The sequence below is a fragment of the bacterium genome (assembly GCA_028820935.1).
Classification (GTDB): domain Bacteria; phylum Actinomycetota; class Acidimicrobiia; order Spongiisociales; family Spongiisociaceae; genus Spongiisocius.
The window spans coordinates 1-42,822 of the sequence record JAPPHZ010000001.1 but is presented as its reverse complement, the minus strand read 5'-3'; the positions used below and the strand labels follow the sequence as shown (position 1 = coordinate 42,822).

Here is a 42,822-nt window from a genome sequence, read left to right as displayed (position 1 = left end):
GAGGAACACCGCTGCCTCGCCATACCACACCGCCATTACACAGACAGACCACTAGTCCACTCCGGCGGCGAAGACTCGAACCGAACCCGCCGGATGTCGCCGCCGTCAGCGAAGGTCCCCTCCCGCGAACCAGCGTTCGAAGGCGGCCCGCGCCGCCGCATCCACCAGTTCGACCCTCAGCCCTTGTGCCGAACGGTGGTAGGTGAATCCGGAGGGTTGCTTGCCTGATCTGCTGAGGCCCGCCGCCTCGAGAGCCATCCCTCGATGCTCCAGCCGCGCGGCGTCGATATCGAGCTGGTGGCTCCACAGTCCGATGTGATGGAGGCCGCTCACCGGCGCCCAGATCGTGTCGGCGGCGCCCTCGATGAGCTCGAGGTGGGGAGGACCTTGCCGGGAGTACGTGAACCGGATCTCCGTCGTCAGGTCACCGTCCGCGACCCGGATGCTGATCGCTCGTTGCTGGGGGCGTGCCCATGTCAGGCCGAGTGCGCTCCCGTACACGCTCATCGCCGTGTCGAGGTCGGCGACCGCGAGCGCGGTATGGCTGATACCCGCGATGTCGATCGACATGATCGGCCTCCTCGTGCAAGTAGATCGTACAGATGGTCGCCGCCGCGCAGTTGCCGTATCCGGTCTAACGCGGCCCGCCAGCGAGCCAGTCATCGAACGACTGCCGGCGAGAGTCATCGAGGATCTCGACCCGGAAGCCGTTCGCGTCGGTGAAGTATGCAAAGCCGAGCAACCCGCCATCCTCGGCGTCATAGGTGGCTTCGAGCGTCATCCCTGCCCGGGCCAGTTCGAGGCCGGTGCCGCGCAGGTCCTGAACCCAGAACCCGGCGTGGTGTATACCTCCTCCGGTCGGTTCCCACGGCGTGCCCCGGGCCTCTCCGATCAACTCCAGATGGGGAGGCCCTTCAATCGAGTAGGTGAGTCGGAGGTCGGTCGTCACCAGCCGGCCGAGGTGGCGCACGGTGCGTTCGCCGTGCCGGATCGGCGCCCACGTGAGAGCCAGCTGGCTGGTGAGTTCGTTCATCGCACCATCGAGATCAGGTACGACGATCCCGAAGTGGTGCATCTGCGAGAACTCGATGCTCAATGCGCGCCCTTCTCGACGAGATCCTTGAGGGCGGCGATGCCGAGGACCATCTCGTCCCAGGCTCTTGCGCCGCGAACCACCGGTGTGACAAGGACATGGTCGAGCCCGGCTTCCGCGTAGTCGGCCAGAAGTTCTGCGACATCCTCCGGACGCCCGGTCACCGGTCGCCGATCACCGTAGCCGTCGCCGACGGACGACCAACCCGAGTAGTCGAGACCGTCACCGATGGTGACCTCCATGTGGATCGACACGGTGACCTCCTCACGATCGCGCTCGATCCTCTCCATCTCGGCGAGGAGCATCACGACCCTTCGCTTAAACTCGTCGAGCGGCGCCCAGGTGCCGTGCCAGCCGTCACACCAAGCAGCTCGACGCAACGCACCCGCTGATGAACCACCTATCCAGACGGGGATCGCCTCGGACGGCCGTGGATTCACTCTGACTGCCTCGAACGAGAAGTATCTGCTCTCGAATTCCGTGGCTCCCGCCCAGAGGGCCCTCCACCCACGGATGTAATCGTCGAGTCGCGCGCCGCGGCCCTGCATCGGAACACCGACGGCGGCAAACTCCTCGGTCAGCCATCCGGCTCCGACCCCCAGAATCGTGCGTCCGGGCGCCAGCCAATCCAACGTCGCCCACTGCTTGGCGAAGTGCATCGGGTTCCGGTAGGCGGGGACGATGACGCTGGTTCCAAGGCCGACCCGCCGCGTGTGAGCCGCGGCGAGCGCCAACAGCGGGATCGGCTCCGGAAAGAACGAGGGCATGCCCTCGATCGATGTCGGGACCGCTACGTGATCCGACGCCCACACGTCAGCAAAGCCGAGGTCCTCGGCGACAACGGCTGCGGCCCCCACCCTCTCGGGCGAAGCCGCTCTGCCGAGCTGGGGGAGGTGCAGTCCGAACCTCAAGGCGCTACCACGATCCGCAGAGCCCCCGTCGACTTGTCCGCTGCCGCGGCGAACGCGTCAGCCGTCTCCTCGAGAGGAAATCGGTGTGACACGAGACCGCCGAAAGCAGCCGGATCCGACTCGAGGAACTCGAGGGCGACCTCGAAGTCGTGGCGGCCGTCGATGACCCCGTAGGTCATCGAGAAGAGCAGGCGCAGTTCGCGAAACAAGGCCCGGCGCGTGTCAAGGTATGTCGGATCGTCGAACAGTCCCAGCACCAGCACCTCACCGCCCGGATTCACAGTTCGAACCGCGAGATCAAAGGTCTCCGGCCCGCCCCCGACTGCCTCGACCACGACATCGGGCGCGAACTTGCGTATTCGGGAGGCCACATCGTCGACAACGGGATCCAACACCTCGATCGCCCCGAGGGTCTCGGCCGCCGCAGCCTGCCGGGGGTAACGGGCCACACAGAGCAGGGCGTCGGCGCCGAGGCGAGTAGCAGCGGCGATCGCCAGCAGTCCGATCGCGCCCCCTCCGATCACCGCGATCCTGCGACCGGCCAGTGTCCCGTCCTGTGCGGCGAATGTATGGCTTGCCCGGTAGGCGTGAACTGCGCACGCAAGCGGCTCCGTGAGGCTCGCCAGATCGTCGGCCATGCCGTCCGGAACGTCGAACAAGCTCGAGGCGTTGACTGCCATCCGCTCTGAGAACCCCCATGACCGGAGAGCCGTGCGGTTGGTGCAGAACACCGCCTTGCCTTCCAGACACGCCCCACACTTCCCGCAATTCCCAGCGAGGTTCGGCTCGACGACGACTCGCCGGCCGCGCCCGCCATCGGTTCGCGGCACCCGGGCGACGACTTCGTGTCCCGCCATGCCGGGGATCGATGGTTCGATCTGCCCGGCCATCAAGTCCGGACGGCGCCATCGGTGAAGGTCAGAACCGCAGATCCCGCAAGCGATCACGTCGATCTCGACGAGGTGGCCTTCGGCTGGGATGGGCGGTACCTCGCGAACTGCGATGTCCTCCGCTCCGTCGAGGAAGGCGGCGCGCATTAGCCCCAATCCTTCATGCGCGCGGTTTGTCAGGATGGATTGAGTCGGAGAAGGGCGACCTGAACACGAATGATGGTCTCCGACGGTCCCATCCCTGACAGGTGGTGCTTGGCACCCACCGGGTGAAGGACGGCGAAGCCGCAAATACGCCGTTGACGTGGCTGGATGCGGCCGGTGTGTCGGGAAACACGAAGGATCAGGCCTAGTAGCGGAATCGGGGCGTGGGCGGGTTGATGGAGTACTCGACGACGCCGTAGCCGCGCTCTCCGGTTTCGAGGACCTCGAAGTCGAAGAAGGGCTCGTAACAGTCCAGGCGCGCCTCTGCGTCGTTCTCATCGCGCATCAGACCGTTGCGGGTCTGGGCGTGCTTTCGGCCCGTCACAACGGTGAGTTGCTCGTCGCCGAGATCGAACCGGATGTCGAACGACATAGCCGTGCGGCGATCGTCTTCGAGACGCGGCACGCATGAGGCGCCGACGATCGGTCGAGACCCGTCGGCGTCGCCTATCCATCCTCCCACCGGGTTGGCGCCCTCGGGCAGCTGCCGGTCCGGATTCATCCAGCCGAACGCATTGAGGTGACGGTTCTCGAGCTGGATCGACGGCCAGAAGTGACCGAGAGATCGTTGTAGCGTTCGATGCTTGCGCGGCTCCCAGGAGCTGGAGCGCACGAATCGATGGGTCCAGGAGTGATCGCGGTGGGCCCACGAATCGATGGCCCGTCGTTCGCCCTTGCGGGGACCACCGAAGGCTTCGAAGGAGCCCTGGCAGGAGAGCGCCTGCTCGTAGTGGCCTCCGTAGTCCTCGTAGGCGGCCAGCGGATTGCCGCCCAGACAGTCGTCGTAGTCGAAGACCGCGAAACGGCTGCGATAGGTGAGATCGAATCCGAACTTTGGGCCGTCGAAAACCCAGCGGTACTGCTCGAAAGGCTTGTCGACTCGAAACGTAAGCCGCTGATCGCCGATCGTCTCGAACACCGGATCGACCCCGAGCGGTTGACGTGAGGCCCATTGCTGGTGGACGCCGTCGATGACGTAGAAGGCGCTCGCTCGCAAGTAGCCGTGACTCAGCGAGGCATGGATGTGGTTGATGCCGAAGACGTCTGCCTCGCGATCGACGACAGAAAACCAGAAGTTGTCGCTCCAGAGGTGCGTGTCCGGGGCGTCGGCAGGAGGGGCGTGGAGGTATTCATCTCGTTCCTTCAGCGCCATGCCATCTCCTGGAGAAAGGTCGGGCGCCCCGTGAAACGGTGCCCCAGCGCTTGCAATGCTGCCTGTAGGTTACGCCCGCCGTCAGCAGCCGCCGCGGTAAGAACCTCGAACGCCGCCTCCCATGCCTCCTCCACGTCTGACACGTCGAGCGCTTTCGCCAGAGCCGGCATACCGCCGATAGCTCGCAATCGATCCACCGACCGGCGCAGCGCGCGGCTTTCCTCCCCGTCGTCGAGCAAGTGCGAGCGCAGCGGTCCGCCGGTACCGGGGTGGCGGGCAATCTCGACACGTCTGGCAGTGCTCAGCATCGGCGCGTAGTGGCTCCGCCGCTTCGCGAGCGCGGGGGGAAGGGGCACCAGACCGTCCTCGAGCCAGCTCGCCAGATCCCACATGCCCGAGTTTCCGGCCTCTCCGATAGCCGCCAGCGCGGGGCGATCAGACTTCCCGGAAGCCAGGGCTGAGATCCCCCGCATCGAGGCCGTGTAGGACCTCCAGCGCTCGAGCCTGAGGTAGAAGGCCATCCGGGACTCGTCGACCTTTCGCCCCGATGCCCGCTCGTAGAGAGCGACCGCCTCCCCATCGATTCCTCCCCAGGCGGAGAATTGGCGCGTGAATGCGATGTCGCACATCGGGTCGCCCGCCCAGGCTCGCTCCCAGTCGAGCACTCCGCTGATCTCTCCGCCGTCATCCCACAGGATGTTGCCGATGCGGTAGTCACCGTGGCAGACAACAGGTTCGTCGCTGCCTCCCGGGAGGTTGCTCAGAAGCCACCGAAGGCCGATCTCGAACCCCGGGTGTCGCGCGGCCGCGGCCCGGCGGTAATGCTCCACCTCTACGTTGATGATCGATCGAATCGCTTCTCCCGTCGTCTTGACCGCGGAGAGCCGGGAGGGATCACCCAAACGATGGAGATCCCCGAGCGCGACAGCCATCGCTGCTCGATAGCGCTTTCTTTCATGGTGTGGGAACTCCTGCGAGCTGCGCAGTCTCTCCCCGGGGGCAACGGTCTGGACCTGCAGCGGCGCCCCGAACCGGGACGGATGAGCGGCGACGAGCAGCACGTCCGGAGCAGGCACCGCCCCACGGGCAGCCCGGAGCGCTCGCCGTTCCACCTCGACGTCGTAGGGAGCGAGCGTTCCGCCTCGCGGAGCAACTCTCACCACTGCCTCGGGACCTGAGGCGGTCGACACGAGATAGGTATCCCATGAGTGTCCGCCCGCCATCGGCTCGACGCGGGCCGCTCGGAGCGAACGCCCGAGTGCCCTTTCGGCAGCTCGCACGATCCAGACCTCGACGGCCATGGCTAGCAGGGTACTGAAACACGTCCGGTTGGCCCGGTAGCCGGAATCGAACCCCCAGGTAGAAGCGTCGCGGCCAACCAGTAGAGGTCCATCCGCGTCCTTTGGGCACCTCTTGGACCGTACCTCCCGCCTTCCAGCCCTGGTCCGTACACTCGCGCCGGTGAAGGCAGCTCGGAACTCGTATCCAACCCTCTTCTCGTCCTGGCGCCTCGGACCGCTCGAGCTCTCGAACCGGATATTGCTGTCGCCGATGACGACCGGATTCGGGTTCCGGGCCGGGCTTCCCACCGAGCACCTGATCGAGTATTTCGCAGCTCGCACCCACGATGTGGGGATGGCGGTGGTGGCCTTCGGGGCGGTTGCGCCGGAGGGTCGGGTCGAGCAACAGATTCCGTGGATGTGGCTCGACGGCGCGGCTCGAGCTCTGGCCCCGCTGGCCGATGCCATAGCGGCCAACGGCGCTGCGCCCTGCCTCCAGCTCGGCCATGGCGGCCGTCAGGTGAGCCCGAAGGTGATAGGCGGCGACCCCGTGGCCCCGTCCGCCATAGCGCCGCTCGTCCACGTCAGCCGGCAACCGCGGTCCTTGGAGATCAGCGAGGTCGAGGACCTGGTCACCGCGTTCGCCACCGCGGCCCGGAAGGCGTGGACTGCCGGGTTTGTGGCCGTCGAGGTGCACGCCGCGCACGGTTACCTCATCCATCAGTTCATGTCCGCCGGATCGAACCACCGCAGCGACGTGTACGGCGGTGAAACCGTCGCCGCGAGAACTCGCTTCGGCGTCGACATCGTCCGTGCGATCAAGGAAGCCGTGCCCGAACTCGCCGTGATGGTTCGCCTCAACGGGGCCGACTTCGTGCCCGGCGGTCTCGAGATCGCCGACGCCGTCGTGGCGGCCAGGTCCTTTGCGGCCGCCGGAGCCGACGGGTTGGTCGTGTCCGCGGGCGTCTACGGTTCCGTTCCCTACACCATTCCGTTGCTCGACGATCCCGAGGGCACGTTCGTAGACCTCGCGTCGCAGGTGCGCGCCGGCGTGAGCATTCCCGTCGTGGCCGTCGGGCGCATCACCGATCCCTCAACCGCCGAGATGGCGCTGGCCTCGGGCCGTTGTGATGCGGTCGCCGTCGGCCGGGCGCTTCTGGCCGATCCCGCCTGGGCGACCAAGGCGAGAAGTGGGGAGCCTGCCCGGATCAGGCCCTGTATCGGAACGGTGGAGGGATGTGCCGGAATGCTCCAGCACGGTGACCCCATCTCGTGCTCGGTGAACCCCGATGCCGGGAGAGAGCTCCGGCCGACCCTCCTGCCTGCCCGCGCCGCGCCACGCCGACTCGTGGTGATCGGCGCCGGCCCGGCCGGCCTCGAAGCGGCTCGGAAGGGCGCCTTCGAGGGCCATGAAGTCGTCATCGTCGACCGGGCCGATACGATCGGGGGCAGCCTCAGGTTGGCCGCCCGGACGCCGCCACTGCGCCATGTGCAGCGTCTTGCGGATTGGTTCTTCCTCGAGATGGAGCACCTCGATGTCGATGTGAGACTCCAATTCGAGGCCACGGCGGCTTCGGTGGGTGATCTCGACCCGGACTTCGTGGTCGCCGCCACGGGAAGTGTCACCGAGGTGCCGGTACTCGACGGATACGACCGCATGCCCGTCTGGTCCGCCGAGGGCTTGCTGGCTGCCGGGGAGTCGACTCTGGGAACGCCGGAACCCTTAGGAGAGGTCGTGGTCCTCGGTGGGGGTCGCCGAGCTCTGGCAACATCGTTGTGGCTGATCCACAAGGGAAATCCTGTCGTCGTCGTAACCGGTACGCGTGCCGGCAACGACACCAGCGGGTTGGCCAGGCGGGCGTATCTCAGCCGCATCGAATCGGCCGGCGGATCGGTCGTTCTGGCGATCCCACGGCGCCTTGACGAGTCCGGATTGGTGGCTTCGGCCGAGGACGGCGAGATCTTCATTCCCTGCGGCGGGGTTGTGATCGCCGATCCGGCGCGCTCAGTCCGGCCGAGCTGGCTCGATCAGCTAGAGGTGCCCTTCGTCGTCATCGGCGACGCTCGGGCTCCGAGAGGGATCGGGCCGGCGATCGCCGAGGGAAACGACTCCCTCAGAGCCTTGACCTGAGAGCGAGAACGCGGTCGCTGCGGCTCGGCAGGGCGCCCTCGCGGCCACCGTTTCAACTACGATCCCGCGCGCTAGATTCGTTGAGGGGCTCTCCCGAGAAGGCCGTGGACGTTCCAACTTCACCGCAAACCATCGTCCAGCAGTACTTCGCGTCGATCAACTCTCGAGATTGGCCGGCGCTCCGAGAGATCCTCCATCCACATCTATCGCTGCAGGTCGTCGGCAGGGGACGCCTCGAGGGCGTGGATGCCGCGGTGGACTACTTCGAGACCCTGCTGGCCGGTTTTGTCGAAGGAACCGACCGACCCACTCGGTTCCTGGCATCGGGGAGCAGCGTGGTGGTTGAGATCGACTTTGACGGCCGGACGGTGGGCGGACGCCCCGTGGCCTTCTCCGCGGTGGACGTGTTCGACATCTCCGACGGAAAGATCAAGTCGTTGAGCGTCTGGTACGACTCGCTGGACGTAGCCCGTCAGGTCAAGGGCCGACCGGAGCGCACCGGACCGTAGCCCGGGTCGCCACGGCGGCGCGTTGTAGGCTCAGCCATCCGGGCCGTAGCCGATGCCGGAAGTGAAGACAATCGATGGATCAGAAAGCGACGGCGAGCGCCTTCATCGTCGATGCGCAGGTCTCGCTGGGCCGGTGGCGTAGCAGGACTGGCCGGGGGACGGTCTCCCGGGCCGCACACGACGAGGACGCCGTCACGATGGCTGCCAGGTGCGGCCTGGCGATGCTGGACAGGAACCCGGACGTCACTCCGAACGGTTTGCTGGCAGCAACCGTGTCGGCCCCGCTCCCGGAGCCCGGTATCGCCCCCTTTCTTGCCGAGGTGCTGGACATCCGGTCCGCTGCGGATCGTCCCGGGCCCGACGTGTTGGAGCTGACCGGGTCGGTCTCTGCCGGTGTCGCCGCGATCGCCGAAGCGGCGCGGCGCGTAGCCGACGGCCGCGGGCCGGTGCTCGTCGTGGTCTCCGACGACCGCCGGGATACCAGAGGCAGGCCTCTAGGGGCGGCAGCAGTCGCCCTTTTGATCGACTCGGTCGGAGATGTGGGCGGTGTCACCCCGGCAGAGAGCGGTGCCGAGTTGTTCCTGGATCGCTGGCAGCGTCGCGACACACCGGGAGTTCAGGCCGGTGACAGGTCTCTCGATCGTTATTCACCCGCCAAGGGCTTCGCCGACCGGCTCGACGCCGACCGCGTCCTTCTCTCGACCGCCTCCGGTCCGCAGATCGAAGGCGCAGGATTTCCGGGATGCGCCGCACCGTTGATCGGCCTCTTCACGAGTGACGCCACCGAGGGCCGGGATCTGGTGGTCGCCTCGTCGTCCGGAGGTATCAGACACGCCGTCCGGATAACGGTCGGATCCCGGTTCTCCGGCATCAGAGAGCAGGCTGCCGATGAGATCGCGGGCGGGCTGCGCGGAGAGCGTCCGGCCGATCCCGACGAGTCCACGTTCACCCCGTACTCATCCCAGGCGATGGCCTACCGGGAGCGAAGCCAGACGTTTCGCCTGCTCGCAGCGAGGAACACCGAGACCGGGGAGGTCGTCTACCCACCGCCGCCCGCTGCGTCGAGCGCCGGGTTCGAGCCGTACCACCTTGCCCGCACCGGCACCGTGGTGACCTTCGCTCGGGACCACGTGTTCCCGTTCGGCGGCCCGCTCTCCATGGCGGTCGTCGACCTCGACGGCGGCGGCCGCTTCTACGGCCAGGTTGCCGACCGGCTCGAAGTCGAGATCGGAGACCGGGTGGAACTGGTTCTGCGCAGGCTGCACGGCGGGGGGAATGTGCCCAACTACTTCTGGAAGATCCAGGCTGCACCGGCAGGGGCGGCCTGATGGGCATCGCCGGAGAGGTGGCCATTGTCGGCACGGCCATGACGAGATTCGGTGTCCTTCACGACATGGGTTACCTCGACCTCGTGGCTGAATCCGCCCATGGCGCCGTCACCGACGCAGGCCTCACCATGGACGCCATCGACGCCGCCTGGTTGGCGACGGCCGAGCCTCAGACTTCGGGGCTCATCGGCGACTCCGGGGCTGCGGTGGCCGAGGCCCTGCGATTCTCTCCCCGCCCCGTGACACGGGTCTCGAACTTCTGCACGAGTGGGATGGAGGCCGTGCGCGGCGCAGCCCTCGCCGTCGCCGCCGGGGAGCACGACATCGTTCTGGCGATCGGAGCGGAGAAGATGCGCGACGTCACTCCGAAGGGGTCTCTCGTCGCCAAGACCGCCGAGGGCAGCCACCCGACACTGGCCAAGGGCAGGACCGCGCCCGGTCAGTTCGCATTGCTCGCCAACCGCTACCTCGACACCTACGGATATACGAGAGACGACCTCGCCCGGGTGGCGATGAAGAATCACCGCAACGCGATGTCAAACCCGAGCGCACAGTTCGGCTCGGAGCTCACGATGGAACAGGTACTCGAAGCGCCCGTCGTCGCCGAACCCCTCGGCCTCTACGACTGCACCCCGACGACCGACGGCGGGGCTGCGGTCGTCCTGGCGTCGCGTGAATGGGCGGACGCGAACGCATCGGACTATGCGTTGATCGACGGGGTCGGCCTATCCGTGACCGGTGGCTACGTGTCGAGCTTCTTCGAGGAGTCGGGCGACTACCTCGGCTTCGCATCGACCCGCGAAGCGGCCGCGCGGGCGTACCGTCAGGCAGGCATCATCGATCCGAGGTCCGAGCTCGACCTGGTCGAGTGCCACGACTGCTTCACGATCACCGAGATCGTCAACACCGAAGACCTCGGGCTGGCCGAGCGAGGCAAGGGGGTCGAGCTGCTCCGGTCGGGAGCGACGGCCCATGACGGCGAGATCCCCGTCAACGTGTCCGGAGGCCTCCAGGCGTGCGGCCACCCGGTCGGCGCGACCGGTGTGCGCATGGTTGTCGAGATCGCCGACCAGGTGACCGGTCGAGCCGGAGCTCGCCAGGTCGACGGCGCCACGAAGGGACTGGCGCACACCCTCGGCGGTCCGGGCGTCATCGCCTGCGTGATGGTGATCGGGGCACCCTGATCGGTAGCCCGGCTACTCGGGCCTCAGCCTCGCTGCTTGAACCTGCGGCCGAGATACTGTGACACGATGCGTATCCGCTGGATCGTCGGCGTGCCGCCTCCCAGCGCCCACCCGTGCGCATCACGGTGATAGCGCTCCAGGCCGTACTCCACCGAGTAGCCGTACCCACCGTGGAGCTGGATGGCTAGATCCGAGACCTCCTTGGCCATCTCGTTGGAGTAGCACTTCGCGATCGAAGCATCCAGCGGATCGGGCGCTCCGGTCCCCGCGCCGGCAGCCGCGGTCCATATGAGACGCCGTGCCGCCTGGGTCTTCAGGACCATGTCCGCCAGAGCCAGCTGAACCGCCTGGAACTCGACGATGTCCTTCCCGAACTGTTGACGCTCCTCCACATACTTGGCCGTGAGGTCGAGGCACGCCTGGCCGATGGCCAGCGACATCGTCGCGTTGCCGAGACGCTCGATGGAAAAGGCGGTGAACAGGTCACGGAATCTCCCGGCAGGCACTATCACGTTCTCCGCCGGGACCCTCACGTCCTCGAAGAACATGTCGGCCGACGGGATACCCCGAAAGCCCATCAGGTCCTCTTGCGGGCCGAAGGTGAGGCCGCTGGTACCGGCCTCGACGACCACGGCGCCGATGCCCTTCGAGCCGAGCTGCTCGTTCATCCTGACGTACACGAGATACAGCTCGGCGTGCCCGCCGCCCGAACACCATCGCTTCATGCCGTTGATGACGACATCGGCTCCGTCGCGGACAGCCGATGTCGTGAGGTCCGTTGCCGCCGACCCGGCGTCCGGCTCCGAGATCGAGATGGCCATGGTGGCGGAGCCCCGGATCACCGGCGGCAGGAACCTCTCCTTCTGGGCATCAGAGCCGAGCATGGCGATGGCCCGGGCCGGACCGGTGTTCGACTCGAACGCTTGAAAGGCCGCGATCTGGTTGCGCTTTGCCAGCTCCTCGATCACGATGAGCGAGTCGAGCAGGGTTCCGTCGCCCCCGCCGTAGGCGCCGGGGAGGCCGATTCCGAGCAGTCCCAGGTCTCCGAGCCGCTTTCGTTCCTCGTCAGGCATGAACGTGCGGTCCCGATCCCAGGCTTCCGCCTTGGCGGCGTAGACCTCGTCGGCGAGCCTCGCCGTTGACGCCCTCAGGATCTCCTGCTCAGGGGTAAGCGCGAACTCGATCAAGAAACACCTCGCTGGGACGGAACTCCCGGGATTCTATGGCCGAGTTTGAGCGCCGTGCTCACCGGCAACGGTGTCGCCCGCCAGCCATCTGATCCGGTTCAGCAGTCTCGTCAGGTCTTCAATAGCGACGCCCTCTTCATCGAGGCGCCGGAACACGGCGTTGACCGCATCCGTCGCCCGGCCAACGATGTCGCGGCCCTGGGCCGTGATCGATGCGAGCACCACCCGGCTGTCGGTCACGTCGACCCGTCGACCGACGAGCCCGTCGCGTTCCAGGCGCTTCACGGCGCTCGTGACGCTGGCAGGATGGACCTGAAGCCTGGCGCCGATCTTCCCCATGGGCAGCTCGCCGGCGCGGCTGAACCCGAGCAGGCGAAGGATCTCGAACCGGGCGAAACTGAGGCCGGACGGGGCGAGAGCCGCTTCGACCATTGCCGTGACGATCTGGTTCGCTCTCACCAGAGTCGTGACCACAGACATGCCGCCGGCCGCGTCGGCCCAGCCATGGTGCTCCCATTGCCGCCGCGCCTCGGCGATCGGGTCCATGGGAGGTTTGCTTACCGCCTGCCTTGCGATATCCTTTGACATCAAAGTAATCTCACATAATAGTGCGGAAGCCAATGCCGGGACCAAGTCATCACCTGCGTGTCGTGACGGCGACCTCCCTTTTCGACGGTCACGACGCGGCGATCAACATCATGCGACGCATCCTCCAGGCGGCCGGCGTGGAGGTGATACACCTCGGTCACAACCGGCCGGTCCGGGAGCTCGTCGAGGCAGCCGTTCAAGAAGACGCGCAAGCCGTCGCCGTCACCTCCTACCAGGGAGGCCACCTCGAGTTCTTCCGCTATCTGCGCTCGCTGCTCGACGAGGTCGGGGCCACCGACGTGAAGATATTCGGCGGGGGAGGGGGCACCATCCTCCCCGAGGAGGCGGAGAGCCTCCGGGCTCTGGGAGTCGAGCGGATCTACGGTCCTGACGAAGGCAGGGAGTTGGGCCTGCAGGGGATGATCGACGATCTGATCGTGCGGGCGGATGCCCCCCGCGGGGTCGAGGTAAATGTCGGTCTCGCCGACCTGTCGGTGACGAACAGGCGCGCTGTGGCCCGGCTCATCTCGGCGGCGGAGAACGCGCCCGAGACGCACGCTGCGCTCCTCGAATCCGTCGCGTCGGCCGCGGCCGAATCCTCGTCCCTCGTCGTCGGGATCACCGGTACGGGCGGATCCGGGAAGTCGTCGCTCATCGACGAGATCGTCCTGCGATTCGTTTCCGATCGTGAGGACAGATCGATCGCGATCATCTCGACCGACCCATCTCGCCGACGGTCGGGCGGTGCTCTGTTGGGCGATCGGATCCGCATGAACTCGGTGCACCAGCCGCGCGTCTTCATGCGATCCCTCGCAACCCGTCAGGCGCATCTGGCGCTGTCCCCCCACGTCTCGGCCGCCGTGAACATCGTCAAAGCGGCGGGCTTCGACCTGGTGATCCTCGAGACGTCGGGCATCGGGCAGTCGGACACCCAGATCGTCGACCACTCGGACCTGAGCGTCTACGTGATGACGCCCGAGTACGGGGCGCCTTCGCAACTCGAGAAGATCGACATGCTCGACTTCGCCGACCTCGTGGCGATCAACAAGTCCGATCGGCGCGGGGCCCTCGACGCGCTGCGCGATGTCAAGAAGCAGTGGCGTCGCAACCGGGTCGACTTCGACCGCCCGGACGATGACGTGCCCGTGTACCTCACGTCGGCTTCGCTTTTCAACGATCCGGGTACGAACCGCTTCTTCCACGCCCTGATGGCCGAGATCGACGGGCGGTCGTCCCTCGAGTTCCGCCCCCATCGCGAGCTTCGGGTCGACGGGACCGACGGGGGGCGCATCATCCCGGCGAACCGGGTCCGTTACCTCTCCGAGATCGCCGAGACGATCCGTGAGTACAACGCCGACGTGGAACGGCAGGCGGACCTGGCCCAGGAGCTCCAGGGGCTCATCGCCGCCGCCGATCGCACCGGCCTGGACCTCTCGGAAGAGATCGACTCGCTCCGGGCCGGCCTCGGCGCCGAGACGATGCGGGCCTTGGACGAGTGGGACGCGACGAGGGAGCGATACCAGACCGAAGAGGTGTCGTATTCCGTGCGGAACCGCGTCGTCACGGTGGAGGCAGCCACCACGACCCTGTCGGGGACGCGGGTGCCCAAGGTCGCGTTCCCCAGGATGCGCGGCTGGGGCGACCGCGTCCGATGGGTGCTCCAGGAGAACGTGCCCGGATCGTTTCCCTACACCGGTGGTGTCTTCCCGTTCCGCAGCACGACCGAACGGCCGACCCGCATGTTCGCCGGCGAGGGCGGTCCCGAGCAGACCAACCGACGGTTCCACTACCTGTCACGAGGGATGCCGGCAGTCCGCCTGTCCACGGCCTTCGACTCGGTGACGCTGTACGGCGAGAACCCGGATGAGCGGCCGGACATCTACGGCAAGGTCGGCAACAGCGGCGTTTCGCTCGCATCGCTGGACGACGCGAAACGGCTCTACTCGGGTTTCGACCTGCTGGACAACAGCACTTCGGTGTCGATGACCATCAACGGCCCGGCCCCCATGATCCTCGCCTTCTTCCTGAACGCCGCGATCGACCAGCAATGCGAGCGGTACATCGACGAGCACCGGCTCTGGGAGGTCGTCGAAGCCAAACTCAACGATCGGTACGAGAACCGTGGAGTGGCTCGCCCGGTCTATCGGGCCGACTTGCCGGAGGGCAACACCGGCTTCGGCACCCGGCTCCTCGGCATCTCGGGGGACGAGGTCGTGCCGGAGGACGTCTACGCCGAGATCCGGCGCGACGTGCTCGGGAGGGTTCGGGGCACCCTGCAGGCCGACATCCTCAAGGAGGATCAGGCTCAGAACACCTGCATCTTCTCGACCGAGTTCGCCCTCCGCATGCAGGGCGACATCCAGCAGTTCTTCATCGACAACGCCGTACGGAACTTCTACTCCATTTCGATCAGCGGGTATCACATGGCGGAGGCGGGGGCCAACCCCATCAGCCAGCTGGCGTTCACGCTCGCGAACGGGTTCACGTTCATCGAGTACTTCCTGGCGAGAGGCATGGCCGTCGATGCCTTCGCCCACAACCTCTCCTTCTTCTTCTCCAACGGTGTAGACGCCGAGTACGCCGTCATCGGCCGGGTGGCGCGGCGGATCTGGTCGAAGGCTCTGCGCGACCGCTACGGGGCTTCGGATCGCTCGCAGATGCTCAAATACCACATCCAGACCTCCGGGCGCTCCCTCCACGCCCAGGAGATCGGGTTCAACGACATCCGGACGACGCTCCAGGCGTTGTACGCGATCTACGACAGTGCGAACTCGCTCCATACCAACGCCTACGACGAGGCGATAACGACCCCGACCGAAGAGTCGGTCCGGCGGGCGCTGGCCATACAGCTCATCATCAACGAGGAACTGGGCCTCAACCGGAACGAGAACCCGCTTCAAGGGTCCTTCGTGGTCGAGGAGCTCACCGACCTCGTCGAGGAAGCGGTGTTGATGGAGTTCGACCGCATCAGCGAGCGAGGCGGCGTCCTCGGAGCGATGGAGACTCAGTACCAACGGAGCAAGATCCAGGAGGAGTCGCTCCACTACGAGCGGCTCAAGTCATCGGGCGATCTCCCCATCGTCGGCGTCAACACGTTTCTCTCGGACGATGGATCGCCCTTCGTACGGCCGAAGGAGATCATCCGATCCGCAGCCGAGGAACGAGACCAACTCGTGGCCGAGATGGACCAGCTCCACCATCGCAACGAGAAACAGGCAGCGGAACTCCTCGACGAGCTACAGCGAGTCGCACTATCGGGCGGCAACACGTTCGACGCCCTCATGGCGGCGGCAAAGGTGTGCAGCCTCGGCCAGATGACGCACGCGTTATACGCCGTGGGCGGCCAGTACCGCCGGAACATGTAGCGCCGGGCCGACCGCCGTCGAGGATGATCGACCCGGCACGCCGACAGCTCGAACTACCCGCCTCCACCAATGTGCTTGGTCGGCATGGTCGTATTCCTAGCTATGGCTGGAGTCGCTGACCGCTAGCACGCCAAGGCGCGCAACGGCGTCCGCGCCTGCTGGGTCGGGGGCGTTCCTGGTCAGCGTGAGTGCCGTGTGCGTTCCCACATCCAACGCATCGCGCCGGCGCAGATCACAGCCACCGTCGCCACGAACAGCGCGGTCTTGACCGCGGTGAACACCGCGGCCGGCCATGCCAGCAGAGACGGAGCGCCGTCATGGACAAGGGCCAGCACCGCGACGGTGATGTTCTCCAGCCCGTCGGCCAGGGCTACCGTCAGCGGCAGCAGACACAGCAGCGCTCCGCCTCGGAACAGCCGTAACAGCAGGACCGCGAGCAGCAGGCCGTAGGAGGCCGGGAAAACCATGTCGATGGTGAGTGCGGTCGTCGCATAGACGGCCCTTGCGTTCGCATCGAGCCGGTCGAGCGCGTCGAGCAGGGCCGCCGCCTCGTCCGGCGTGTACCAGCCCCGACTGTCGAGCAGGTCCAGTCCCGCCAGCCGTGCCTGGCGCCAAGCGAGACCACCCACGCACCCGACGACGCCGACCGAAGCGGCGACCGCAATTCGCCAGGTCGCGCATCGCTCCACTGCCACGCTGATCGATGACACCATGCCTCGACCCAGCCAGCCTCGCGGCACGCCGTCGGGCATCCCTACGGCTCGGTTCTACACCGTGCGGGAGGCCACCAACCCGCTACCAGGCCAGGCCTAGCGCGGCGGTGAGGAATCCGGTGAAGGGAGCGGCCACGCGGCAGGTGTCGGTGTAGAGGTCGATGAAGTCCGGGGCGCAGGTTTCCTCCTCCGAGAAGCTGGTGGTGGCCACGAACGACTTCAGCTTCAGGTGGTCGATCAGGGGGTGGCCGGGGTCGAAGCCCCTCGGGGCGCGCTTCAGCGACTCGCCTTCGAGCGTGAAGGTGGAGGCGAAGTCCGGCTCCTCCACGATCCGGCACCATGCATCCGGGTCCTCGACGATGGCCTCCCGGATCTTTCCGGCGGTGGCCGCGTTCGGCCTCCAGATCCCCGCGCCGGCGAACACCATGCCGGGTTCGAGGTGTAGGTAGAGCCCCGGCCCGTGCACGTCCCGGCCCGCCTCGTGGCGGAAATGGACACCCGCGTTGGTCTTGTAAGGGGTCTTGTCCTTCGAGAAGCGGACGTCGCGATAGATGCGGAAAACCGACCCGCCGGACCGCCTGGCGTCGGCCACCATGTGGGGGCTGATGCTCTCGAGCGGATCCTCGAAGTCGGTCACGAACCGGAGAAGGGGATCCTGGACGTCGGCCCGGTACCGCTGCTTGTTGGCCTGGAACCAGTCGCGCCGGTTGTTGACAGCCAACTCGTCGAGAAACTCGAACAGGGCGGGAGTGAAGTGCGACATGATGTCTCACGCTAGCGGCGGCGGAGCGATCCGATGAGCCGGTTCATCGCCGGAGAAAGGAACTGTTCTTAGCGCTGCTCGGCGACGCTTGCAATGCCAGGCCGATGAGTTCGGAGGGTTTCACTCCAGCAGTCGTCGTTCGACCGTAGTGTCGACGCCGCGGGCCTGTTTCCACTCCAGCCTCTGCTCGTTGTCGCGGGGCGGAATGCCGCGGTCGGCCAACCGTCTGGCGCCATCGGCCATCCTCGCCTGCACGTAGGCCAGCGTGAGAACGGCCGGAGCCGAAACCACCAACTCCACTCCCAGAGCGCGTGCTATCCGAGCGAGCGTGGAATACCTTGCATCCACCTTTCCCGCTTCGATGCGGGACAGGTTCGGTTGCGCGATGCCCGTCATCGCCGACAGCTGGGAATGTGTGATTCCCTTTGCCAGCCGAATCTCCCGCAACTGTTGGTACATGGACTCCAATATAGCGCATGTGATATAACAGCCAGGCGGCGGACGAATCTCAAGGAAATCAGCGGGCCGACCAGGAGCGGATACGTTCCACCGTGATCGCTATGGCGGGGCCGGGCGGCGGTTGGTCGGCATACACGGGATACTTCTCCGCCAGGATCTCGAGGGCGACTAAGCGGAGAGGGCCGTCGCTCACGATTCGAGCCACGCCGTCCAACCGTATCCACCAGAGCCGGTCCCAGTCGTCCTCGTAGTGATCCACCAGCACGGACACTTGTGGGTTGATCTCGATGTTGCGGATCCGCCGCAGGCGCAGGGTGGTCTTCGGCTTGGTGTCTATCGCCGTGTAGATGACGCCCTCTCGGTAGGCGAACACGATGGGAACCAGGTGGGCCCGGCCCGCGCCGTCGGTGGTTCCGAGAGTGGCCGACCGGGCACAGGCGAGACGCTGGTCTATCCCTTCGGGTGAGAGGCGCATTGTCCACCGGCCGTTCGTGTAGGAGGGTGCTGAAAAAGACGGGGATTGGTTAGCCCGCGATACCGTGACCAGGGGTTTCCTGACCGGATTTCGGGCTAACTGGACATTTTTCAGTACCCTCCTAGAGGCTACCGTCCCCGAACAGGTTGCTGCGGCTCTCCGTACCCGGCAATTCCGTTTCCGGACTGCTCGCGAGTCGCTATCGTTCCCCCGTAGTCGTCACGGAGGCGGGAGAGGGTGTCCGAGGATTTCTTGTGGAAGGGCCGGCTCGGCCCGATGAACCTCCAGATTTCGGACACCACGTTCCGTCCTTCCACCATCTCGGCCTTGATCGCTCGCGAGCTCCGTATCCAGGAGGGCGAGGTGGCCATCGATGTCGGATGCGGATCGGGGGTGTTGGCGATCATCGCCGCCAAGCTCGGCGCCCGCCACGTACACGCCATCGACAAGAGCCCGGACGTGATCGAGGTGGGCCGCGCCAACGCCGAAGCCAACGACGTGGCCGATCGGATCACGTTCTACCAGGGCGACCTGTTCGAGCCCCTTGCCGACGATATTCGAGCAGACGTGATCATCGGCGATGTGTCCGGTATCCCCGACACCCTGGCGGACGAGAGCGGATGGTTCCCGACCAGGGGCGGGGGCGGCACGCGGGGGAGCGAGCTTCCCATTCGCATGCTTGAGGAGGCCAGGCGCCGCCTGAGCGCCGGCGGGCGTCTCTTCCTGCCGACCGGATCCCTCCAGGACGAGTCCTCCATCATCGAGGCCGCCCGGCGCCTCTACACCAAGGTGAGGAAGCTCACCGAGCGGGCCATACCCCTCCCGAGCAAGCTCGCCACCAGCCAGGTGCTGTCCGATCTGGTGGAGCGCGGAGTGGTCCGGGTCAGCACCCGCGGCTCACGGTCCATCTGGGAGGCCCGGGTGTGGGAGGTCTCGGGCGTCGCCTGAGGTCGTGGGCTCCCCGCCGGCCGCCGGTACCGGTCTCCCAGCCACGGTTGCCCGGCCGGCATCATGAGCCTTCGTGTCGGTGAGATCCTCGCCGCAATCGACGGGCGAGCGCCGTTCGCCTCCGCCGCCGAGTGGGACGCGGTAGGGCTCCAGATCGGCGATCCGGAGCGGGAGGTCTCGGCCGTGGCAGTGGTCCACGAGCTCACCACCAGGCTCCTCGATGGGATCATTTCCGTCGGGGCGGAACTGGTCGTCACCTATCACCCCTTGCTGTTCCGCCCTCTCAGCTCCGTAACCGCGGTGCCTGGCGCCGAGGGACGGATCTTCTTCCTGATAGAAAGGCGCGTGGCCGTCATCTCGGCACACACCAACTGGGACGCGGCTCCGGGCGGGTCATCGGATTCACTGGCCGCTGCCTTGGAGATTCGAGACCCCGAGGGATTCGCCCCCTCGATGACCGGTGGCGGGGACGAGATTTCGTACGGGCGGTGCGGATCCTTCGGTGGCCCGCTGGGAGATCTGGCCGACCTCGTGCAGTTGCGGCTCGGCGTCCGGCCGCGCCTCTCCGGCCCGCTCGACCGGGTCGTCCGCCGTGTGGCGGTGCTGCCCGGCTCGGGTGGATCCCGGGTCGAGGACGCCGTTTCCGCCGGCGCCGATGCCTACGTCACGGGCGACGTCTCGCATCATGAGGCCCGACGGGCGGCAGACTCCGGAATGGCGATGGTGGATGCAGGGCATACCCCGACCGAGCGTCCGGGGGTACGAGCCCTCTACGATCTGGTGGCCGGACTCGTGGACAGGCCCGTCGAAATGGTCGGGGGCGACGACAATCCGTGGGAGCTCTGATGGAACCGCTGACCAGCTTCTCGGACCTCCTCGAACTGCAACAGGTGGATTCGCTCATCGACAAGCTGCGAGAGGACCGCCGCACGTTGCCCGAACTGGCCCAACTCCGACAGGCGGCGGGGGAGGCCGCAGCCACCGCCGCCGCCCATGCGGACGTGAACGACCGGCTGCGGGCCGTCGAGCGATCCACGGCGCGTGTCGAGGACGAGCTCACCATGACCGAGCAACGGGTTCGGGAGCAGGAGCGACGCCTTTTCGCAGGGGCCATGAGCGCCCGCGAAGCCGACCATTTGCGCCAGGAGGTCGGCAACCTCCACAACCGGGTCTCCGTCATGGAGGACGAACTGCTCGAATTGCTCGAGCAGCGCGAGGGCCTGGACGCGGAGGAGGAGGCGGCGAGAGAGACGGCCGCGGAGGCATCGGGGGCCGAGCGCCGGTTGGCGGCCCGGGTCGCCGAACTCGAGGAGGCCATCGACACATCGCTGGCGCGTTACCGGCAACGGCGGGTCGAAATAGCGGCTGACATCGACCCCGGACTGCTCCGAAAGTACGTCCAGTTGAGGAACCGTAGGGGAGGGGTGGTCGTCGGGGAGGTGGACGGTCGGGTCTGCGGCGCCTGCCATTTGCAGATGTCGGTTGCAGAGTACGAGGAGGTGGCCTCGGATCGGATCCCCCAATGCATCCACTGCGCCGCCATCCTGTGCCTCTGAAGCTCTGCTAGGCCTGATTATTCCTGTTCCCAGCACACCGACTCGGACCAGGCCATCTCAAGGCATCACTTGCTGCAGTTGCCACTCCTCACCCGATGGTTGGTTTCGCACCCGGCTGGAAGATGAGGTTGTCACGTGCCTGTAACCCCAGTTCAGGAGTGCGAACTACCCCCTCCCGTCACCCGTACAAACCCCCACCCATGAATAGTTGGGGCTAATGGGGCGATGATCTTCTGGCATCTGGGCGGAGCTGTATTCCTTTTCCGGCTGGCTTTCAAGGACTCTGACGCGGACCTCCGCTTCCTGGCGATCGGAGCGCTCCTGCCAGACGCAATCGAATGGGTGGCCGGCTGGTGGGTTCCGGCCGGGGGGATGGGCGCAGGCCGGCTCATCGGTCACTCTGTCGCCTTCTGTCTGGGATTGCTGGTGGCGGCCCTGGTCCTCACCCGCCGCCGTAGCCCGGGCCGGAAGCGGGCCGTGGTGGTGGCGGCCGGAGCGATCCTGCACCTGGTGCTGGACCTCGGGTGGATCGACCCCCAACTCCTCCTGTGGCCCATGCTGGGCTACGAGCTTCCCACCGGCATCGAATCCGATTGGTCGGGACTGGCGAGCTTGTCCGGCGCCGACCTGCTACCGATCGGCCAGGAGATCGTCGCGATCGCCTACCTGGCGTGGCTGGCTCGGAGGGCTCGGCTCGCCGACCCCAGGCGTCGCGCCCTGCTGTGGAGGTCAGGGACGCTCGGTATGTAGGAGGGTACTGAAAGTGTCCTGTAGGTCAGACAGTCGGCAATGAAACCCCAGTTCAAGGGATCGCGGGCCAACACATCCCCGTCTTCTTCAGCACCCTCCTAGCGGCTCCCGCCGGTCAGGTACGGCTGTCGCTGGGCTCCCGGACGGCCCCCGCATCGGCCACGTTCGCGATCAGTGAGTAGGCGTGCTTCGTCAGGTCGCCGAGGTCTCGCAGCGTCATGTTGTCGGTCGGGATCGGATCCATGATTGTTACGGTGATGTGTCCGGGGCGGATGATCTTGGATCCCGGGCTCCAGACCTGGCGGCTGCCCGTGATCGCCGTGGGCACGATGGGCACGCCCAGATTGCGGGCGATGGCGAAGGCCCCCTTCTTGAACGGCAGCATCGCACCGTCCCGTGATCGGGTCCCTTCCGGATAGATCATGAGGGAGCGTCCCAGCTTCATGTTTTCGGCGGCGCCCCGGTTGACGGCCTGGTGGGTGGCTCGCCCGGCGCCCCGGTCAACCTCCACGATCCCGATCCTTCGCATGGCCGCTCCGAAGACGGGGATCCTGAACAGCTCCTGTTTGGCCAGGAAGCGGATCGGAACCGGCAACGCTGCGAAGTGGGAAAAAATGTCGAAGGCGGACTGGTGGTTGGAGATCACTACGTACGCCTGTTTCGGGTCGATGTGTTCGAGGCCCTCGACGGTGAGTTCCACGCCGGCGAGCCGGCACCATGTCCGGCCCCAGAAGCCGGGGATCCGGTCCAGCAGTCCCCCAGGCGGCCTCAGCAGGGAATGCAGGATGACCACCACCGCGCACGCCGCGGTGAGCGGAATCGCGATGGCAAAGATCAAGCTCGATCGGAGGCCGTGCGCCAGTGTTCCCATTGCCGGTCAGGTTACCTGGCGCGGCGGCCCGATCCCCGCCTAGCGGAGCATGACTGATCCGGCTGCGAGATGGTCGCTAACTTGACTGGATGGAACCTCAGAGCTCTCGAGCCATCCGGCCGGGGCCACGATGACCCACGGCGAGCCTGTTGACATACCGCCGCCGGGTACGGGTAAGGAGGAGTTCCGGCGCTGGGCTCGGCGGATGCGCCGGCCGGGTATCCCCGAGGATCAGGCCGCTGCGACCGTCGACGGCATAGTCGAGTGGTTGGCCGGGGCCGGCCTCCCGGCCGGGAGCGTGGTCATATACCTCCCGCTCCCCGACGAGATCGACGTGACACGGGTTCCGGACCGGGTAGGCCGCACGTTCGCGGTCACCCGCACCCCGCCCAGCGGGCCCCTTACCCTCCACCCGCTGGACGCGCCCCGCGAGCGGCACCGGTTCGGGTTCGAGCAGCCGGTGGCCACAGCTCCCCTCGTCGACCTGTCGAGCGTGGCGGTCGTACTCACGCCGGGCCTGGCGTTCGGGCCGGATGGCGAGCGTCTGGGCCGCGGCGGCGGCTACTACGACCGGTTCCTGCTGACGGTGCCCGACGGCGCGGCGAGGGTCGGAGTGACAGTCTCGGCTCTGGTGGTCGACAGACTCCCCACCGATTCCCATGATGTGCCGATGACCCACCTGGCGACCGAGACAGGGGTGCGGCCGGTCAGTACCCCGGGTGGTACGACCGCACCGTGTCTACGATTAGCACATGACTGATCCCGGCTACTCCGTCCGATGCCGCGAATACGCCGAAGCCATCTGGGAACTGGAGGAGGCCGGTATCCCGGTGCTCCAGGCCCGCATAGCGCGCTGGCTGGGAGTGAGCCCGGCCAGCGTGTCCGAGATGGTTCGCCGGATGACGGCGGAGGGCCTGGTCAACGTGTCTGACGAGGTTCGTCTCACCGAGGAGGGCCGTCACCTGGCAGCGGTGGTGGTGCGCAGGCACCGCCTCGCCGAGCGGTTCCTCTCCGAGGTCTTGAGGCTTCCATGGGCGAAGGTGCACGAGGAGGCCGAGGTATGGGAGACCATGATCTCGGATGACGTAGAGAAGGCCATGTGGCAGGTCATGGACGATCCGAAGACCTGCCCCCACGGCAACCCCATTCCGGGCGCCGGCTACCAGCCTCCGCGGATGAAGGCCATTGCCGAAATGGAGAGGGGGGAGACGCTGGCTCTCGAGCGGATCTCGGAGGAACTGGAGTTGGACGCGGACATGATGCGCTTTCTGGACGAGAACCACATCCGGCCGGACGCCCGGATCAGCCTGGTGCAGAAGGACCCCTACGGGGGTATAACCGTGGAGGTGCGGGATCGGCCGGTCGGCATCAGCGTCTTCGCCTCGGAACGGCTGTTCGTAGCTATCGATTAGTTGCTGGTTGCTGGTTGCTGGTTGCTGGTTGCTGGTTGCTGGTTGCTGGTTGCTGGTTGCTGATTGCTGGTTAGGATTAGATTACGATTGGCTATTGAACACAGTGTCGGGCCTGTGAAGTTGCTTGGCGTGTTCTGCTTGCCGTAGGCGGTCCCGTCGCTGCGTTTCGCTCCTTGACGTACCGCTGCGGGTACGCCTTCGTCAGCGGGCCTTGCGAAGACGCCGCCGGCCGGCGCACATCACACCGTCAATTCACTAGTAGTCATAAGAACGCATACAGTTAGATCCTGTCATCCGTTCCATCTGAGAGTTGAATACCGGTCCAAAAACAACGCGGAAGACCCAGAACGCGGAAAATTCGTCAGTGAAGCCGGAGCATCTTCCCACCGGTAGCGATACTCTTGGACGTGAGCATCATTTGCCGGTACGAAGCCAGTGTAGGAGAGCATCTGTGTATGGAGACGATCCTTTCGATCCGGGACTGCACCGGCGTATGGAAACGCGCATCCGGCAGGAGTTCGAAGTAGCCGAGTCCGAGGCGATGATCCTGGCGGCCCGCCAGAAGAGAATGTCCGACGTTGCGTGGGAGGCTTCCCAAGCGGGTCGCATGGTGCGCATCCTCATAGGTAGGCGCCGCCTGGACGGACTGCCGGTGTACGTCCGTAATGATCTCATGACCTTGGAGACGCCGAACGGGCGGGCCGAGGTCTGCATACCAGGTGTGGATGCGCTCACGGTGCTGCCGGACTTCGGCGAAGGGCGGCCCGAGAGCCACACGGTTGAGACATTTGTCTCCCGGATAGGCATGCTTCAGCTCGTCGAAGCAGACTTCGAAGTGGTCTGCCGGGGCGGGGAATCCGGCTTCACGGGGGAGATCGAGTGGGTGGCAAGAGATCATCTTGCAGTGAGCACTGCGATCGGGCGGATCTACGTTGCCCTTGACCGGGTTGCCTACGTGATGCGTCGCACCAAGCCGAGATAAGAGGGGTCGCGGCACCGCCTCTCAAGCCTTCGGTAACGGCCGGACCGGCCAGATAGGAATACCCAGAACTCTACATTGTTCTTGGAATCCGGTGCTTCTGTCCGTTAATTGGTAATCATTCATACTTATTTAAAGTGCTAAAAAATTATTTCAACACCATGGCATCCTCTGAAACTATGGGATATAGTCATCCCGCCACGGATGGCGGCAGAGGAGAAGCTTGAACATGGTCGAGCCCAGCGCACCAGCTTGGACGGCGGCGACCCCACGGGGTCCGAGGAACCGCAGGCGGAATCCCTTCACCCGCCTCTCCTTCGGCCACGCGGTGATGATCACTGCCGGCCTGCTGGCCTTCCTGCTCAACGTGCTGATCCTCCGGGACGAGGGCGAAGGGGTCGAAGTTCCGGTGGCCGCCCATGCCATACCGGCCGGCAGCCGGTTGGCCACCACTGACGTCTCCTACCGGTATGTGGATGCCGACGGCCCATTCGTGGATCGGGCGCTCTCCCGGGAGTACCTCGCAAACCTCTTCGGGCAGGTGGTGATACGCGATGTCGAAGCGGGCGCCCCCTTGTTGGCGGACGACCTGAGGCCGGTCGCTACTCCGGACGGCCAGCGCGCGATGAGCATTCCGATCTCGCCTGATCGTGCCGTCGGGGCGGCCCTCAATGTCGGTGACCGCATCGATGTGATGCTGGTCCAGGGGGGCAGGAGCCGCTTCGTCGCCTCCGGGATCGAGGTGCTGGCCGTGACAGCGGGCAGTCGGGGCCTGTCCGGGTCCGGCTTCGGCCTGACGGTGTCCGTGAGCCCGGCGCAGGCGCTACTGATCTCCGCGGCCCTCGACTCCGGTTCGATTCACCTGCTCAGGTCGACCGGCCTTCCTGCCTACCGTGGCTATCCGGCTATCCGCGAGACTCGGCTGCCTGCGCTCGGGTCAGCCTCGTGATCGGATTCGAGCCCGTCATCGCCATCGCCGGGTCGCAACGGGGTTGGGCCTCCGAGTTGGTGCGGTTCCTCAGCGACTTCGGAGGTGGCCGCCTCAAGGGAACGGTGCTCACCGCGACGGAGGCGCTGCAGACGGAATACGAGGTTCTCTTGATCGACGACATCACCAGCTTCCTGAGCCCGCGTCTGGTGGATCGGATCCAGAGGGAAGGCCGCAAGGTGGTGGGAATCTTCGATCCCGACTCGGGTGATCTGGGCAGGGAACGCCTCCTGGCGTTGGGTGTGGACGGCCTTGCGCCGGCCGGCGGCGGGCCGGAGACGATCCTGGAGATCGTCGCGACGGTGGCCTTCGACGGCCTGCCTCGATCCCGGGTGGCGGCCGCCACGGTCCGCGAGCGGACTCGGCTGGGCCGCATCACCATGGTGGCCGGAGGTGACGTGGCCGCTGACGTGGCCGTCATGCTTGCCGGCGCCTTCCAAACCCGCCAGCGTGCGGCGATGGTGATCGAGGTAGACACCATCACGCCGATGCTTGCGCAGAGGTTCTCCCTTCCGGTCGTTCCGAATCTGCTGACGGCCCTGGACGCCCATCTGTTGCTTCGTGGTGACGTGAGGGACTCGTTCATGGCCGGGCCGTACGGTGTAACGCTTCTGACCGGCCTACCCGATCCCGCCGACTGGCACACGGTGCAGGCCGAGGAAGTGGTCGACCTGGTCGAGACCATCTCCTCGGTCCAGGACGAGGTGATCCTCAAGGCATCTCCGTATCTCGAGGAACCGGGTCCCGCCAAGGCTCGTGAAGGGCGCTTCGATGTGAGCCGGGCTTTGCTCGGACTGGCGGGAGAGGTGGTTGGCCTGGCCGAGCCCACCCCGGTCGGCCTGTCGAGAGCCCTCGCCTGGTCCGCCAGGGTACGCACCATCACCGCCGCGCCCCTCCACATCGTGTTCGAGTCCCGCACCCTCACCAAGTTCCAGCGGGGCGAACTGAGCGACGAGCTGCTGAGGAACCTCGTCCCCGACTCCATTACCTGGCTGCCGGTCGACGCCGGCCTGGAACGGGCCGTGTGGAACGGAACGCCTACGCCGAAAGGATCCTTCATCAGGACCGTCGAAAAGCTCGGCAGCGCCATGGCGAGCAGTGCCGACCGGGAGGCGCTGTGAGCACCGGTCCGTACGAGACCCTGCGAAGGCGAGCCGCGGAACGCATCGGTGAGCTGGATCTGGATCCCCTCGAGGACGGTGAGACCATCCGGGCCGAGGTCGATCAACTGGTCTCGGCCTACCAGAGGAGAGCCTTCGCCGGACGAGGTGTCCGCCCCTTCCGCGATCCTGCCGAGATAGGCGAGAGGCTGATCGATTCCCTGGTCGGCTACGGACCGCTGACCCCGGTGATCGACCGGAACGACATAGAAGAGGTGTTCATAGAGGGTGAGCGGGTGACGTTCCTCGACTCGTCCGGGCGCCTGCAGGCTCTGGACACCCCTACCTCCGAGGAGGAGAACCGCCAGATCGTCACCCGGATTCTGGCAGGGACAAACCGGCGCCTGGATGTCTCCAACCCGATCGAGCAGGCGCGCGTGCTCGGCGGGCGGGCCCGCCTCACCGCCGTCATCCCACCGGTGGCGGACCGCCTGTCGGTGACCCTCCGGAAGTACACAGTCAAGAACTATGACCTGAGCTTTCTCGTGGAGGGCGGCGTGCTGTCCAGGTCCGCGGCGGCGTTCCTATGGGTGGCGGCGCGAGCCAACACCACCATCCTGTTCAGCGGGCCACCGGGGGCGGGTAAGACCACCCTGCTGAGCGCTTACCTGAGGTCGGTTCCCGCCGATCGGTGTGTCCGGGTATGCGAGGAGGTCAGGGAACTCGACATGCCCTTGCTGCAGGGGAGTTTCTACGAGGCGAGCCCGCCCAACCTTGACGGCAGCCGGCGCTACACGCTGCGGGACCTGGTGAAGGTGGTGCTGGCCCAGCGTCCTGACCTCATCTGTGTCGGCGAGGTGCGGGGATCGGAAGCATTCGAGCTCACCAGGGCGGTAAACGCTGGTTGCGGCTTCGCCTGCACCATTCACGCCGATTCTGCTTCGGCGGCTCTGGTGGCGCTGGTCAATGCGGCTCTCATGGCAGGTGAGAATGTGACCGAAGCCATCCTGACCAGGGTGTTCGGCACGGCGATCGACTTCGTGGTACACCTGCAGCGGGACCAGTTGGCCGGCGACCAGGCGGGCATCCGGCGCCGGGTCATGGAGATGCTGGTGGTTGAATCCCCCCGTCGGAGCGGTGGATTCGAGACCGACACCCTGTTCCGCCGGAACGACGTAGCCGGGACCCTCGAATGGACCGGCGTACTTCCGCCGACCGGGATCCGGCAGCGCCTGGAACGGTCTCTCCCCGAGGGCGCCGGCATCGAAGCCGTCCTCTCGGGGTCCTGGGAGCTCCCGCTATGAGGCTGCTGGCGTCCCTGGCCACGGCGGTCGCCGTCTACATGGCGGCCGGCCTGTTCACCGGCTACACGGCGGCGATGCGCCGCAGGCAGGCCGCCCGGCGCGACCTGTCCCGCTATCACCTCTGGTTGGTACAGGCCGGAAGTGATCTGAGCCCGCTCCAGTTCCTCGCCGGTTCCGGCGTCCTAGGTCTGGCGACGCTGGTCGTCACGACCATCCTCACAGAGGCTTGGTGGTTGGCGATCATGCCGGCCGCCGCATTGGCGCTCTCGCCGTATGCCTTCTACACGCGCCGCCGCCGCGAACGGCTCCGCCGGATCCGTCAGGCCTGGCCGGATGCCCTCCGGGATGCGCTCGCGGCGATCTCGGCCGGGTCCACGTTGACGCTGGCGTTGGGCGACCTGGCCGAACGTGGTCCGGCGCCGCTCCGGCCCGCCTTCGGCCGGTTCCGTCTCATGGCCCGCATGATGGGAGTGGTTCCCGGCTTGGAGCTGATGAAGGAAGAGCTGGGCGATCCCAACTCCGATCGGATCCTGGAGGTGCTGGTGCTGGCGCACGAGCACGGCGGTGGCCTCGTGGCCGAGGTGCTCCGCGATCTGATCGGAGAGATAACGGAGGATCTCCGCTTGGAGGCCGAGATCCGGGCCGACGGCACCGAGCAGCGTATCGAGAGTTGGGTGGTGGTGCTGATTCCGTGGCTCCTGTTGCTGTTCCTGACCCAGACCTCGGACCAGTACCGGGCCTTCTATCGCTCAGGTTCCGGTCTGGTGGTGGTCCTGGCGGCGGTGGTGTGGTCGGTGATCGGGGTGGGGCTCCTGAGGTACATCGGTCGGTCGACCGGCGAGCCACGGGTTCTGGCGGGCGCCGGGGACGTCGGCAAGGGACGGTGGCGATGAACGTCGGCTTGACAGTCCTGGCGGTCGCCTCGTCTGTGGTATTCGCCGTCTCCGGCGTCGCGCTCTGGATAAGGCCGCCTCGCCGGCTGGGGTCGCGGGTGCGACCGTACTCCAACGCCACCAGGCTGGAGTTCCGTCCGAGTCCCGAGGCGGCGGTCCGGATGGACCCGGGACGGACGCTCGGCCAAAACGCCATTCGCCGCTTGCTGGGACCGATGCTGGCCGGGACGGTGTATCCGGTGGCGCGGTTGCTGATGCCGATGGACGATCGGGAGCTGGCGGTCCGGCTGCGCCAGGGAGGTCTGTTCCCGGACCTGGAGGAAGCCGCACGACCGCGGGTCTACCGAATGCGATCCCTCGGCCTGATGGTCCTGTACGCCACCGGTCTGGCAGGAATCGCGTTGGTGAGTGGCGGGTCCGGTATGAGGGTGATCCTGTTCATGACGGCCGGCGCGGCCTTGGGTGGTCTCCAGGTTCGGGCCCGGTTGTCCGAGGCGGTCCGCCGGCGCCGGGAGGCCATCCGTTCGGAGCTCTACACCATCAACCAGCTGGTGGCCATGTATACCCGGGTGGGTGGTGGACCCATCCAGGGTCTTCGGTACGTAGTGAGCCGCGCCCGCGGGATCGCGGTGGACGAGATCGCCGAGGTGCTCCACCTGCACGAGCGGGGTTGGGTCTTCGCCGAGGCCATGGCCCGGGCGGAAAGGCTGACGCCGGAGCCGGAGGCGGCCCGGACCTACCGCGTCATGGCGAGATCCCAGGAGCAGGGATCCGATCTCTCCGATGCGCTGCTCGGGCTGTCGAAGGACCTGAGGGCGATGCGTCGGGATGCGCTTAGGAGGACGGCGGCGCGCCGGCGGATCCTGATGGTCATTCCGGTGGTGGTGGTCCTCGCGCCCATCACGATGCTGTTCATGGCCGCCCCGATCCCGTCGATCGTGTTCGGGGGATAGACCGATGAGGGAGCGCGGGTTCGGCGGGTCAGGCAAGTGGGGTGGTTCGTTGGTCGGGTCGTATCGAGCAACTCCGAGATAGGAAAGGAGCAAAGGTGAAGATCAAGATCGGCGCCAGGACGATGGCGCGGGTTCATGCCCGCACCCTGTGGCTTCGGGACGAAAAGGGAGCAGCCGAGACCTCGACAATCCTCGCCTGGATCGTGGTCGGGGTGCTGGTGGTGTTCGCCCTCCGGGCCGGGCTTACGAACGTAGGAAACGACGTTGTCAACTGGGTGAGGGCCCAGATCATCACGGACGTGAGCGTCACTCCCGTCCCCTCCTCCTGACATGGAACGGTACTTCCTGTTCCCTCCCTACGGCGACGGGGCGACGGCATGATCTACCCATCGGATGCCGGCAGCGATCCCCGGCTCTTCCCCCCGGTCCTCGATGTGCCCGGGGTGGCCGACCTGCTCGGTCTCTCCATCGAGGAGACCCGTCGCCTCATCGGAGAGGGCTGGATCGACTGCGCCAGTGTCAAGGGACGGCTCCTGTTCCATCGTGACCGGGTCATCGAGTGGCTTCGAAACCAGCGCGTGGACCCCGACGATTGGTAGTGGTCTGTCTGTGGAACAGCTAGGCGTGCTCTGGCGGTCATCGGCGCCCCTCGCTGCGTTCCGCTTCCTCACCGTGCCGCTGCGGGCACGCCTTCGTCAGCGGGCCTTGCGAGGAACACCGCTGCCGACGCCATACCACGCCGCCATTCCACAGACAGACCACTGGCAAGACGTTTGGCAGCCCGGAAAGAGCCGGAACTGTGGCCGCGGCGGGCTAGACTAGAACATATGTTCGCACCACAGGTACCGGCCCCGGAACCGCCGTGCTCGTGATCGGTATCGATCCCGGGCTGACGACCACCGGGTTCGGCGTGGTCCGTAGGGGCGTCGGCTCTCCGGACGTCAAGTCCGCGGGCGTGATCAGGACTGAGGCCGGCTTGCCGACAGCCACCCGGTTGGACGTCCTCTACCAGGACATCAGCGAGTTGATCGACGAGGTCCGGCCGGAGGTGATGGCCATCGAGCGGGTCTTCGTCAACCGGAACCGCCTCACCGCCACCCAGGTGGGCCAGGCTTCGGGGGTGATCCTGCTGGCGGCGGCACGGGCAGGGCTCGAGGTCTTCGAGTACTCCCCTTCGGCCGTCAAGGCGGTCGTCACCGGCGACGGCCGGGCTTCTAAGGCGCAGGTCCAGCAGATGGTGGCGCGGCGTCTCGGCCTGCGGGAGGCGCCCCGACCGGCCGACGCCGCCGATGCCCTGGCCATCGCCCTCTGCCACATGCAGAGCACGGGCAACCGGCTGGGCCGCGTCGAGGCGGCGGCTCGGAGGGCTGCCGGATGATCAGCCGGCTCCGGGGCATGCTGGTCGCCAAGGGCGAGTCGGGTGTCGTGATCGAGGTCGGTGGCGTCGGTTACGAGGTGAACGTGACGCCTCGTGATCTGACCTCTCTGCCTGGCCTGGGCGAGGAGGTGGTGCTGCATACCCACCTGGCGGTGCGGGAGGACAATATGTCCCTCTACGGCTTCGACGGCCAGGCCAGCCGTGACATGTTCAGGATCCTCCTGGGCGCCAGCGGCGTGGGACCGGCCCTGGCCATGGCCATACTGGCGACAATGCGCCCGGCCGACCTGCGCCAAGCCGTGGCCACGGATGATGTGGCGGCGCTGGTGGCGGCCCCCGGGATCGGTAAGCGCAAGGCCGAGAAGCTGATCCTCGACCTCCGGCCCAAGCTGGGTTCGATGGTGGTGGGCATGGCATCCACCTCGGAGGTGGCGAGGGTCAGGGAGGCCCTCGAATCCCTGGGCTACCTGCCGGTCGAGGTTCGAGCGGCCCTGGAGGAGATTTCGCTGGACGGGCCGGTCGAGGAGATGGTCAGGAGCGCGCTCAAAGTGATGGGCCGGAACAGGGGCCTCTCCGGTGCGTGAGGACGGCCTGCTGGCCACCCACCCCACCGAGGAGGACCATGCCAGCGAGGTCTTGCTCCGCCCCAGGACGCTGGACGAGTTCGTCGGCCAGCGGAAGATCAAGCAGCGCCTCTCCGTGTCCATGGAGGCCTCGGTCAAGCTGGGTCGTCCGCTCGATCACCTGCTGCTCTCGGGTCCGCCCGGTCTGGGCAAGACCACCCTGGCCCGCATCATCGCGGCCGAGATGGGGGCGCAGCTCCGCTCGACCTCCGGCCCGGCGGTGGAACGCCCCGGGGATCTGGCCGCCATCCTGTCCGGGCTGGAGTACGGGGACGTGCTGTTCATCGACGAGATACACCGCTTGCCGCGGGTGATAGAGGAGGTCTTGTACTCGGCGATGGAGGACTTCGCCCTCGACATCGTGGTCGGCAAGGGCCCGACCGCCCAGTCCCTCCGCCTGAGCCTGCCACGGTTCACCCTGGTGGGGGCCACGACCAGGATCGGCACGGTGACCGCCCCCCTGCGGGACCGTTTCGGCATGGTGGACCGGCTCGACTACTACGAGGACGATGAGTTGAAGCAGATAGTGATGAGGTCGGCGACCATCATCGGCGTTCCGGTGACCGGCCATGCAGCCGGCTACGTGGCGGTCCGGAGCCGGGGAACGCCGCGTATCGCCAACCGCCTGCTGACCAGGATGAGCGAGTACGCGGTGGCGCGGGCGGACGGGCGCATCGACGAGGCTGTCGCCGCGGCCGGTATGGAGCTCTGGGAGGTGGACGATCTGGGTCTGGACAAGGTGGACCGCCTCATCCTCGACGCCATCGTGTCCAAGTTCGGCGGCGGTCCCGTGGGGCTCACCACCCTGGCGATCGCGGTGGGGGAGGAGCCGGAGACCGTGGAGTCGGCCTACGAGCCGTTCCTCGTCCAGCGGGGACTGGTGGCGCGCACCCCGCGCGGGCGGATGGCCACGGCGCTCACCTACCAGCACATGGGCCTTCAGGCGCCCGGATCCGCGCAGTTCTCGCTCCTCGGAACGGAAGCGAACCCCCTGCCCACCGACCGCTGACAGGCGGCCGGTTGAGTCGCGCCGGGGGACCATCAGCTAGCCGGTGGACTCTCTCCCGAAGCTCTGCGACTGTGTCGCTCGCCAACGAACTTCCCCAGCCTCGACCACGCGATTGCCAAGCGCAAGCATTTTGAGCAGGACAATCGTCTCCTGCCCTGTTCGTAGCTGTCGATGTCCTGGTGACCACCTGGGCCCCACCGTTCCGGGTGATGATCAACGGTCCCTGGTCAGCGCGAGTTCGCACGATCTCGGCGTGAGCCTCGAGGTAGCTGATCGGCCTGATCCGGTGGAACAAGCTCAACCTCTCCTGCTCTCAGGACCAATACAAGTCCTGGGACAAGGCTGTGTGCCTCGCCCCTCAGTAGTCGGCGCGGCGGCGGTTGCCCTTGATCTCAGAGCCGAGGTGGAAAGTGACGCGCTGGAGAACCCCCTGGAAGGGGAAGGGTGGGTCGTAGCGGGTGCTGACCGGACCGTAGGCGTCTCGGCCCAGGTCCATCCCGGCGAGGGAGATCCACACGAGCACCTGATCGAAGTCGAACCATTGGCCTTGGTGATGACCGGCGCTGAGGCGACCTCTACCGGCCCGTTCACCGAGTAGGTCGAAGTCGAACCGAACCGTTAGCGGATCGCTGTCCGGCAGGTGGATGCTTTGGGTCATCACGGGTCCGGCCGCGTTGTACTCGTAGTGGAGGCGGCCGTCCTGCATGTAGAGGACGAATCCGGAGGTCGGGTGCCCGTAGGCGACGACCACGCCTTCCATCGGACCGGAGGCGACCGCCTCGATCGTGTAGGAGCAGTACTCGATCGGTGGTGTGGCCTGCCGCTCGATGTGGCTCAGGGGCGGGTAGTAGTCGACTCGGCGCCGGTAGAGGGGCGACCGCTCGTCCATGCCGTACGACCAGAACAGTTCCATGTAGCGGTCGTCAAGCGGTAGGACATCGTTCGCCGCGGCCTCCTGCCAGAACAGGCGGTCGAGTTCGGCCAGCTTCTCCGGCTCTGCAGCGGCCAGGTCCTTCGCTTCGGAGAAGTCCTCGTCCAAGTGGTAGAGCTCCCACTCCTCCGTGACATAGGCGTCGCCGGGCGCGTGGCGGGTCACCGCCTTCCACCCGTCCGCCCAGATGCCCCGGTGACCGGTCATCTCGAAGTACTGGGGTCCTTTCCGGGTTCTTGCCATTGGATCGCCGAACGTGTAGGCCATGCTGCGACCGTGGATCGGCATCTGCGGGCGGCCCTGGTGGACGGCCTTTGGCTTCACGCCGGCCACCTCGTAGATGGTGGGTGCGATGTCGATCATGTGGTGGAACTGGTTCAGCACGGTGCCGGGGGAGGCCATGCGGTCTCCCCACCTGACGATCAGCGGAACCCTGATGCCCCCGCCGTGGGTGTAGCGCTTGTACCACTTGAGGGGGGTGTTCGAAGCCTGCGCCCAGCCACGGGCATACTGGGAGTCGGCGGTGGGCCCTCCGATCTCGTCGATCCGGTCGATGATGTCAGCCGCGCCGGGTTCGATGTCGTTGAAGAAGTGGATCCTCCCGAACGCCCCGATGTCGCGGCCATCCATCGCCGCCCCGTTGTCGGAGCACACGAAGATGATCGTGTTGTCCCAGCGGCCGACCCGTTTCAAGTGGTCGAACAGGCGACCGAGCGCCGCGTCCGTGTGCTCGATGAAAGCGGCGTACGCCTCCTGCAGCCGGGCCGCCACCATACGCTCCTCGGCATTGAGGCTCGCCCACGGTCGCACGTCAGGATTGCCGGGAGGTAGCTCGGTACCCGGCGGGATCACTCCGGTCTCGATCTGGCGCCGGTAGCGGTCCCGGCGGACTTGGTCCCAACCGGCGTCGAAGCGTCCCCTGACCCTCTCCATGAATTCGGGCGGGGCGTGATGCGGGGCATGGGCGGCCCCCAGCGGGAGGTACAGGAAGAACGGTTCCCACGGTCGGTGGGCGATGTGGTCGGAAACGAACCGGGAGGAATGGTCGATCAGGTCATCGGTCAGGTGGTACCCGTCCTCCGGTCGGGCCGGCGGCTCGATGTGGTGGTTATCCCGGACCAGTTCCGGGTAGTAATGGTCGGCAGCCCCTCCGAGGAAGCCGTAGAACCGGTTGAAGCCCCGGCGCAGCGGCCAGTCGTCGTACGGCCCGGCCGGTCCCTGGTTGTCTTGCGGGAGCACATGCCACTTGCCCGCCGCGAAGGTGTTCCACCCGGCCTCGAGCAGCACCTCGGAGATGAGAGCAGCCCGCCTCGTGATCCTCTCCCGCCCGCTCGGGTACTCGTGGCGGGTCCCGGTCAGCATCCGCATCCCCACCGCGTGGTGATTGCGGCCGCTCAGGAGGCAGGCCCGCGACGGTGAGCACAGCGTGGTGGCGTGGAAGTTGTTGTAGCGGTGCCCCTCAGCGGCCAACCGGTCCAGATTCGGGGTGTCTATCTCGGATCCGTAGCAGCCCAGGTCGGAGAAACCGATGTCGTCGAACATGACGAGCAGCACATCCGGGCGTCGTGCATCTGGTCCGGACTCCTGGCCCATGTGCCGCTCCGAGCCAACCTCATCCCTCATCATTCCTCGGCGAGCCTACCCCACGCCTGGATGTGACGCGCAGGACCTTGAGAACCCGAGCAGAGCACACATTCTCCTATTCCCAGATGGAGATTCTCTGTCGAGATTCAAGATCCGGCGGTGGCGCGGCCCTTCAACCGTCCGGCAACCTCGGAGGGGTTCGGCGTGATCACCGCGTGTGAGGTATTTACCGCCACCGCCCGACGGGACGTGACGGTGATCCTTTCCGGACCGGAGGCGACCTACGGTCGGCGAGAAGAGAAAGTGGGAGGTGAGCGACCGGTCGCGTCAGCGACCGGAGGGCGCTCGTTGCGGTGAAGGGCTCGATTGACACCCAGGCCTCATGCATTTACGGTGCTCTGCCACGGGCCTCGCGACTGTCTATGTAGTTGTCGGCTTGCAGGAACCCTAAGAACCATCGGAGGAAAATGATGTTCGCTCGACACCGGAAACGATTCTCGATCCTTCTGTTGTTCACGGCCCTAGCGCTGGTGGCGGCAGCTTGCGGCACCGACGACGAAGCCGAACCGGCGGCGGCACCCGAGACCCAGGCGACGACCACCACCGCGGCCATGGTCGAGGAGACACCCACTACCACCGAAGCCATGGAGGAGGAAGCCCCCGCCACGACGGAGGCTATGGCCGAGGAGGCACCGACCACCACCGAGGCCATGGAAGAGATGATGGGAACCATGGTCGACGTTCCCATGTACGACACTTGGGAAGACGTACTCGCTGCTGCCGACGGCACCACGGTCAACTGGCACATGTGGGGCGGCAACGAAAACCTCAACTCCTGGGTCGACACGTATATCGGCGATGTCGTGAAGGAGCGATACAACGTCACGCTCAACCGGGTCCCGCTCGGCGACACCGTCGAAGCCGTCAACCTGGTCCTCAACGAGCACCAGGCCGGGGTGACCGAAGGCGGCAGCGTCGACATGATCTGGATCAACGGTGACAACTTCAAGACCCTGAAGGAAGCCGACCTCCTGTTCGGACCGTGGTCGGAGGGGATCCCCAACGCGGCGCATGTCAACTGGGACGACCCTTCGATCGCCTACGACTTCGGCGTCTCGGTCGACGGCCTCGAATCGCCGTGGGGATCGGCGCAGATGGTCTTCGTGTACAACTCGGCCTACGTGCCGGAACCGCCCAGGACCTTCGAGGCACTCGCGGAATGGGTTCACGCCAACCCGGGCCTGTTCACCTACACGGCCCCGCCGGACTTCCACGGCCTGAGCTTTGTGAAGCACATGTTCTACTGGGCGGCCGACGACTACTCGGTGTTCCAGCAACCCTTCGACCAGGCGGTGTTCGACAGCATCGCGCCGAAGGTGTGGGAGTACCTGAACGACATCGAGCCCGACTTGTGGCGCGGCGGCGACACCTATCCGACCAGTATCGGGGCCCTGCAGGACCTGCTGGCCAACAGCGAGGTCTACTTCGGCATGTCGCTAAACCCGCGGCGGCCGTCAACCCTGATCAACAACGGCACGTATCCGGACACCATCCGCACCTGGGTGATGGACACGGGGACGCTCACCAACAAGAACTACGTGACGATCCCGAAGAACGCCTCCAACCCGGCGGGCGCGATGATCGTCGCCAACCACATCCTCAGCACCGAGAACCAGCTGATCCAGGCCAACCCGGAGCAGTGGGGATGGGGGCTCCCGACAGACACCACGACCTGGACCCAGGAAGAGCGTGACATCCTCAACTCGTACGACCGGGGAGTGGCAACCCTTCCCTTCGACGTCCTAGCCGCGGCCGGATTGCCCGAGCCGCACGCCTCCTGGCCAACGCAGATGGAGGCGGGCTGGATCGAGAACGTCCTCGAGGCCTAGTCAAGAGGTGAGCAGCACGGTGGGGCCGGCGCCCGCTCAGGCAACCGGCCCCACGCCACCTCCGTCGGGGACCGAGCTCGGTCCCATGACGCTTGAACGACGCCAGACGCCCCTGAGGGAGCGGCTGAAGATCCCGCTGATGCTGACGCCGGCGCTGGCGGTGATCCTCCTGCTGTTCCTCGGGGGGCTGGTCGCGGGTCTCATGCAGAGCCTCGGCTACTTCCCGGCCGCCGGCCTCACCGAGTTCACCTTCCGCCACTACGTGGACGCGGTCACCGACCGGAACTTCCTCGTCTCGCTGTGGACCACGTTCCGCATCGCCTTCTCGGTCACGCTGCTGTCGACCGTCTTCGCCGTCGGCGCGGCTCTCGTCCTGAGGCAGCGCTTCCCGGGTAGCCGTCTGGCGACGTTCCTATTCCAGATTCCTCTCCCCGTACCCCATCTGGTGGCCGCCAGCGCAGTCATCCTGCTGTTCGCCCAGAGCGGTCTCCTGTCTCGCATAGGAGCTGCACTCGGACTGATCAACGCTCCGGGCGACTTCCCGGCGATCCTGTACGACAACGCCAGCATCGGAGTGATGCTGTCGTTCATGTGGAAGGAGATACCGTTCGTAGGCCTGGTGGTGCTCGCCATCCTCCAGAGCGTCGGTCCCCAGTACGAGGAGCTGGCCCAGACCCTGGGAGCTACCAAGCGGCAGCGGCTCGTACACGTCTTGCTGCCTCTCATCATGCCCGGGGTGGTCTCCACGTGGATCATCGTGTTCGCCTTCACGTTCGCGAACTTCGAGATCCCGCTCCTGCTCGGACAGAGTTTCCCGACCACCCTTCCGGTTCAAGCCTTCCGAGAGTTTCAGCGTCCCGAACTGACATCGCGGCCCAAGGGGATGGCCATTGCCATCGTGTTGGCCGTCATCACGGTCCTCCTGCTGATCGCATACAGGCGGCTGGCCCGCTACTCGAGGTCGACGTGAAACGGGCGGTGGGGATCCGATGACCTCGCCAGATGCTCCCGGGCCTGCCCCGGGTCCGGACCAGGCAGTGAGCGAACGACGGAAGCCCGGGCGGCGGCAGATCAACTGGTTGCGTTGGGCCACCGTAACCGTCATCGTGGTGTCGGTGGTCCTGCCGGGGGTGTCGCTGCTGCTCAGGTCCTTCGCCTTCCGCTGGCACTATCCCGACGTTGTTCCCGGTGAGTGGGGTTTGGACGCCTGGACCTACACCATCGACGACACGTCACGTGTGTTCGAATCGCTCGGAAACAGCCTACGCATCGCGCTGCTTACCACCACTCTGGCGCTCCTGGTCGGTATGCCCGCAGCCCGAGCCCTGGGCCAGCACCAGTTCCGCGGCAAGCGGGTAGTCGAGTGGATCCTGATGATGCCGATCATCGTGCCTGCGCTGGTAGCCGCCATGGGGATCCACATCGTGTTCATCAGGCTGGGCCTCACCGCGACCGTCCTGGGCGTGTCGCTGGTCCACTTGATACCGGCCACACCGTATTTCGTCCTGGTGATGTCTAGCGTGTTCGCCAACTACAGCCCGGCCCTGGAGGAGACGGCCCGAACCCTCGGCGCCAACAAGATACGGGTGTTCCGGTACGTCACCCTGCCCGCCATCTCGTCGGGACTGCTCGTGGCCTGCCTCTTCACGTTCCTGATCTCGTGGTCGCAGTACGTGACCACGGTTCTGATCGGTAGCGGAATACTGATCACCCTGCCGATGGTGCTCTTCCCGTTCCTCGGGCAGGGCAATGCCGCGGTGGCGGCCTCGATTACATTGATCTTCGTCGCACCCGCGGTCATGGTGTTGATCCTGACCTCTAGGTCGTTGGGGCGCGGCTCGACCGTGATGGGAGGTTTCGGCAAGGTATGACGGATGTGTCTCTCGTCCATCTCGGACGGGCCTTCGGTGACAAATGGGCGGTCAAGGACCTGAACCTGGAAATCGCCTCGGGGGAGATGGTTGCCCTGCTCGGTCCTTCCGGGTGTGGCAAGACCACCACCCTGCGAATGATCACCGGGCTGGCGCGCCCCACCACGGGGGATGTGCTGTTCGACGGGTCATCGGTGGTGGAGGTCCCAACCGAACGGCGAGGTGCGGTGCTCATCTTCCAGCAGCATCTCCTGTTCCCCACCATGACCGTGGCCCAGAACGTCGGCTTCGGCCTCAAGATGGCCGGCATGGGCAAGGACGAGATCAACCGGAGGGTGGAGGAAATGCTGGAACGGGTCGAGTTGTCCGGCTTCGGCACCCGCAAGGCGCACCAACTTTCCGGAGGCCAGCAGCAGCGGGTGGCGCTGGCGAGAGGCCTGGTCACCCATCCCAAGGTCCTGTTGCTCGACGAGCCGCTCGCCAACCTCGACGCGAACCTGCGCATCACCATGCGCCACCTGATCCGCTCGATCCAACGGGATCTCGGGATCACCGCCATCTTCGTTACTCACGACCAGGAGGAGGCGGTCATGCTCGCCGACCGGATCGCGCTGATGTTCGACGGGACCCTGCAGCAGGTCGGCAGGCCGGACGAGTTCTATCGCCATCCCCGCACCGCCGGCATCGCCAGCTTCTTCCGCAGCCAGAACTTCCTGCCTGGGACTCGCCACGGCGACGTGGTCAGCACGGGCGCGGGCGACCTCGCAGTGGGCCACAACGTGGCCGACACCGGCGATGGGCCGGTCGTCGTCACGGCGCGGCCGGAGACCCTGACGCTGTCCAACCGGGCAGGTGGCGAGAACGGCCTCCCGGCGACGGTGACCTCGGCGATCTACATGGGTACCCATACACAGGTCTTCGTGCAGCTGGCGGAGACCACGTGGACGGTCCACGCCCCGCCGTCCGTCACTCTCACCCCGGGCGACCAGGTGTTCGTCGAGTTGCCCAAGGAGCACATCTGGATACTCGAAGATGACTCGGCAGCCCAGGACGGCCGGTAGGAACCCCCCGACCCCGGCGAGGCTTGATTGGAGCAGGTGATGGGCGGTCCTCAGAGAGTCGGAAAGACGAGAGAAGAGTCCGAGGTTCGCTGGCCGCAATCCTCGCCCGTTGCCGACGGCCAGACCAACGTGGTGGTGATCCTCCTGGACGACGTCGGCTTCGGACAGATCGGGTGCTACGGGTCGTCGATCCGCACGCCCAACATTGACGCGCTGGCGGCCGACGGGATCCGCTACTCGGCTTTCCACACCACCGCCTTGTGCTCACCGACGCGGGCGGCGCTGCTGACCGGGCGGAACCATCACAGTTGCGGCATGGCCAGTATCCCGCAGCTGGCGATGGGCTATCCGGGCCACAACGCAGTAATGCCCCCGGAGCACGGCATGCTGTCGGAGGTGTTGCGGGATCGCGGATACAACACTTTCGCGGTGGGCAAGTGGCACTTGACCCCGGACTACGAACAGACCCCGGTGGGACCGTTCGACCGCTGGCCGCTGGGGCGGGGTTTCGAACGGTTCTACGGTTTCCTGATGGGAATGATCGACCACTGGCACCCGGGCGCCCTCGCCCAGGACAACTACTTCGTCGACCGTCCCGGCGGAAATGGCTACCACCTGAGCGTCGACCTGACCGACCGGGCCATCGACTACTTGGCGGGCGCCCATTCGGCTAATCCCGCCAAGCCGTTCTTCCTATACCTAGCCTACGGAGCCGGGCACTCGCCCCACCACGTGCCTCCAGAGTACGCCGACGCCTACCGGGGTACCTTCGACGAGGGCTGGGACGTGGAACGGCAGCGGGTATTGGACCGCCAGAAGGAGCTCGGGCTCATGGCGGAATCGGTGGAACTCCCGGAGCGAAACTGGGGGGTGGCGGCCTGGGACACGCTGTCGGACGACCACAGACGCCTGTACACCCGTATGCAGGAAGTGTACGCCGGCTTCATCACCCACACCGACCAGCAGATCGGGCGAGTGGTGGAGTTCCTACGCGGGATAGGTCGCCTGGACGACACAATGATCGTGTTCCTTTCCGACAACGGCGCCAGCCTGGAAGGCCAGGAGCATGGGATCGTCAACGAGTACGCCATGTACAACGCACTGTTCCCGCAGTTCTCCGAGTTGCTCGAGCACATCGACGGGATAGGCGGACCCGGCTACATGAACCACTATCCACGCGGTTGGTCGATGGCCGGCAACACACCGTTCAGGGAGTGGAAGCGCTCGGTGTGGCAGGGCGGGATCGCTGACCCATTCATCATCCGGTGGCCGAACGGGATCCAGGGCGCCGGTGATATACGGCGCCAGTACCACCATGTGACCGACGTCATGCCCACCATCCTGGAGGCACTGAACATCGACCCTCCCTCAAGTATCGACGGCGTCCGCCAGTCGGAGATCGAAGGGCTGAGTATGTGGTACAGCGTCCTGGAGCCCGAGGCCAAGTCCCGCAAGCTGGTGCAGTACTACGAGATGCTCGGGCATCGCGCCATCTACTACGACGGCTGGAAGGCGGTCGCCGACCATGCTCCCATGAGCAGCCGGGGCAACTTCGACCAGGACCGCTGGTTCCTCTATAACATGGAGGACGACCCCAACGAGACTTCCGACCTGGCCGACAAGTATCCCGAAGTCGTCCAGGACCTTGTCGATCGCTGGTGGGTCGAGGCGGGCCGCTACAACGTCCTCCCCATCGACGACCGTGGCCACGAACGTTGGCCAGACCCCCGTCCCTCCATCGGTCCCGACCGGGATACGTACGAGTACCTGCCCAACTCCCAACCCATCTTCGCCCGGGGAGCGGTCAACACACTGAACCGGGACTTCCGCATCTCCACAAGCATTACGCAGAACCCGTCCGGCGTGACCGAGGGTGTCATCTTCGCCCACGGCAACCGCTTCGGCGGCTACACCCTCTTCGCCAAGAACGGGGAGATCCGGTTCGTCTACAACCTGTGCGGCATCCGGGAGTACCGGGTGACCGCTCCACTACCCGCGGGTGACCGCCGGGTCAGGGTCTCGGTCATCTACACGAGAGAAGCGGACCATCGCGGCGACGTACGGTTGATCGTCGGGGATGCCGAGCCCGTCGAGGGCCGCATCGGCATGACGATTCCCTGGGTCTTCCCGGCCCACGGCAGCTTGAACTGCGGCTTGGACAGAGGGCTGTCCGTCTGCGCGGACTACGAGGCGCCTTTCGCCTTCACCGGCGACATAGACAAGGTCACTGTCACTGTGGGCGAACAAGGCACTCTGGACAAGGCCAAGATCCTCGAAGCAGCTCTCGCCGAGCAGTAATAGGTCACTACTCCGGTACCGCATACGACTCATCTGCTTCTACAAGCTTGCCCACTTCAACTTCAACCACCTACGGCGTCGGATCCACTCCCGACTAGTGGTCTGTCTGCGCAACAGCTTGGCGTGTTCTGGCGGTCATCGGCGTCCCGTCGCTGCGTTCCGCTTCCTCGACGTACCGCTGCGGGTACGCC

The 42,822-nt window shown here is 66.1% G+C and carries 41 protein-coding genes; 27 read left to right on the top strand and 14 right to left on the bottom strand.

The features are described from left to right. Positions 1 to 105 precede the first annotated feature (105 nt). From OXM57_00205 to OXM57_00180, 6 genes are all read right to left on the bottom strand, one after another. The gene (locus OXM57_00205; GenBank protein MDE0351104.1) at positions 106 to 570 is read right to left on the bottom strand and encodes a VOC family protein; all 465 of its coding nucleotides are present in this window, start codon (positions 568 to 570) and stop codon (positions 106 to 108) included. Positions 571 to 634: 64 nt separating this feature from the next. After that, on the bottom strand, positions 635 to 1,096 hold the full coding sequence (locus OXM57_00200; GenBank protein MDE0351103.1) for a VOC family protein: 462 nt from the start codon (positions 1,094 to 1,096) through the stop codon (positions 635 to 637). Next, the gene (locus OXM57_00195) at positions 1,093 to 2,004 is read right to left on the bottom strand and encodes a TIGR03619 family F420-dependent LLM class oxidoreductase (protein MDE0351102.1); all 912 of its coding nucleotides are present in this window, start codon (positions 2,002 to 2,004) and stop codon (positions 1,093 to 1,095) included. The genes OXM57_00200 and OXM57_00195 overlap by 4 nt, the downstream gene beginning before the upstream one ends. Next, entirely contained in the window at positions 2,001 to 3,041 is a 1,041-nt protein-coding gene (locus OXM57_00190) for a zinc-binding dehydrogenase (protein MDE0351101.1), read from the bottom strand. Before OXM57_00190 ends, OXM57_00195 begins: the two co-directional genes overlap by 4 nt. Before the next feature lie 202 nt (positions 3,042 to 3,243). Continuing rightward, complete coding sequence (locus OXM57_00185; protein MDE0351100.1) at positions 3,244 to 4,251, bottom strand: hypothetical protein; 1,008 nt, start codon at positions 4,249 to 4,251, stop codon at positions 3,244 to 3,246. Beyond that, positions 4,242 to 5,552, bottom strand: coding sequence for a phosphotransferase family protein (locus tag OXM57_00180; GenBank protein MDE0351099.1), 1,311 nt, complete (start codon positions 5,550 to 5,552; stop codon positions 4,242 to 4,244). Before OXM57_00180 ends, OXM57_00185 begins: the two co-directional genes overlap by 10 nt. A 160-nt stretch (positions 5,553 to 5,712) precedes the next feature. On the opposite strand from OXM57_00180, the gene OXM57_00175 reads away from it, so the two are divergent. From OXM57_00175 to OXM57_00160, 4 genes are all read left to right on the top strand, one after another. Further along, positions 5,713 to 7,662: a tRNA-dihydrouridine synthase gene (locus tag OXM57_00175; protein ID MDE0351098.1), complete on the top strand. Its 1,950-nt coding sequence runs from the start codon at positions 5,713 to 5,715 to the stop codon at positions 7,660 to 7,662. Positions 7,663 to 7,766: 104 nt separating this feature from the next. Beyond that, positions 7,767 to 8,171 carry a nuclear transport factor 2 family protein gene (locus OXM57_00170; protein MDE0351097.1) on the top strand — a complete coding sequence of 135 codons (405 nt, stop codon included), beginning with the start codon at positions 7,767 to 7,769 and terminating at the stop codon, positions 8,169 to 8,171. 74 nt (positions 8,172 to 8,245) lie between these two features. Then, entirely contained in the window at positions 8,246 to 9,499 is a 1,254-nt protein-coding gene (locus tag OXM57_00165) for an OB-fold domain-containing protein (protein MDE0351096.1), read from the top strand. After that, the gene (locus OXM57_00160; protein MDE0351095.1) at positions 9,499 to 10,683 is read left to right on the top strand and encodes an acetyl-CoA acetyltransferase; all 1,185 of its coding nucleotides are present in this window, start codon (positions 9,499 to 9,501) and stop codon (positions 10,681 to 10,683) included. Before OXM57_00165 ends, OXM57_00160 begins: the two co-directional genes overlap by 1 nt. A gap of 23 nt (positions 10,684 to 10,706) precedes the next feature. On the opposite strand, the gene OXM57_00155 is transcribed toward OXM57_00160, so the two are convergent. Together OXM57_00155 and OXM57_00150 are read right to left on the bottom strand one after the other, a co-directional pair. Next, entirely contained in the window at positions 10,707 to 11,870 is a 1,164-nt protein-coding gene (locus OXM57_00155) for an acyl-CoA/acyl-ACP dehydrogenase (GenBank protein ID MDE0351094.1), read from the bottom strand. A 33-nt stretch (positions 11,871 to 11,903) separates the two neighbouring features. Next, positions 11,904 to 12,416 (bottom strand): MarR family transcriptional regulator, encoded by a 513-nt coding sequence (locus OXM57_00150; GenBank protein MDE0351093.1) that lies wholly within the window; start codon positions 12,414 to 12,416, stop codon positions 11,904 to 11,906. 74 nt (positions 12,417 to 12,490) lie between these two features. Here OXM57_00150 and OXM57_00145 point away from each other — a divergent pair, with 74 nt between their 5' ends. Then, entirely contained in the window at positions 12,491 to 15,823 is a 3,333-nt protein-coding gene (locus tag OXM57_00145; GenBank protein MDE0351092.1) for a methylmalonyl-CoA mutase family protein, read from the top strand. Between the two features lie 179 nt (positions 15,824 to 16,002). Here the strand turns inward: OXM57_00145 and OXM57_00140 are convergent, their stop codons facing one another. From OXM57_00140 to OXM57_00125, 4 genes are all read right to left on the bottom strand, one after another. Continuing rightward, positions 16,003 to 16,575: a hypothetical protein gene (locus OXM57_00140; GenBank protein ID MDE0351091.1), complete on the bottom strand. Its 573-nt coding sequence runs from the start codon at positions 16,573 to 16,575 to the stop codon at positions 16,003 to 16,005. 43 nt (positions 16,576 to 16,618) lie between these two features. Further along, positions 16,619 to 17,299 carry a DUF2461 domain-containing protein gene (locus OXM57_00135; protein ID MDE0351090.1) on the bottom strand — a complete coding sequence of 227 codons (681 nt, stop codon included), beginning with the start codon at positions 17,297 to 17,299 and terminating at the stop codon, positions 16,619 to 16,621. Positions 17,300 to 17,419: 120 nt separating this feature from the next. Then, the gene (locus tag OXM57_00130; protein MDE0351089.1) at positions 17,420 to 17,758 is read right to left on the bottom strand and encodes a helix-turn-helix domain-containing protein; all 339 of its coding nucleotides are present in this window, start codon (positions 17,756 to 17,758) and stop codon (positions 17,420 to 17,422) included. 58 nt (positions 17,759 to 17,816) lie between these two features. Then, positions 17,817 to 18,233, bottom strand: coding sequence for a TIGR03668 family PPOX class F420-dependent oxidoreductase (locus OXM57_00125; protein ID MDE0351088.1), 417 nt, complete (start codon positions 18,231 to 18,233; stop codon positions 17,817 to 17,819). 237 nt (positions 18,234 to 18,470) lie between these two features. Between OXM57_00125 and OXM57_00120 the strand changes: the two genes are divergently transcribed. The 4 genes from OXM57_00120 (at position 18,471) to OXM57_00105 (ending at position 21,487) form a co-directional block, all read left to right on the top strand. Next, positions 18,471 to 19,181 (top strand): 50S ribosomal protein L11 methyltransferase, encoded by a 711-nt coding sequence (locus OXM57_00120; GenBank protein MDE0351087.1) that lies wholly within the window; start codon positions 18,471 to 18,473, stop codon positions 19,179 to 19,181. Positions 19,182 to 19,244: 63 nt separating this feature from the next. Continuing rightward, on the top strand, positions 19,245 to 20,027 hold the full coding sequence (locus OXM57_00115; GenBank protein ID MDE0351086.1) for a Nif3-like dinuclear metal center hexameric protein: 783 nt from the start codon (positions 19,245 to 19,247) through the stop codon (positions 20,025 to 20,027). Further along, a complete protein-coding gene (locus OXM57_00110; GenBank protein ID MDE0351085.1) occupies positions 20,027 to 20,737 on the top strand; it encodes a hypothetical protein in 711 nt (236 codons plus the stop codon). The genes OXM57_00115 and OXM57_00110 overlap by 1 nt, the downstream gene beginning before the upstream one ends. 225 nt (positions 20,738 to 20,962) lie before the next feature. Then, on the top strand, positions 20,963 to 21,487 hold the full coding sequence (locus OXM57_00105) for a metal-dependent hydrolase (protein MDE0351084.1): 525 nt from the start codon (positions 20,963 to 20,965) through the stop codon (positions 21,485 to 21,487). A gap of 115 nt (positions 21,488 to 21,602) precedes the next feature. On the opposite strand, the gene OXM57_00100 is transcribed toward OXM57_00105, so the two are convergent. After that, the gene (locus OXM57_00100; GenBank protein ID MDE0351083.1) at positions 21,603 to 22,325 is read right to left on the bottom strand and encodes a lysophospholipid acyltransferase family protein; all 723 of its coding nucleotides are present in this window, start codon (positions 22,323 to 22,325) and stop codon (positions 21,603 to 21,605) included. 163 nt (positions 22,326 to 22,488) lie between these two features. On the opposite strand from OXM57_00100, the gene OXM57_00095 reads away from it, so the two are divergent. The 13 genes from OXM57_00095 (at position 22,489) to ruvB (ending at position 32,997) form a co-directional block, all read left to right on the top strand. Beyond that, the gene (locus tag OXM57_00095) at positions 22,489 to 23,118 is read left to right on the top strand and encodes a 5-formyltetrahydrofolate cyclo-ligase (GenBank protein ID MDE0351082.1); all 630 of its coding nucleotides are present in this window, start codon (positions 22,489 to 22,491) and stop codon (positions 23,116 to 23,118) included. After that, positions 23,111 to 23,770 (top strand): metal-dependent transcriptional regulator, encoded by a 660-nt coding sequence (locus OXM57_00090; protein ID MDE0351081.1) that lies wholly within the window; start codon positions 23,111 to 23,113, stop codon positions 23,768 to 23,770. Before OXM57_00095 ends, OXM57_00090 begins: the two co-directional genes overlap by 8 nt. A 451-nt stretch (positions 23,771 to 24,221) precedes the next feature. Beyond that, positions 24,222 to 24,752: a hypothetical protein gene (locus tag OXM57_00085; GenBank protein MDE0351080.1), complete on the top strand. Its 531-nt coding sequence runs from the start codon at positions 24,222 to 24,224 to the stop codon at positions 24,750 to 24,752. A gap of 226 nt (positions 24,753 to 24,978) precedes the next feature. Then, a complete protein-coding gene (locus tag OXM57_00080; GenBank protein ID MDE0351079.1) occupies positions 24,979 to 25,698 on the top strand; it encodes an RcpC/CpaB family pilus assembly protein in 720 nt (239 codons plus the stop codon). Beyond that, the gene (locus OXM57_00075) at positions 25,695 to 26,858 is read left to right on the top strand and encodes a hypothetical protein (protein MDE0351078.1); all 1,164 of its coding nucleotides are present in this window, start codon (positions 25,695 to 25,697) and stop codon (positions 26,856 to 26,858) included. The genes OXM57_00080 and OXM57_00075 overlap by 4 nt, the downstream gene beginning before the upstream one ends. Next, positions 26,855 to 28,141, top strand: a complete 1,287-nt coding sequence (locus OXM57_00070; GenBank protein MDE0351077.1) for an ATPase, T2SS/T4P/T4SS family — start codon at positions 26,855 to 26,857, stop codon at positions 28,139 to 28,141. The genes OXM57_00075 and OXM57_00070 overlap by 4 nt, the downstream gene beginning before the upstream one ends. Further along, the gene (locus OXM57_00065; GenBank protein MDE0351076.1) at positions 28,138 to 29,034 is read left to right on the top strand and encodes a type II secretion system F family protein; all 897 of its coding nucleotides are present in this window, start codon (positions 28,138 to 28,140) and stop codon (positions 29,032 to 29,034) included. The genes OXM57_00070 and OXM57_00065 overlap by 4 nt, the downstream gene beginning before the upstream one ends. Beyond that, positions 29,031 to 29,987 carry a type II secretion system F family protein gene (locus OXM57_00060; protein ID MDE0351075.1) on the top strand — a complete coding sequence of 319 codons (957 nt, stop codon included), beginning with the start codon at positions 29,031 to 29,033 and terminating at the stop codon, positions 29,985 to 29,987. Before OXM57_00065 ends, OXM57_00060 begins: the two co-directional genes overlap by 4 nt. A gap of 95 nt (positions 29,988 to 30,082) precedes the next feature. Continuing rightward, positions 30,083 to 30,316, top strand: coding sequence for a hypothetical protein (locus OXM57_00055; GenBank protein MDE0351074.1), 234 nt, complete (start codon positions 30,083 to 30,085; stop codon positions 30,314 to 30,316). A 48-nt stretch (positions 30,317 to 30,364) separates the two neighbouring features. Continuing rightward, positions 30,365 to 30,586 (top strand): helix-turn-helix domain-containing protein, encoded by a 222-nt coding sequence (locus OXM57_00050; GenBank protein MDE0351073.1) that lies wholly within the window; start codon positions 30,365 to 30,367, stop codon positions 30,584 to 30,586. Positions 30,587 to 30,849: 263 nt separating this feature from the next. After that, positions 30,850 to 31,365 carry a crossover junction endodeoxyribonuclease RuvC gene (ruvC, locus tag OXM57_00045; GenBank protein ID MDE0351072.1) on the top strand — a complete coding sequence of 172 codons (516 nt, stop codon included), beginning with the start codon at positions 30,850 to 30,852 and terminating at the stop codon, positions 31,363 to 31,365. Next, positions 31,362 to 31,949 (top strand): Holliday junction branch migration protein RuvA, encoded by a 588-nt coding sequence (gene ruvA, locus OXM57_00040; GenBank protein MDE0351071.1) that lies wholly within the window; start codon positions 31,362 to 31,364, stop codon positions 31,947 to 31,949. Before ruvC ends, ruvA begins: the two co-directional genes overlap by 4 nt. After that, entirely contained in the window at positions 31,942 to 32,997 is a 1,056-nt protein-coding gene (gene ruvB, locus OXM57_00035) for a Holliday junction branch migration DNA helicase RuvB (GenBank protein MDE0351070.1), read from the top strand. The genes ruvA and ruvB overlap by 8 nt, the downstream gene beginning before the upstream one ends. A gap of 358 nt (positions 32,998 to 33,355) precedes the next feature. On the opposite strand, the gene OXM57_00030 is transcribed toward ruvB, so the two are convergent. After that, entirely contained in the window at positions 33,356 to 35,554 is a 2,199-nt protein-coding gene (locus tag OXM57_00030) for an arylsulfatase (protein ID MDE0351069.1), read from the bottom strand. A 467-nt stretch (positions 35,555 to 36,021) separates the two neighbouring features. Here OXM57_00030 and OXM57_00025 point away from each other — a divergent pair, with 467 nt between their 5' ends. The 5 genes from OXM57_00025 to OXM57_00005 all read left to right on the top strand — a co-directional run bounded on the left by OXM57_00025 (position 36,022) and on the right by OXM57_00005 (position 42,631). Beyond that, complete coding sequence (locus tag OXM57_00025; protein MDE0351068.1) at positions 36,022 to 37,401, top strand: ABC transporter substrate-binding protein; 1,380 nt, start codon at positions 36,022 to 36,024, stop codon at positions 37,399 to 37,401. An 85-nt stretch (positions 37,402 to 37,486) separates the two neighbouring features. Continuing rightward, positions 37,487 to 38,371 (top strand): ABC transporter permease subunit, encoded by an 885-nt coding sequence (locus tag OXM57_00020; GenBank protein MDE0351067.1) that lies wholly within the window; start codon positions 37,487 to 37,489, stop codon positions 38,369 to 38,371. A 67-nt stretch (positions 38,372 to 38,438) separates the two neighbouring features. Continuing rightward, entirely contained in the window at positions 38,439 to 39,272 is an 834-nt protein-coding gene (locus OXM57_00015; protein ID MDE0351066.1) for an ABC transporter permease subunit, read from the top strand. After that, a complete protein-coding gene (locus tag OXM57_00010; GenBank protein ID MDE0351065.1) occupies positions 39,269 to 40,333 on the top strand; it encodes an ABC transporter ATP-binding protein in 1,065 nt (354 codons plus the stop codon). The genes OXM57_00015 and OXM57_00010 overlap by 4 nt, the downstream gene beginning before the upstream one ends. Positions 40,334 to 40,372: 39 nt before the next feature. Then, positions 40,373 to 42,631: an arylsulfatase gene (locus OXM57_00005; GenBank protein MDE0351064.1), complete on the top strand. Its 2,259-nt coding sequence runs from the start codon at positions 40,373 to 40,375 to the stop codon at positions 42,629 to 42,631. Positions 42,632 to 42,822: the final 191 nt, after the last annotated feature.

Excerpts from the sequence above, each read along its gene's own strand:
- OXM57_00205 (MDE0351104.1), bottom strand. The coding sequence starts at position 570 with ATGTCGATCGACATCGCGGGTATCAGCCATACCGCGCTCGCGGTCGCC.
- OXM57_00190 (MDE0351101.1), bottom strand. The coding sequence starts at position 3,041 with ATGCGCGCCGCCTTCCTCGACGGAGCGGAGGACATCGCAGTTCGCGAG.
- OXM57_00185 (MDE0351100.1), bottom strand. The coding sequence starts at position 4,251 with ATGGCGCTGAAGGAACGAGATGAATACCTCCACGCCCCTCCTGCCGAC.
- OXM57_00180 (MDE0351099.1), bottom strand. The coding sequence starts at position 5,552 with ATGGCCGTCGAGGTCTGGATCGTGCGAGCTGCCGAAAGGGCACTCGGG.
- OXM57_00165 (MDE0351096.1), top strand. The coding sequence starts at position 8,246 with ATGGATCAGAAAGCGACGGCGAGCGCCTTCATCGTCGATGCGCAGGTC.
- OXM57_00160 (MDE0351095.1), top strand. The coding sequence starts at position 9,499 with ATGGGCATCGCCGGAGAGGTGGCCATTGTCGGCACGGCCATGACGAGA.
- OXM57_00150 (MDE0351093.1), bottom strand. The coding sequence starts at position 12,416 with ATGGACCCGATCGCCGAGGCGCGGCGGCAATGGGAGCACCATGGCTGG.
- OXM57_00145 (MDE0351092.1), top strand. The coding sequence starts at position 12,491 with ATGCCGGGACCAAGTCATCACCTGCGTGTCGTGACGGCGACCTCCCTT.
- OXM57_00140 (MDE0351091.1), bottom strand. The coding sequence starts at position 16,575 with ATGCCCGACGGCGTGCCGCGAGGCTGGCTGGGTCGAGGCATGGTGTCA.
- OXM57_00135 (MDE0351090.1), bottom strand. The coding sequence starts at position 17,299 with ATGTCGCACTTCACTCCCGCCCTGTTCGAGTTTCTCGACGAGTTGGCT.
- OXM57_00130 (MDE0351089.1), bottom strand. The coding sequence starts at position 17,758 with ATGTACCAACAGTTGCGGGAGATTCGGCTGGCAAAGGGAATCACACAT.
- OXM57_00125 (MDE0351088.1), bottom strand. The coding sequence starts at position 18,233 with ATGCGCCTCTCACCCGAAGGGATAGACCAGCGTCTCGCCTGTGCCCGG.
- OXM57_00115 (MDE0351086.1), top strand. The coding sequence starts at position 19,245 with ATGAGCCTTCGTGTCGGTGAGATCCTCGCCGCAATCGACGGGCGAGCG.
- OXM57_00110 (MDE0351085.1), top strand. The coding sequence starts at position 20,027 with ATGGAACCGCTGACCAGCTTCTCGGACCTCCTCGAACTGCAACAGGTG.
- OXM57_00105 (MDE0351084.1), top strand. The coding sequence starts at position 20,963 with ATGATCTTCTGGCATCTGGGCGGAGCTGTATTCCTTTTCCGGCTGGCT.
- OXM57_00095 (MDE0351082.1), top strand. The coding sequence starts at position 22,489 with ATGACCCACGGCGAGCCTGTTGACATACCGCCGCCGGGTACGGGTAAG.
- OXM57_00090 (MDE0351081.1), top strand. The coding sequence starts at position 23,111 with ATGACTGATCCCGGCTACTCCGTCCGATGCCGCGAATACGCCGAAGCC.
- OXM57_00080 (MDE0351079.1), top strand. The coding sequence starts at position 24,979 with ATGGTCGAGCCCAGCGCACCAGCTTGGACGGCGGCGACCCCACGGGGT.
- OXM57_00065 (MDE0351076.1), top strand. The coding sequence starts at position 28,138 with ATGAGGCTGCTGGCGTCCCTGGCCACGGCGGTCGCCGTCTACATGGCG.
- OXM57_00060 (MDE0351075.1), top strand. The coding sequence starts at position 29,031 with ATGAACGTCGGCTTGACAGTCCTGGCGGTCGCCTCGTCTGTGGTATTC.
- OXM57_00050 (MDE0351073.1), top strand. The coding sequence starts at position 30,365 with ATGATCTACCCATCGGATGCCGGCAGCGATCCCCGGCTCTTCCCCCCG.
- ruvA (MDE0351071.1), top strand. The coding sequence starts at position 31,362 with ATGATCAGCCGGCTCCGGGGCATGCTGGTCGCCAAGGGCGAGTCGGGT.
- OXM57_00030 (MDE0351069.1), bottom strand. The coding sequence starts at position 35,554 with ATGATGAGGGATGAGGTTGGCTCGGAGCGGCACATGGGCCAGGAGTCC.
- OXM57_00020 (MDE0351067.1), top strand. The coding sequence starts at position 37,487 with ATGACGCTTGAACGACGCCAGACGCCCCTGAGGGAGCGGCTGAAGATC.
- OXM57_00010 (MDE0351065.1), top strand. The coding sequence starts at position 39,269 with ATGACGGATGTGTCTCTCGTCCATCTCGGACGGGCCTTCGGTGACAAA.
- OXM57_00005 (MDE0351064.1), top strand. The coding sequence starts at position 40,373 with ATGGGCGGTCCTCAGAGAGTCGGAAAGACGAGAGAAGAGTCCGAGGTT.